Below are 57,118 nucleotides of genomic sequence, written 5' to 3' on the forward strand. Positions count from 1 at the left end.
AGACCGAGGCGGTGCTCACCGACCGGCTCGCCGCGCTCGGCGGGCGCGTGCTGCGGCCGTACGAGATGACCGGGCTGGACCTCGACGGCGCCGGCGCCGTCGCGCGCTTCGACGGCGGCCGCGCGGTCCGGGCGCGCTGGGTCGTCGGCGCGGACGGGATGCACAGCCGGGTCCGCGAACTCGCCGGCATCGGCTTCGGCGGCCCGGCCGACCCCGGGGAGTCGTTCCTGCTCGCCGACGTGCGGGTGGACAGCGCGCTCCCGCGCGACCAGGTGAGCCTCTTCCTGTCCCGGCAGGGCCCGCTGGTCTGGGCGCCGCTGCCCGACGGCACGGTCCGGCTGGTCGCCACGGTGGCCGACGCGCCGCGCGAGCCGCAGGCGCACCACTTCCAGGCGCTGCTCGACGAGCGCGGTCCGGCGCGGCGGCCGGACCGGGTCACCGGGATGGCGTGGTCGTCCCGGTTCCGGATCCACCACCGGATCGCGAGCGCCTACCGCTGCGGCCCGGTGCTGCTCGCCGGGGACGCGGCGCACGTGCACAGCCCGGCCGGCGGGCAGGGGATGAATCTCGGCCTGCGGGACGCGGTCGCCCTCGGTGACGCGCTCGCCGCCGGCCCGCGGGCCCTCGACCGGTACGCGGCCGACCGCCGCCCCCGCGCCGAGGAGGCGCTCGGCTTCGCCGCCAACCTGACCCGCCTGGCCGCCGCCCCACCTTTCGCGCGCCCCCTGCGCAACCTGCTGCTCCGGCTGGTCTCCACCCTCCCCCCGGCCCGTCACCGCATCGCCACTCGCCTCGCCGGCTTCGAACCACCGCCCCGCTGATCTTGCAGTTGTGGCCCTTGGCGGGTCTGTTTTGTGCGTGTTCGCCTGGGCGCAAAGTGCAAGATCGGCGAGGAGGCGGAAGGGGGAGGGAGGGATGAAACGGGACGGACACTGTCGGCGCTGACCGGTACGGTGAGCGCCGAAATCCGAACCGGGAGCGCGATTGGACCGCACCTTCCAGGTGGACCTCCGTGGCGTGGTCGACCTGCTCAGCCACCACCTGTACGGCAGCCCGCGCGTCTACGTGCGCGAGCTGCTCCAGAACGCCGTCGACGCGATCACCGCGCGCCGGTCCACCGAGCCGAACGCACCGGCCCGGGTACGCATCGAGCCCCCGGAGCTGACCGGCGACGGGACGCTGCGCGTGCACGACACCGGCATCGGCCTCACCGAGGCGCAGGTGCACGAGCTGCTCGCCACCATCGGCCGCAGCTCCAAGCGCGACGAGCTGGGCTTCTCCCGGCACGAGTTCCTCGGCCAGTTCGGCATCGGGCTGCTCTCCTGCTTCCTGGTCGCGGACGAGATCCGGGTGGTCACCCGGCACGCCGACGAGCCCACAGTGCTCTGGACGGGCTGGTCCGACGGCCGGTACGCGGTGCGGCTCGCCGAGCCCGAGCAGGCTCGGGACGAACCCGGCACCACAGTGACGCTGGTGCCCCGGCGCGACGCCGACCAGTGGCTCGGCGTACCCACAGTCACCGAGCTGGCCCGCCTCTACGGCAGCCTGCTGCCGGTCGACGTCCGGGTCGGTGACACGCCGACCACCGCCGGGCCGCCGCCGTGGCCGACCACGCCCGGAGCACCTGTCGACCGCGCCGCGCTCCAGCGGTACGCCCAGGAGCTGCTCGGGTTCGTCCCGTTCGACGTGGTGCCGCTGTCGGTGCCCGAGGCCGGCCTCACCGGCGTGGCGTTCATCCTGCCCACCGCGGTGAACCCGGCCGCGCGCGCCGGGCACCGGGTCTACCTCAAGCGGATGCTGCTCAGCGAGCACGCCGACGGGCTGCTGCCCGAGTGGGCCTTCTTCGCCCACTGCGTGGTCGACGCGAGCGAGCTGCGCCCGACCGCGAGCCGCGAGGCGCTCTACGAGGACGCGCTGCTCACCACGGTCCGGGACGCGCTCGGGGACCAGATCCGGGGCTGGCTGGTGCGGCTGGCCAAGCACGACCCGCGCCGGCTCGGCGAGTTCCTCCAGGTGCACCACCTGGGCGTCAAGGCGCTCGCGATGCACGACGACGAGATGCTGCGGCTTGTCGACCAGTGGTGGCCGATGGACACGAACGTGGGCACGATGACGCTCGCCGAGTTCCGGCAGCGGCACGGCGTGCTCCGGTACGCCGCCAGCCTGGACGAGTTCCGCCAGCTCGCCGCCGTGGCCGCCGCGCAGGACGTGGCAGTCGTGAACGGCGGCTACACGTACGACACCGAGCTGATCGAGCGACTGCCCACGGTGGATCGGTCGGTGCTCATCGAACGGCTGGAGCCGAGCGACCTCACCACCCGGTTCGAGATCCTCGACCCGGCGACGGAGCTGGCCCTGCGGCCGTTCCTGACCGGGGCGCAGCGGGCGCTGGAACGGCTCGGCTGCGAGGTCGTGATCCGGGCGTACGACCCGGTCTCGCTGCCCGCGCTCTACCTGGTGTCCCGCTCGGCCGCGTTCCACGACCAGCTCGCCGCCAGCCGCGACAAGGCCGACGAGCTGTGGGGCGGGGTGCTCGACGCGCTCGCCGCCTCCGCCCCGCCGGACCGCCCGCAACTCGTACTCAACCACCGCAACCCGCTGGTCCGCCGGGTGACCACGCTCGCCGACCCGGAGCTGGTCGGGCTGGCCGTCGAGGCGCTCTACGGGCAGGCCCTGCTGCTCGGGCACCACCCGATCCGGGCGGCCGACGCCGCGCTGCTGAACAGTTCCTTCCTCGGCCTGCTCGGCCGGGCCGTACCGGGAGTGACGCGTGACTGACGACGACCTCTGGCGCATGCACCACGAGATCGAAACCATGCCGTACGGCCCGGGGCAGATCGCCGCGCTGGAGCAGCTGCTGCGCCGCGCCGACGCGGGCGACGACAGGCACCTCGCCTTCGCGGCCCGGGTCACCGGCACCACCGCGTACGTCTACGGCGGCGAACCGGCGAAGTCCTTCGTCACGTTCTCCTGGTGCCTGTCGGAGTACGACAAGGATCCGCAGCCCTACCACCAGGGCTACACGCACCAGCTGCTCTGGGCCTTCAAGTACATGGTCAACGCCATGGTGAAGTTCCCGGAGCTGCCGCTGGACCGCACGTACGCGGTGCTCGACGACATGGAGCGGCGCTACCGCGACGCCGGGCACTCGTTGCAGGCGGTCCACAAGCACCGTTACCTGGTGGCCGCGCACCTGGGCGAGGAGGACGCGGCGGAGCAGTGGTACCGCAAGTGGATGACCACGCCCCGCGACGCGCTCTCCGACTGCGCCGGCTGCGACCCGACCACGCAGGTCGCGCACCTGGTCCGGCTGGGCCGGCACGAGGAGGCGGTGGCGCTCGCCGAGCCGGTGCTCGCCGGCCGGCTGACCTGTAGCGAGCAGCCGCAGGGGATCCTCACCGCGCTGCTCACCCCCTACCGCGAGACCGGCCGGGGCGACGCCGCGCGGGACGCGCACCGGGAGGCGTACCGGCGGCTGCGCGGGCACCTGGCCAACCTGTGGGACGTCGCCGAGCACATCGAGTTCTGCACCGCGACCGGCAACGAGGCCCGCGCGCTGGAGCTGGTCGAGCGGCACCTGGACTGGCTGGACCGGGCACCCACCCCGGCCGCCGCGATGCACTTCGCGGCCGCCGCGTCGGCGGCGCTGCGTCAGGTGCCGGCCGAGCTGACAGTGCACCGCCGCGCCTCCGGTGACCGGCCGGCCGCCGACGTGCCGGTGGGCGCGCTCGCCGACGAGCTGGCCGGTACGGCCACCGGGCTGGCCGGCCGCTTCGACGCGCGTAACGGCACCACGCACCAGTCCGCGATGATCGCCCGGAAGCTGGTGGCCGGCCCGGAGGGTGAGCACCTGCCGCTCTCCGCCAGCGTGCGCCGCCCGGTGGTGCCCGCGCCGCGTACCGCACCGGACGCTCAGACGACGACCGAGCCGCCGGTGACAGTGCCTGACGAGGCCGGCGCCGACGAGCTGCTGGCGCTGGCCGAGGAGTGCTGGCGCACCAACCGCCGGGACGGCCTGGGCACCGTGCTGCGGGCGTACGACGAGCGGTACGGCGACGCCGACCTGCCGGCGGCCACCCGGGCGTGGCGGCTGGAGCTGCGGGCGGGCGAGCTATCCCAGGACGACGACGGCGTGGCGGTGGCGACGGCTGTCAACCGGGAGGCGCTCGCCGCGTGGCGGGAGGTGCCGGACCCGCTGCGGGCGCAGGTGGTGGCCGGGCGGCTCGGTGTGCTGCTGAGCATGGCCGAGGAGAGCGCGGACGAGGGACTGACGCTGGCGCAGGAGTCGGCCGCGTATCTGGCCGCGCACGGCGAACCGCGGGATCGGGCCGCCGGCTGGGATCGGCTCGCGCTGGCCCACGTGCACCGGGAGCGGTGGGCGGACGCGCTGGACGCGCTCGACCGGGCCGGGGCGGACGCCGACGCCGACGCGTGGCTGGCCGGGCGGGTCGCGCTGCACCGGGCGCACGTGCTGGAGCAGTTGGAGCGGGCCGAGGAGTTCCGGGACGCGGCGGCGCAGGCCCGCCGGCTGGCCGGCGAGCTGGGTGACGCGGAGATGCTGACCGGCGCCTGCCTGGCGTGCGCGCGTGCCGCGGACGACGCGGCCGAGGCGGTGGCGGTCTGTGACGAGGCGCTGTCGGTCGCCCCGGTCGGCGCCCACCTGCCGCTGCGGGTGACGCGCGGGCGGGCGCTGCTCGCAGCCGACCGGGCCGGCGAAGCGGTGGAGGATCTGGCCGAGGCGGTCACGCTCTGCGTCGAGCAGGGGCTGCCGGGTGACGCGCTGCTGCGCTGGGAACTGGCCGAGGCGTACCGGATGGCCGGCCGGCTGGCCGAGGCCGCCGAGGTGGCCGAGGAAGCGGTGCTCGGGCTGGACCGCTCCGGCGCGCAGGCCGAGGCGGACCGGTGCCGGCACATGCTGTCCGGGATCTACGCGGGTCTCGGCGAGACGGATCTCGCGCTCACGGTGCTCGACCAGCTGGCCGAGAACCTGGACGGGCCGGACAATCTCCCCCGCCGGGCGCAGGTGCTGGAGGAGTCCGGCGGCCTGCTCTACGACGCCGACCGGGACGCGCTGGCCGCGCAGCGGTTCGCGTCGGCGGCCTCCGCCTGGCGGCTGGCCGGGTATCCGGTGGACGAGCTGCGGGCCCGGCGGCGGGAGCTGCTCGCCCTGCACTGGTCCGGTGACCTGCCGGCGGCGGTGGCCGCGATCGAGCGGGTGGACCAGGCCGCGAACGCGCTCGCCGGTCAGACCGACGAGCCGCCCGTGGTCACGTACGAGCGGGCGATGGCCGCGGACGCGGTGGCCCGGGTGCTGATCGGCGAGGACCGGCTCACCGCCGCGCTGGACCGGCTGGAGGGTGTGCCGGGGCGGCTCCGGTCGATCGAGGCATTCGGCGAGGCGGCGCAGGTCGAGGTGCTGACCGGCGAGCTGCTGCTGCGTGACGGCCGGCCCGAGCAGGCCGAAGGGCTGCTGCGCCCGGTCCTCGGCGGGCTGCCCACCGGCTCCCGGCCCGCCGCGCAGGCCGCCTGGCTGCTGGCCCGCGCGCTCGACGACCAGGGCCGGCCCGCCGAGGCGGCGTCGGTCCGCGCCGAGCACGGCATCGAGGAGGACTGAGGCGACCGTCGGGTAACCGCGGCTGCTCTAGATCGACCCCGAGGTCTAGGCTGGCCCGGTGGCGGTGGAACAGCAGGCACGGGGGACGGCGGGCACGGCCCGGCGCCGGTCCCGGCGGGACGAGATCCTGGAGATCGCGGTCGGTCTCTTCGCGGCGCGCGGCTACCACGGCGTGTCGATGGACGACATCGGCGCGGCGGCCGGAGTCACCGGGCCGGCGCTCTACCACCACTTCGCCGGCAAGGAGGCGATGCTCGTCGCCGCGCTGGTGCCGGTCAGCGAGGGGCTGCTCGCGGGCGGGCGGGAGCGGGCCGCCGGTCACCCGGACGACCCGCGTGGCGCGCTGGAGTCGCTGATCGACTTCCACGTCGAGTTCGCGCTGGCCAACCCGGCGGTGATCGCCCTGCACCTGCACGAGCTGGACCGCATGCCGGACGAGCCGCGCCGGCGGATCCGCCGGCTCCAGCGGATGTACGTCGAGGAGTGGGTGACGGTGCTGACGGCGCTGCACCCCGGCCTGCCGGACGGCGCGGCGCGGGTGCTCGCCCACGCGGCGTTCGGCCTGATGAACTCGACGCCGTTCCTCGGCGGCGAGGTCGATCGCCGGCGACGGGCCGAGCTGCTGCGCGGCGCGACGCTCGCGGCCCTGCTCGCGCCGACCGACCCGACCTGACACGCCGCCGGGACCTTAACGCATGTTAAGAAGGGACCCCGGCTTTGCGTCGAGAAGGGGTCACGTCCGTGCAGAAGATGATCGAATCGTTGTTGGTCGCGAATCGGGGGGAGATCGCGCGGCGGATCATCCGTACCGGCAGGCGGCTCGGGGTCCGGACGATCGCTGTGCACTCGGAGGCCGACGGCGCGCTGCCGTTCGTGACCGAGGCCGATGAGGCGGTCTGCGTCGGCCCGGCGAACCCGGCGCAGAGCTACCGGAACGCCGACGCGATCCTCGACGCCGCCCGCAGCACCGGCGCGCAGGCGATCCACCCCGGCTACGGCTTCCTGTCGGAGAACGCGGACTTCGCCCGTACCGTCGAGGGGTCGGGCCTGATCTGGGTCGGACCCGGCGCGGACGCGATCACCGCGATGGGCGACAAGATCAACGCCCGGAACCTGATGGCGGCGGCCGGGGTGCCGGTCGCGCCCGGCACCACCGAGCCGGCGGCCGACCTGGCCGCGGCGGTCGAGGCGGCCGCGGAGATCGGCTACCCGGTGATGGTCAAGGCCGCCGCCGGTGGCGGCGGCATGGGCATGGGCGTGGCCGCCGACGAGGCGGCGCTGCGCACCGAGTACGACAAGGTCCGCGCGTTCGCGGAGCGGATGTTCGGCGACGGCTCGGTGCTGATCGAGCGGTACTTCCCCCGGGTGCGCCACGTCGAGGTGCAGATCCTCGGCCTGGCCGACGGACGGGTGGTGGCGCTCGGCGAGCGGGAGTGCTCGGTGCAGCGACGCAACCAGAAGCTGGTCGAGGAGTCGCCGTCCCCGGCGGTCTCGCCGGAGCTGCGCGAGCGCTTCCTGGCCGCGGCGGTACGCGCGGGCGAGGCGGTGGGCTACCGCAACGCGGGCACCGTCGAATGCCTGCTCGACCCCTCCACGCAGGAGTTCTTCTTCCTGGAGATGAACACGCGGCTGCAGGTCGAGCACCCGGTCACCGAGTACGTCTACGGCGTCGACCTGGTCGAGGAGCAGCTGAGGGTGGCGGCCGGGCTGGCGCCGACGTTCGACCCGGACGCGCTCGCCCCGCGCGGCCACGCCATCGAGCTGCGGATCAACGCCGAGGACCCGAAGCGCTTCCTGCCCGGCCCTGGTGCGATCACCACCTGGAACGAGCCGTCCGGCACCGGGGTACGTGTGGACTCCGGCTACGTCGCCGGCAACACCGTCACGCCGTTCTACGACAGCCTGATGGCCAAGCTGATCGTCAGCGGGGACACCCGCGAGGAGGCGGTCGAGCGGGCTCGGGCGGCGGTCGCCCAGTTCGAGATCGCCGGCCCGAAGTGCAACCTGCCGTTCTTCGCCGAGCTGCTGGAGAACCCGGAGTTCCTCTCCGGCGACTACGACACCGGCATCGTCTCCCGGATGCGCTGACCTTCGACCCAGTGAGGTGAACCTGATGGCGGAACTCCCAGACTCCGTGAGCATCCGTGAGGTCGGTCCCCGGGACGGTCTCCAGAACGAGGAGCCCATCCCCACCGACGCCAAGGTGCGGCTGCTCGACGCGCTGTCCCGCACCGGGGTGCGGCGCATCGAGGCCGTCTCCTTCGTGCATCCCCGGGCGATCCCGCAGATGGCCGACGCCGACGAGGTGTGGCAGCGGGCGGAGAAGGCCGACGGGGTGCGCTACTCCGCGCTGGTGCCGAACACCCGCGGCGCGCAGCGGGCGCTGGCGGCGGGCTTCACCGAAATCGAGGTGGTGGTCTCGGCGAGCGACACGCACAACCGCCGCAACGTCAACCGCTCCACCGACGAGTCGCTCGACGACATCGCCGAGCTGATCGACCTGCTGCACGCCGCGGGCGCGACCGCCGAGGTGATCGTGGCGACCAGCTTCGGCTGCCCCTACGAGGGCGACGTGGACCCCCGCCGGGTCGCCGCGATCGTGGACCGCGTCGCCCGCGACGGCGCGGACCGCGTCGCCTTCGGCGACACCACCGGCATGGGTACGCCCCGGCGCGTCCGTGAGCTGGTGACCGCGGTCCGGGACCGGAACGCCCACCTGCCGGTGCTGCTGCACTTCCACAACACCCGGGGTACCGCCCTGGCGAACATGCTCACCGCGATGGAGTTGGGCGTCACCGAGTTCGACGCCAGCGTCGGCGGCCTCGGCGGCTGCCCGTACGCGCCGGGCGCCAGCGGGAACCTGGCCACCGAGGAGGCGGTGCACATGCTGCACGACATGGGCATCGACACCGGCATCGACCTGGACGCCCTGATCGCTGCCGCCGAGCTGGCCGAGACCCTGGTGGGCAAGAAGCTCCCCTCCGGAGTCCTCCGAGCAGGCCCCCGCACGCGCCTGACTCCCCTCCCGTCCTGACCCGCCCTGCCTACCGTTGATCAAGGAGTTTGTGTCCTCCGGGTGCCCGAACGAGGACACGAACTCCTTGATCACGAAGGTGAATGGGGTGCGGGGGTGTGGCGGGGTGCCGGGAGGGGTGCGGGTGGGGTAGCCTAACGATCGTTCAGGTCGGTGGCGCCCTGCGCGGGCGGTGGCAACGGGAGTCGGCGTGACGCTCGACGGTGAGGCACTGGAGCAGCTGCGCAAGCGCGCCCGCGCCGGTGGTGCGGACAAGTACCATGCGGCGAACGCCGCCAAGGGGAAGCTGTTCGCCCGTGAGCGGGTGGCGTACCTGGTCGACGAGGGCTCCTTCGTCGAGGACGGGCTCTACGCCAACGCGATGGCCGACGGGCTGCCCGCCGACGGCGTGGTCACCGGCACCGCGACCATCGACGGCCGCCAGGTCTGCCTGATGGCGAACGACTCGACTGTCAAGGCCGGCAGCTGGGGCGCGCGTACCGTCGAGAAGATCATCCGGACCATCGAGCGGGCGTACGCGACCGGCGTCCCGATGGTCTACCTGGTCGACTCGGCCGGCGCCCGGATCACCGACCAGGTCGACCTGTTTCCGGGGCGGCGCGGCGCCGGCAAGATCTTCTGGAACCAGGTCCGCGCCTCCGGCTCGATCCCGCAGGTCTGCGCGCTGTTCGGGCCGAGCGCGGCGGGCGGGGCGTACATCCCGGCGTTCTGCGACGTGGTCGCCATGGTGGACGGCAACGCCAGCATGTACCTCGGCTCGGACCGCATGGTCGAGATGGTCACCGGCGAGAAGACGACGCTGGAGGCGATGGGCGGCGCGAAGGTGCACTGCGCCGAGTCCGGCGTCGGTCACTTCCTCTGCAAGACCGAGAACGACGCGCTGGACGTGGTGCGGACCTACCTGTCCTACCTGCCGTCGAACTGGAAGCAGGACCCGCCGGCCGCCGAAGCCGTGGACGCGCCGGAGAAGGCCGACCTGGCCGCGCTGGTCCCGGCCAGCGAGCGGCAGGCGTTCGACATGCGCCGGTACGTCAAGGGCCTGCTCGACGAGGGCAGCTTCTTCGAGATCCAGGCGCTCTGGGCCAAGGAGCTGACCGTCGGGTTCGGCCGGCTCAACGGCGAGGTCGTCGGCGTGGTCGGCAACAACTCGATGTTCAAGGGCGGCGTGCTCTTCGTCGACTCGGCCGACAAGGCGACCCGGTTCGTGCAGCTCTGCGACGCGTTCAACGTGCCGCTGCTGTTCCTCAGCGACGTGCCCGGCTTCATGGTCGGCAGCGCGGTGGAGAAGCAGGGCATCATCCGGCACGGCGCCAAGATGATCACGGCGATCTCCGAGGCGACAGTGCCCAAGATCTGTGTGGTGGTCCGCAAGGCGTACGGCGCGGGTCTGTACGCGATGGCCGGCCCCGGCTTCGAGCCCGACGCCACCATCGCGCTGCCCACCGCGAAGATCGCGGTGATGGGCGCGGAGGCCGCCGTCAACGCGGTCTACGCCAACAAGATCGCCGCGATCGAGGACGAGACCGAGCGGGCCGCGTTCGTGGCCGCGAAGCGCGAGGAGTACGAGCGCGACATCGACGTGGTCCGCCTCGCCAGCGAGCTGGTGGTGGACGCCATCGTCGAGCCGCACGAGCTGCGCGCCGAGCTGGTACGCCGGTTCGCCGCCGCGCGCGGCAAGGAGCGGCACTTCTCCCGGCGCCGCCACGGCGTCACCCCGGTCTGACCGACACACGCCCGCCCCGGTCTGACCGACACACGCCCGCCCCGGTCTGACCGACACACGCCCCGGCGTCACGAGCGCCCGGCCCGTCCGTACCGCCGTCCCACCAGGAGGATCAGATGGACTTCCGGCTCAGCGACGACCAGGAGGCGCTGCGCTCAAGCGTGCGGGAGTTCGCCCGCGAGGTGGTCGCGCCCACCATCGCCGAGCACTACGAGCAGCACACCTTCCCGTACGAGATCGTCCGTCAGATGGGCAAGATGGGCCTGTTCGGGCTGCCCTTCGCGGAGGAGCACGGCGGCATGGGCGGCGACTACTTCGCGCTCTGCCTGGCCCTGGAGGAACTGGCCCGGGTCGACTCCAGCGTGGCCATCACGCTGGAGGCGGCGGTGTCGCTCGGCGCGATGCCGATCTACCGGTTCGGCACCGAGGAGCAGAAGGCGCAGTGGCTGCCGAGGCTGCTCAGCGGTGAGGCGCTGGCCGGGTTCGGGCTCACCGAGCCGGGCACCGGCTCGGACGCGGCCGGCACCCGGACGCGCGCGGTGCTGGACGGCGACGAGTGGGTGATCAACGGCTCGAAGGCGTTCATCACGAACTCCGGCACCGACATCACCGCGCTGGTCACCGTCACCGCCGTCACCGGTACGCGGCCGGACGGCGGCAAGGAGCTGTCCACGATCATCGTGCCGTCCGGTACGCCCGGCTTCACAGTCGCGCCCGGCTACTCGAAGGTCGGCTGGACCGCGTCGGACACGCACGAGCTGACGTTCGACGACTGCCGGGTGCCGGCGGCCAACCTGCTCGGCGAGCGCGGCCGTGGCTTCGCGCAGTTCCTGCGCATCCTGGACGAGGGCCGGATCGCCATCGCGGCGCTCGCCGTCGGCCTGGCCCAGGGCTGCGTGGACGAGTCGATCAAGTACGCGAAGGAGCGCCAGGCGTTCGGCCAGCCGATCGGCAACTACCAGGCCATCCAGTTCAAGATCGCGGACATGGAGATGAAGGCGCACACCGCCCGGCTGGCCTACTACGACGCGGCCGCGCGGATGCTCGCCGGTGAGCCGTTCAAGCGCCAGGCGGCGATCGCCAAGCTGCACGCGAGCACCGTGGCGGTGGACAACGCCCGCGAGGCGACGCAGATCCACGGCGGGTACGGCTTCATGAACGAGTACCCGGTGGCCCGCTTCTGGCGGGACTCGAAGATCCTGGAGATCGGCGAGGGCACCAGCGAGGTGCAACGCATGATCATCGCCCGCGACCTCGGTATGTGAGAGGCGCCCTCGTCCGCGCCCTGTCGGATAACGGCGAGGGACGGTCGGGTGGTTGACGATGGGCTGTGGAGCGTCGGAGTCCATCCGTACTCTTCGTGCCCATGACTCCGGATCATGACGGTGCGCGGGGCCCAGGTGGTCGCACCGGTCTGTCCGATCTGTTGCGCGGGCACCGGCTCGCCGCCGGCCTGACTCAGGCCGAGCTGGCGGGCCGGGCCGGCGTGGGCGTGCGGACGGTCCGCGATCTGGAGCGGGGCCGGGCCACCCGCCCTCAGCGCACCACAGTGGACCTGCTGGCCGACGCGCTCGGCCTGGCCGGTGACGACCGACGGGAGTTCGTCGCCACCGCCCGGCCCGGACCGCGCCTCGCCGACACCCACACCGACGCCGGACCGCTGGTCGCGTTGCCCCAGCCCGTGCCGCTGCTGGGCCGCGACCGGGACGTGGCCGAGGTGGCCGGCCTGCTCGACGCGTACCCGGTGGTGAGCCTGGTCGGGCTCGCCGGCGTCGGCAAGACCGCGCTCGCCATCGCTGTCGCGCACGCGGTGGCGGCCCGGCACCCGGGCGGGGTGACCGGGGTGCTGGTCGGGGAGGGCTCGGACGTCGCCGACGTGCTCGCCGCGTCGGCGTCGGTGTTCGGCGTGAACCGGCTGGCCGATCTCGCCTGCCGGCTCGACGGCCGGTCGGCGTTGCTGCTCGTCGACGCGGTCGACCGGGCGCCCGAGCCGGTGGCCGGGGCGCTTCGCGCCCTGACCGCGGCCGTGCCGGACCTGCGGGTGCTGGTGACCGGCCGCCGCCCGGTCGGGCTGCCCGGTGAGCTGGTCCGCCCGGTCGCGCCGCTCGACGTGCCACCCGCGGACGCCGCGCCCGCCGACCGCTCCGACCTGGATCGCTGGCCGGCGGCGGCACTGTTCGCCGCCCGCCTCGCCCAGGCCCGCCGCGAACCGCCCACGGCGGCCGAGCTGCCGGCGCTCGCCGCGCTGGTACGCCGCCTCGGCGGGCTGCCGCTGGCGATCGAGCTGATGGCGGCGCGGGGACGCATCCTCGACGTCACCGAACTGCTCGACCGCTACGGCGACCGTGTCCTGGACCTGACCGGCGCACATCCCGGCTGGGAGCCCGCCGACCGGTCGGCCGGCACGGTGACGCTGCGCGAGGCGGTGGCGAGCAGCTACCGCCTGCTCGCGCCGGCCGACCGGGCCGCGCTGCGACGGCTCTCCGCGTTCCGCAACCGCTGGTCGGTCGAGCTGGCCGAGGACCTGCTCGCCGGTGGCGGCAGGCGGTGGGACGCGGCACCGATGCTGGACCGGCTGCGCGAGCTGGGCCTGCTCAGTGTCCGGGGCGCCGGCCCCTTCCGGTTCCGGCTGCTGGACGCGGTCCGGGACTTCGCGGCCGAGCAGGCCGACGTCGAGGGCGAGACCGCCGGGATCCGGCTCCGGCACGCCTCGGTGATCGCCGGGCTCGTCCACCGCACCGCGCCCGGGCTGGTGGGCGCACAGTTGCCCGGCGTGGCACGCCTGCTCGACGAGGCGACCGGCGACATCACCGCCGCCCTCGCGTACGCCGCCGAGCACGCGCCGGAGACGGCGCTGCTGCTGGCCGCCTCGCTGCCCCGCTGGTGGCGGCTGCGCGGGCGGGACGTCTCCGGTCGGCGCTGGCTGCGGCGGCTGCTGGCCGATCCGCGAACCGCCGGCACCCGGTCCACGCTGCGGGCCTGGGCGATGCTCGGCGCGGCCCGGCTGGCCGTCGAGCACGGCGCGGGCGCGGAGGAGTTGCCGGCCGCCCGGGCCGCGCTCGTCATCTTCGCCGAGACGGGCGACGTGATCGGGGAGCTGTCGGCCCGGTCCGTGCTCTGCGTGCTGCTGCGCGGGCTCGGCGCGCACGACGAGGCCCGCGAGCAGGCCGAGGCCGCGCTGGCGACGGCCACCCGGCACGGCCGGATACGCGAGATGGCAGTCGCCCAGGCGCACCTCACCTGGCACGACGTACGCGCGGCGCGGCTGGCCGACGCCCGGCGGCGGCTGGCCACCGTGGACCGGCTGGCGGCGCAGTGCGGCGACCGGCGCCTGCGTCTGCTGGCGCGGGCCGACCAGGCCGAGCTGACCCGCCTGGAGGGCCGGTACGCGGAGGCGGTCGAGCAGGGGCGCCGGGTGGCGACAGCGCTCGCGGAGCTGGGCGATCCCGGTCGGCGGCGGCGGACGGTCGGCAAGGTCGCGTTGGCCCTCGCCGGCCAGGGCCGGAGCGACGAGGCGCTGGCAGCGGCCGCCGAGCTGTGGCCCTCGGGTGCGGTGCCGGGTCAGCGCCGGCCGCCTGTCGTGGAGAGCCTGAATCCGCCCGGTGTGGTCGCGGACGCCCGCGCCGAGGACGCGCTGCGCGGGCTGATCGAGGGCCATGTGGCGCTGCACCGGGGGGATCGGGAACTGGCGGTGGAGTGGTTCGCCGCGGCGGCCGACGCGGCGGAGGGCGGCGCGGGGCGGCGCGACCTGGTCGAGGCGCTTGTGGGGCTGGCGGTCAGCACCGGAGATCCGGCAGTGCTCGACCGCTTGGACAACGCGCGGCGGGTCACCGGGGTCAGCCTGCTGCCGCGGGAGGAGGAGCTGATCTTCTCCCTCGCGGCGCGGCGTCAGAAGGCGCGCTGACCGGTGGCGCGTCCGGCGGGCCGGGGAGGATGGAGGGCGCGGGGGTGGCGCGAACGAAGTAGCCCCCTGGTGCTGCCCCTCGCTCGACGCTCGCGCCAGCACCCCCCGGTGCCCCCCGCTGCGGGAAGACTACCGAGGTACTGCGAGAGATATGGGGGCTTATGCACCGGTTGCCCGGCTGCCTGAGTGGTTCTGCCGGTTGTTCTGCCGGTGACCCGCTGGTATTGACCAGCGGGCCGCCGGGCGGTGAACCGTCGGCAGTGGACCGTCAGGCGGCGTCCTCGGCCAATTCGGTGCTGCCGGCCGTGGCGCCGGGGTGGACCGCGTCCCGGACCCGGCGTAGCCCGTCCAGCAGCCCGTCGAGCTGGTCCGGATCGAGCTGGCCGGTGAACCACTGCTCGATGATCCGCAGGTGGCCGGGAAGGATGGCGTCCAGCCGGCTCAGGCCCGCGGCGGTGACCACCGCGAAGGAGCTGCGGCGGTCGGACGGGCAGGCGCGCCGACGGATCAGCCCGTCCCGCTCCATCCGGTCCACCACGCGGGTCACGCCGCTGGTGGAGAGCGAGGTCTGCGCCGCCAGGTCGGTCATCCGCAGCTGGTTGTTGGGTGAGCGGGCGAGTCGGGTGAGCACCTCGAACTCGACCGGGGAGAGGCCGTGCTCGTCGAACTGGGCGGCGAACCGGGCGGAGAGCCCGGCGTGCGCCTCGACGAGGAGGCCGACGGCGGTGATCCGGGGATCGTCGAACACGTTCTGGTCCACGCCACCATCCTAGCAACACTTGACACAGGGAATATTGCTGTAGCTATAGTTGCTCAGTCAGTCGTTGGGATACTAAACCGTTTTCCCCGGAGGAGAGCACCATGACCAGCAGCACCGAGGCGACTACCCGCGACTGGGAGGGTCTCACCATCCCCACCCCCGGTACCTATCTTCTCGACGCCGCGCACAAGCGTGTCGGATTCGTCGCCCGGCACATGATGGTCAGCAAGGTACGCGGTGAGTTCGCCGACGCAACCGCCACCATCACCGTCGCCGACGACCCGATGCAGTCCACGGTCACCGCCAGCATCCAGGCCGCCAGCATCAACACCGCCCAGGCGGACCGGGACGCGCACCTGCGCAGCCCGGAGTTCCTCGACGTCGAGCAGTACCCGACGCTGGAGTTCCGCAGCACCGAGGTGAAGTCCCGCGAGGGCAACGAGTTCGTCCTCCTGGGCGAGCTGACCATCAAGGGCGTGACCCGCCAGGTCGAGCTGGAGGTCGAGTTCGAGGGCGTCGGCCGCAGCCCCTTCGGGCAGGACATCTTCGGCTTCTCCGCCTCCACCGAGATCGACCGCGAGGACTTCGGCCTGACCTGGAACGTGGCGCTGGAGACTGGCGGCGTCCTGGTCGGCCGCAAGATCAAGATCGAGATCGAGGGCGAGGCCATCCGCCAGGGCTGAGCCCGGCCAGGTCCGCAGGGCCCGCACCGTCCCGCCGACGGTGCGGGCCCTTCCCGTGTACGCGCGGCGGTGCGAATCGTCACGCGATGTTCTCCGGCCGACGGTGCTGGTGAGGGCCCCGACGGGGTACAGGTGCAGATCTGCCGCCCGTCCAGCGGGCGGCGGACGGGGCGCACTTACGCGCACCACGCGAATGGTTCACAATGCGTTGCGGAACGGTACGGTTCCGTCGCACCGGCGTCGGGAGGACACATGGGCAGAGACGTCGACCAGGGCGCCTTCTCCCGCGAGGATCGGGTCCGCTACCGGCAGAAGGTCCGGCGCTGCCTGGACGTCTTCGCACTGATGCTCGACGACTTCGGCTTCGACGCCGACCGGCCGATGACCGGGCTGGAGATCGAGCTGAACCTGATCGACGCCGCCGCGGAACCGGCCATGCGCAACGACCAGATCCTGGCCGACATCGCCGACCCGCTGTTCCAGACCGAGCTGGGGCAGTTCAACCTCGAACTGAACGCCTCGCCCCGACTGATCGAGGGCAGCGGCTTCGCCGACTACGAGCAGGACCTGCGCAGCAGCCTCAGCCGCGCCGACGAGCGGGCCGCCAAGTCCGACGCGACGATCATGATGGTCGGCATCCTGCCCACGCTCACCGAACGCCACCTGGTCGCGGACAACCTCTCCACGAACGAGCGGTACCGCGTCCTCAACGACCAGATCGTCGGCGCCCGGGGCGAGGACATCGAGCTGGACATCAACGGCGTCGAGCGGCTGCGTACGCACACCGACTCGATCGCGCCGGAGGCCGCCTGCACCAGCCTCCAGTTCCACCTCCAGGTCGCGCCGGACAGCTTCGCCGACTACTGGAACGCCTCCCAGGCGATCGCCGGCGTTCAGGTCGCCGTAGGAGCCAACTCGCCGTTCCTCTACGGCCGGCAGCTCTGGGCGGAGACCCGGATCGCGCTGTTCCAACAGGCCACCGACACCCGTCCCGACGAGCTGAAGGCCCAGGGCGTACGCCCCCGGGTGTGGTTCGGGGAACGCTGGATCACCTCGATCTTCGACCTGTTCGAGGAGAACGTCCGCTACTTCCCGCCACTGCTGCCGATCTGCGAGGACGAGGACCCGGTCGAGGTGCTGCACGCCGGGGGCGTACCCCAGCTCGGCGAGCTGCGGCTGCACAACGGCACCGTCTACCGCTGGAACCGGCCGGTCTACGACATCATGAACGACCGTCCGCACCTGCGGGTGGAGAACCGGGTGCTGCCCGCCGGCCCGACAGTGGTGGACATGCTCGCCAACGCGGCGTTCTACTTCGGGCTGGCCCGCGGCCTCGCCGAGGCGGACCGTCCCATCTGGAGCCAGTTGACGTTCAGCTCGGCGGAGGAGAACTTCCACGCCGCCGCCCGGCGCGGCATCGAGGCGGTCCTGCACTGGCCGCGCCTCGGCGACGTGCCGGTGACCAAGCTTGTCCTCGAGACGCTGCTTCCGGTGGCCGAGCAGGGGCTGGACCGGTTCGGCGTCGCCCCGGCCGAGCGCGATCGCCTGCTCGGCGTGATCGAGGGCCGCTGCCGTACCGGCCGCAACGGCGCGGTCTGGCAGACCGAGACGGTGTGGGCGGCCGAGCGGCGCCAGGGCATGGACCGGAAGGCCGCCCTGCACCACATGGTCAAGCGGTACGCCGAACTCCAGCGCAGCAACGAGCCCGTACACACCTGGCCCGTCGACTGACCCCGCCCCCGCCCCCGCCCTCGCCTTCCCCGCCCCCGCCTCCGCCTCGCCGATCTGTGAGTGGGGTTGTCAAGTGGTGCGGTGGTGGTTGGTGATGGTGCGGTAGATCTGTCGGGCGATGTAGCGCTTGAGGCAGCGGGTGATTTCTTTGGTGGTGCGGCCTTCGGTGCGGCGTCGGGTGATGTAGTCGCGGGTTTCGGGGTGGATGCGGCGGCGGGTGAGGGCGATGGTGTGTAGGGCGCTGTTGAGGGTTCTGTCGCCGCCGCGGTTGAGGCGGTGTCGGTTGGTGCGGCCGCTGGCCACGGGGATGGGGGCGGTGCCGGCGAGGGTGGCGTAGGCGGCTTCTGAGCGGACGCGGCCGGGGTGGGACCAGGCGGTGAGGGCGATCGCGGCGGTGACGGGTCCGATGCCGGGTTGGTCGAGCAGGGGTGGGCACAGGTGGGTGACGAGGGCTCGTAGGCGTCGGTGGTTGTCGGCGAGGGCGGCGTCGAGGGTCTGGATTTGCCGGGCGAGGGTGGTCAGTTCGCGGCGGCGGGTGTGTTCTTCGCAGGGCAGGTCGGTGGTCTCGGGTAGGTCGAGGGCGGCCAGGCGGGCGATCTGGGTGGTGGTGGACAGTCCGCGCAGTGTGTGGCGCAGGGTGTCGTCGGCGGTCAGGATCAGCGCTTTGACCAGGTTGATCGTGGCGGTGCGGGCGTCGCTGTGGTGTCGGCGGCAGACCAGCAGCAGGCGCAGCGCTTCGCGTGGCCCGTCGCTGCGGGGTGCGGCGACACGCTGCAGGGGAAGGGCGAGCACGGCGTGGGCGGCGGCGACCGCGTCGAGCTGGTCGGACTTGCCGCCTCGTCGGCGCGACGCGGCGGCGGGTTTGGGTGCCTCGCTGACATCTTCACCAGCAGCGTCCAGCACCCGGCACAGCCCTTGACCGTGTGCCCGGGTGCCTTCCACCGCCCACAACCGGCGCCCCCGCGGTGGGGTGTGCGCGACGGCGAAGTCCAGCAGCCGCGCCAACCCGTCCGGGTCGGTGGACACGGTGACCTGCGCCAACACGGCGCCGAGGCGGTCGACCACGGCGGCGGTGTGCGTGTCGGTGTGGGTGTCTACCCCCACCACCACGTCGTAGCGATCCGCGACCCGCTCTACGATCCTTGCCATCTCGGATTGTTGCTCCTTAGCCAGCGACGACCGGGACAGTCGGCGTCGGCTCGGGAAGCAGTCACCACGACGGCAGATCTGTGATGGGCCACGTGTGCTCGCACGGGCAGGCTTCTGATCAGGCCAGCAGGGTGGGCCGGGCCGGCGCCGACGACCACCTGGGGACAGGTCTTGGACAAGACACACCCGCAACCCGAGCGGCCGGATCGACGAAGAGTCACCCAAGTGATCATCGATGCCGAACCCTAACGGCAACCAGCCGAACCGATCACCACACACATAGAAGCGTCTTGGAGTTGTGGCGCCTCAGATGTCCGCTTCGCGGCTTACGCGAGGTGCCACAACTCCAAGATCGACGGGAGTGGCGAGATTCGGCCGAGCCGCCGAGCAGCGTCGGTCTACGACGAGGGCTTGCCTGACCGTGACGAGGAGTCGTCCTGGCTGGTCTGCGGGTTCGGGTGGTCGAGGGTTTCGGGCTGCCGCTGCGGCGGGACGGCCCGACCCCGCCGGCCGGTAGCCGACCGGGTGGCACGGCCCTTCTCCGTTCCGGTCCGGCCGACGGCTGCGCCAGGCCCGTCCTCCGCTGCGGCCGTCGCCTCACGCGTGTCGGCCGAGGTGTTCGGTGCCTTGTCCGTCCCGGTCGCCCGATCCACTGACCGCTCCGAAGCCGACCGGCCCGATGCCGGCCGGTCCGCCGCCGATCGCTCCGACGCCGACCGGCCGACGGCCGACGGGCCAGCCGCCGACGGGCTCGACGGATCCGCCGCTGACGGGCCCGACCGCTCCGACGCTGACGGGCCTGATGGGTCGACCGCTGACGAGCTTGACGGATCTGCCGCTGACGTGCGGGCCTTCCGCGCCCCGAACAATCCGGTCGAGCGCCTGCGTGACACGCCCGACGGGCGCTCCCCGGAGTTGCCCGACGACGACGTGCCGGACGGGTCCGACACGGATCCGGCCGGCTCCGAGGGCCCGTCCTTCGAGGCCGGGTCGCCGGTCGTCGGGTCGGTCTCGCCGCTGATCGGGTCCGGCTCGCCGGTGCGCTGGCGGGGGACTGTCACCCGCTCGGCGCTGCGGCGCTCGGCGCGCTGGGCGAGCGCCGCCATCAGCATCGAGCCGCCGACACCGGCGATCACCGCGTACGGGGCGATCAGGTGGGCCGACAACTGCTCGGCGGCGATCCCGGCGAGCCGCGGTACGGCGAGCAGGTACGCCAGCGCCACGAGCAGCGGTCCGGCCGCCCCGGAGGCCGCCGCGCCGACCCGTACCTCCGGAGCGCGGGCCGCACGCCGGGCGGCCAGCACGCCGATCACCAGCGCGGAGAGCACCGACAGCAGCGCGCCGGGCCAGTAGAAGTAGTCGCGGATCCAGAACGCGCCACGGTCCGCGCTGATCTGCCAGATGCCGAGCTGGGCGGTGGTCAGGCCACGGCCGGCGACCACCCCGTCGACCACCGACACGACGGCGAGCAGCCAGAGCCAGCCCGAGGTGGCGATGAGGTTGGTGGCGGCGGCGCGGGTGTGCAGCGCCCAGGTGGCCAGCAGCATCCCGAGCAGCAGCCCCGCTGCGGCGTAGGCGGCGGCGACGGTCTGCGGCGCGGACACGTCCGGCACCTGGGCCGCCCGCGCCGGCACCGCCACCAGCAGCACCGTGACGAGCGCGCCGACAGCTGCGGCGAGCACCAGCGCGAGCCGGGGTGGCCGGCCCTGCGACTCGTCGTCCCGGCCCCGCAGGCGCTGGGCGCAGACCGCGCCGGCGATGACCGAGGTGGCCGCGATCCAGGTCGCCCAGGCGAGGCTCGCCACCCAGGCCGCCTCGATGCGTACCGCGCCGGTCGGCGCCCAGTTGATGATGCCCAGCCCGTACCCGAAACCGAGCTGCGCGGCGCCCGCGCCGGCAGCGACGCCGAGCGCGGCGGCGGTCGATCCTCCCCAGCCCCGACTGACCATGCCGGGGAGCGTAACGTCCCGAGGTCGGCGCGGCGAGTCGTGGCGACGGGCCGTGACCGTTTGGCAGCTGTGGATACGGTCGTCGATGAGCGGGGGCGGGGGAGCATGACGGACGAGCGGCGACCGGACGGCGACGGCACCGGCCCGGGACGGGCCAGGTTGCTCCTCGGCGGCGGTCTGGCAGTGGTTCTGCTGGCGGTGATCGGGGGCAGCGCCGGTTGGATCCTGGCCGGTGACCCGGACCGCCCGGCCGCGCCCGGCGAGGCCGCGCCGGTCGTCACGGCCTCGACGTCCGCGCCGGCCACCACGCCACCTGCGACCACAGCCGCCGCCCCGACCGGTACGCGGACGAGCGCGCCCGCCGGGCTCACCGTGCCGGAGGTGGTCGGCGTCGACTTCGAGCAGGCCCGCCGGGAGCTGCGTGACCGCCGGCTCGGCTGGCGACTGGTCTTCGGCACCGGCGCCGGACGCTCGGTGGAGCGCGCCTCGCCGGCGCCGGGCACGCCGGTGAAGCGCGGTGTCACCGTCTCCCTGTTCGTGACCGGACCGGCCCCGGCGGTCACCGTGCCCGACGTGGGCACGCTGTCCTGCTCCGACGCGGCCGACGACCTGGTGGACGCCGGCCTCTATCCCCGGTACGGCACCGGCCGCCAAGGTCCGGTCACCGCGCAGGAGCCGGTCGCGGGCAGCCCGGCGCGGTGGAACGACCAGGTGGTGCTGACCTGCGGCGACACCCGGTCCGTGTCGCCGGGCGCCACCCCGTCGCCGACTGGCTGACCGGCGCGGGCGCGCTGATCCCGGCCGACGTGGCCGTGGCCCGTTACGGTGGACGATCGAGGGCCGTGCGCCCCGTCCCGGTGGGGAAAGGACGTGCCATGAGCGACGACCGTCAGGATCCTCCCGCCGGTGACGCGGACGAGACCCGCGCCATGCCCCGGGATCCGGCCGGGGAGGACGCCGACGCCACCCGCGCGCTCCCTCGAAACGCTCCCGTGGACCCCGACGCCACTGCCGCGATGCCGCGCGACGTGGGCGCAGAGGACGTCGACGCGACCCGCGCCATGCCGCGCAACGCCGCCGGGAGCGACGCGACCCGCGCGATGCCGCCGGACGCGGGCGACGCCACCCGTCCGGTGCCCGGCGGACCGTCGCGGCGTCCGCTCGACGCCACCACCCCGCAGGAGCCGGTGGGCGCCTGGTCCGGCCGGGCCGGGGTGCCCCCGCCGCGACCGGCCGGCTATCCCGAGCCGGGGGGCGAGTGGTACGGCGACGAGCAGGCCGGACGCCGCTGGTGGATGCCGATCCTGCTGGGCATCCTGGCGCTGCTCCTGCTGGGGTTGATCGGGGTGGGGGTGTGGCTGGCGCTGCGCGCCGCCGACCAGGACTCCGATCCGGGGACGGTGCCGTCGGCGGTGCCGAGCACCTCGGCGCAGACCAGTGCCGCCCCGACGAGCGCCGCACCGAGCAGTTCCCCGCCGAGCACGCCGCCGACCACCGAGGCGGTCGAGGTGCCGATGCCACCGCTGGTGGGGCTGCCGGAGGCCGCCGCCCGGGCGGCGCTGGACCGGCTGGACGTGGACTACCGGGTGCAGCGGCGGGCGTCGGACCGGCCGGCCGGCACGGTGATCTCGACGGATCCGGAGGCCGGCTACCCGGTGGGTGAGGACGACCGGGTCACCATCGTGGTTGCCGTACCCGCGCCGCCGACCGCCGGCCCGAGCACGCCGGGTTCCGCCCCGGCGACCACCACCACGACGCCCTGACGCTCGCCACTGGCGTCGGGACGCTCACCACTGACGTCGGCGGGTGCCGACCAGGCCGAGGCCGGCGAGTGAGATGGCGAGCCCGAGCAGGCCGGAGTAGAACAGTGACCGGCTGAGGTCGCTCGTGGCGTCGACGGGCCGCTCGGCGAGCGCCTCGCCGCCCCCGGTGCCCGCGGGCGGCGTGTCGGCGTCCGGATCGTCCTCGTCCTGCGACGGGTCGGTGGGAGACCAGCCGTCCTCCTCGTCGTCGTACTCGTCCTCGCCGGCCGCCGCCCGGGCGTCCTCGCCGGATGCGGCGCGGCCGTCCTCACCGGCCACGGTGATCTCCGGGGCCGGTACGGGCTCGGCGAGCTGCTGGGTGGCGGAGAAGGCGGGGTGCCGCACCACGAGCGCGAGCGCTGTGGCGACGACGAGGAAGACGAACAGCCCGAGGGCATAGCCGACACGGGACCGGTGGTGCCGCCGCGCGGCGGGCAGATTGACCATGACCATCCCAGGTTCAGGGTCCATGGCGCGCGGGGTGGAACGTGCCGGGGTGGGCGTACCGATTCTATGGCGACGGCACGCCCTCCCGACCGGGAATCGTGAGGTCAGCCCACCCGGACCGGAGTCCGGACCACCGGGCGGCGGGCCGTCCGGACGGTGTGTTGCCGGGGCACCGGCGCGGCGTGGACCTGCTGCAACCCCTCTTGGAGTACGAAGATCGACCTCCGGTTGACCGCGTCCCCCGCCGCGTTCAACTCGTAGCCGTCGAGCCAGAGCCAACCGTCGTAGGTCGGCCAGTCGAGCACCCGGATCACCCGGAACATGATCGGTCGGAAGAACTGGACACTCGCCGCGCGCGTCACGTGCAGTACGTCACCGGAGCGGGGAAGCACATGGGCTCCTGGGGAGGGTCGGCCGGTCGGGACCGGCGAGGCGGAACGGGGTCGGTGCGGTCCGATGACGGGGGTCTGCCTCGTGGACCGGCGGTCGTTGGGTCGGTGCTGGTCGGGCCGTACCCGCGGTGGCGGACCGCCACCCGACCATCACCCGGCTGCTCCCGGTTACCGCTCCCGCCGCCGCAGCCGAGCTGGCGTGCAGCGACGGGGTCTTCATTCCGGGGCAGGTCGCACGGCGCGGGACGGCTCCCCTCCGGCCGTCCCACGGATCGTGGTACCACCACGCCCGGAGATCGTTCGAAGACGGTGAGTAACCCGTGCCATACGGACAGAGTGCTACAGCGACGTGCGACATGCAAGTTGCACGTCGTGTTTTGCGGATAGGTGAGGAGGACACGTGAACAGGAAACTTGAAGCGTCAGGTATCGGGGCGTCACACTGGACGCCGGTTTCGCCCGTCGCGGCCGGTCGATGACCGGCACCACCCCTGCCGCGAACGCTCGCCCACCGCCCGCCGGTCGCGCCCGCGGTGGGTGCCCAACCGGGGCGCGACCGACCGGAGGTAGCCGGGTGACTGTGACGCAGTCGCGAGCCGAGGAGGCGCCGTGACCGAACGGCGCAGCCCCACCATCCGGCGGCGCCGGCTGGGGGCGGAACTCCGCCGGCAGCGCGAGGCCGCGGGCATCACCATAGAAGCGGTCGCCGAGCAGCTGGAGTGCTCGGCGTCGAAGGTCTCCCGGATCGAGACCGGCCACACCACCGCCACGCCGCGCGACGTACGCGACATGCTCCGCATCTACGGAGTCGTCGGCGCGGAGAGCGACGAGCTGGTGCAGATCGCCCGGGAGGCCCGGCAGAAGGGCTGGTGGCATCCGTACAGCACGGTGCTGGTCGGGGCGTACGTCGGCCTGGAGGCCGCGGCCAGCAACATCCGGGCATACGAGCAGCAGGTCGTGCCGGGGCTGCTGGAGACCGAGGAGTACGCCGGTGCGATGATCCGGGCGGCGCGGCCGGACTTCACCGCCGAGCAGGTCGACCAACGAGTGCGTGTCCGATTGGGCCGTCAGTCGTTGTTGACGCAGGACGATCCGGTCGATCTGTGGGTGGTGCTCGATGAGGCGGTGCTGAGCAGGCCGGTTGGCGGCGACGCGGTGATGCGTGGTCAGCTCAAGCGGCTGGTGGAGGTGGCTGAACTGCCGAACGTGACAGTGCAGGTCCTGCCCTTCGAGGTGGGTGCGCACGCGGGCATGGACGGCACCTTCACGATCCTCAGCTTCCCCGAGCCGAGCGATCCCGATGTCGTGTACGCGGAGAACGCCACGGGTGGGCTCTTCCTGGAGAAGAGCGACGAACTGCAGAAGTACAGCTTCATCTTCGATCACATTCGAGCAGCGGCCATACGCCCGGAGGAATCCATCGCACACATCGCGAAACTGGCAGAGGAGCCACTGTGGAAATGGCGACCAAGGAGTTCCCCGTGGACCTGACGCAGGCGACGTGGTTCAAGAGCTCGAAGAGCGGGCCGAACTGCGACAACTGCGTGGAGGTCGCGTACGTGACCGGGGCGGTCGGGGTCCGGGACTCGAAGGACAAGACTGGCCCGGCCCTGGTCTTCGCTCCGGACGACTGGCAGACCTTCGTCGCCCGCGCCCGGGGCGGCGCGTTCGGCCGGAGCTGACCGGCACCGCAGCGTGGTCCCGCCCGGCAACGCCGCCGGGCGGGACCATTCGCGTCCGGGCGCCGCACCCGTCGCCAGTTTCGATCCGCCTCGTTGAACCGCACGGATCGGCAACCGAACGAGGCAGGCGAGACGGATGACGACGATCGGTTCAGAGAACCTCACCAGCGGCCCGGGCAAGCCCGAGCGGTTCGGTGGCAAGTACCGGGGTGCCCGCCGGGACACCGTCCTCACCGAGGTGGTCTCCGGTGACGGCGAGGAGGCCCGCGAGGGTGGTGTGCCCGAGCAGGCCGCGACGCCGCTGTCCCTGCCGTCGCTGGACCCCAACCCGCTCACCGAGCCGTCCTTCCCACCGAGCGGCTGGCCGATCGAGCAGCAGGAGTCCCTGGTGGACCACCCGCTGCTGCGCGGCCTGCTGATGGAGCTGCCGCCGAAGGGCAGCGTCCCTCCGCCCGGCTGGCTGGACCGCTGGTTCGAGGCGACCCGCGCGATCCTGGAACTGCTATACGTGCAGGGCACGAGCCGGTCGCGCTGACACCACCTCGGCGGCCGGCATCGCCCGTTCGGCGAGCCGGTTGTGCCGCAGCGCGTGGCGTACCCCGATCGCGCACACACCGAGCACCGCGACGGTGATCACCGGGCCGGCCACTCCCGGCGCGGCGAACAGGTCGACGCCGACCGCCGGCAGCACCGCCACCAGCACCGCGAGCGCCGTCGCCTGGAGCGGCAGCGCGATCAGCGGGTGCGCCGAGGCCGCACGCAGCCCGTGCGGGGCGGGTGTTCCCGGCGCCGCCGCGAACGCGCCCGCGCCGGACCGCAGCCGCCGGACCCGCCGTACCGTGCAGACCGCCACCACGGCCGCCGGCACCGCCGCGACGCCGAGCGCGGCGGCGGCCCGGTCCACGGTGGTGTCACCGGCGCTCTGCAGGCCCGCGGCGAGGACCGCCGCGGTGAGCGCGAGGCCGGTCAGCACCAGGGCGGACAACCATCCGGTACGCCGGCGCAGCGCCCGGGCGCGGTCCAGCCCGGGCAGGCCCTCCGCGACCAGGCCGGCGGCCAGCCAGACGGCGGCGACGGGAAGCAGCACGGCGAGACGGTCATCCATGCCCCCTAGCCTTGCCCGTTTCGACGTTCGCCGAATCCGGGACGGCACCCCGGTTCGTCCCGTATCCGGGCCCGTAGGGGTCGTCGGGGCGGGTCAGACGTCGAAAGTGGCCGGTCGGGTGGTGGCCGGCGCCGGCGGGGTGGCCTTCCACAGCCCGGTCTTCTGGGCCGCGAGCCGGGCCAGGTAGGCCGGGTTGAGGATGACGTAGCGGCGCCACAGGCGCTTGGGCTCCAGGCCGAGCCGCCAGAACCACTCCAGCCCGGCGCGCTGCATCCACGGTGGCGGGTTGCGCAGCAGCCCGGCGTGGTAGTCGAACGCCGCGCCGACCGCCATCAGCGGCATGTCCAGCAGCGGGCGCATGGCGTACGCGAAGACCTCCTGGCGCGGGCAGCCCAGCCCGACCAGGACGAGGCGGGCGCCGCTGGCCCGGATCCGGTCGGCGATCTCGGCGTCCTCGCCCGGCGTGGCGGCGCGGAACTTGGACGGCTCGACCCCGGCGATCTTCAGCGCGGGGAACTTGCGCTCCAGCGCCGGTACCAGCCGGGACAGCGTCTCCTCGGTGGAGCCGTAGAGGTAGACCGGCAGCCCTTCCTCGGCGAACCGGGCGAGCACCCGCAGGGTCAACTCCGGGCCGTAGACGCGATCGGTGAGCCCGGCGCCGTGCAGCAGGTTGAGCGCCCAGCGCACCGGCTGCCCGTCCGGGGTGACCACGTCGAACGAGTTGAGCCGGGCGTTGTGCGCCGGGTCGAGCACCCCGGTCATCACGCCGTGCACGGCGAGCGCGGTGAGCGCCAGCGGGCGGCGCTCGTGCGCGGCCGCCACCACGGCCTCGGTGGCCCGGGCGTAGTCGGTGGCGTCGACCCCGACGCCCAGCACGTTGCGCTTGGTCCCGGCGCTCATGCCTTCGGCACCCACTTGTCGACGTTGGCCTCGTGGATCTCGCGGAGGATCATCGGCACGTCGTACGTGATCTTCCAGGACGGGTAGTGCTCCTCGAACCGGGCCATGCTGCTGACGTACCACTGGTGGTCGCCGGTGCGGGCCTGCTCGACGTAGTTGATCCGGGCCTCGCGGCCGGTGATCTCCTGGGCGATCCGGAACGCCTCGATGTGCGAGGTGTTCGAGTGCCGGCCGCCGCCGAGGTTGTAGACCTGGGCGGAGCGCGGCTCGCGGAAGAACGCCTCGAACGCGGTGAGCACGTCGTGCGAGTGGATCGCGTCCCGGACCATCTTCCCCTTGTAGCCGAAGAGGTTGTACGTCCGGCCCTCCATCACGCAGCGCATCAGGTACGCCAGGAAGCCGTGCAGCTCGGCGGCGGAGTGCGCCGGGCCGGTCAGCGTGCCGCCGCGGAAGCAGGCGGTCTTCATGTCGAAGTAGCGGCCGTACTCCTGGACCATCACGTCCGAGGCGACCTTCGAGGCGCCGAAGATCGAGTGCAGCGACTCGTCGATCGACATGTCCTCGGTGATGCCGTCGTACCAGCGGTGGTCCTCGGGCAGTTCGTACCGGGTCTCCAGCTCGATCAGCGGGAGCGAGTTGGGCCGGTCGCCGTACACCTTGTTCGTGGAGCAGTGGATGAACGGCGCGTCGATCGCGTGCCGCCGGGTGTTCTCCAGCACGTTGAGCGTGCCGCCGGCGTTCACGTCGAAGTCGGTGAACGGCTCCTTGGCGGCCCAGTCGTGGCTCGGCTGGGCGGCGCTGTGGATCACCACGGCGATGTCCTTGCCGTAGCGCTTGAAGACCTGCTCCAGCCCGTCCCGGTCGCGGATGTCGACGGCGTGGTGGGTGTAGGCGGAGCCGAGGTCGGCGGCGAGCCGGTCGAGGCTCCAGGCGGTCGAGCCGTCCTCGCCGAAGAAGTACCGCCGCATGTCGTTGTCGATGCCGACCACGTCGAGACCGAGTCCGGCGAAGTGCCGGGCCGCCTCGGAGCCGATCAGACCGCCGGAACCGGTCACCAACGCGACAGTCACACGCCACTCCTGGTCCGTGGGAGGCAGGGAAACCATCGGAGCATAGCGTGACGTCCGGAACGCCCCGATACGAAGCAAGGGCCCCGCTGTGTGCGGAGCCCTTGTCATGGTGGGGATGGGGGGAGTTGAACCCCCACGTCCTTTCGGACACACGGACCTGAACCGTGCGCGTCTGCCATTCCGCCACATCCCCGTGGCACGACCCGGAACACCATATCGCATCCCGCACCCGCCATCTGCGGCGGGTGCCGGGACATATTACGCTGTCCACTGGCCACGCCACGAACGATCACCGCTCGTGGCGGGCGAAACTTTAGCACGTCCGCGGGCCTGGTCACGAACGGGCCGACGGCAGCCGGCCGAGCGGCGTGTGAGCTGCGGAGGCGGTGTCCGGATACCATCATTGCCTCGGGACCCGAGGAGGAGCCGGTGAGCGTGCTGCAACGCTTCGAGAAGCGTCTGGAAGGCCTGGTCGAGGGGGCCTTCGCCAAGGTCTTCAAAGGGGTGGTTCACCCCGTGGAGATCCTCAACGCCATGCAGCGGGAGGCCGAGGCGCACAAGGCGATCCTGGCCGGTGGGCGCACCCTTGTGCCCAACCGCTACGTGATCGATCTCTCGCCCTACGACCACAGTCGTCTGGCGCCGTACGCTGCCGCGCTGGCGCAGGAGCTGGCCCAGTCGCAGGCCGAGTTCATCGGCGAGCAGGCGTGGACGGTCTACGGCGACGTGATCGTCGAGGTCGAGCGCGGTGAGGGCCTGGACACCGGCATGTTCCGGGTCACCGCCGAGGTCTACACCGGCGGGGACGTCGCCCCGGTCTCCGCGCCCGGCGGCTACGACGCCGGCCCGGCGTACCCGGCGTACGACCAGGGTGGCGGCTACGGCCCCCCGCCCGGTCACGGCGGGGGCCGCAACGTCCGCCTGGTCTCCGGCGACGGCCGCACCTACCCCCTCCAGATGGGCTCGACCGTGATCGGCCGCGGCGACCAGGCCAACCTGCGCCTGCCCGACGTCGGCATCTCGCGGCGCCACGCCCGGCTGGACTTCGACGGCGGGCAGGTCGTGCTGACCGACCTGGGTTCCACGAACGGCACGATGGTCAACGGCCAGCGCGTCTCGGCGGTCGCCCTCAACCCCGGCGACATGATCCAGCTCGGCACCACGACGCTGACCTTCCGCGTGGACGGCTGATCCCCGTTGCCGGAGCTCGTCATCACCGTCGCCCGGTTCGGGTTCCTCATCCTGCTGTGGATCTTCGTGTTCACGGTCGTCGGTGTGATCCGCCGGGACCTCTTCGCGGGCGCCCGGTCGGGCCGCCTGGTGGCCGCGCCGCGGGGGATCGGCGCGTCGACCGGGCAGCCGGGAAAGCCGGCGAAGGCCAAGCGCGGCCGGGCCGCCCGCCAGCTCGTGGTCACCGCCGGTCAGCTGGCCGGCACCCGGATCACGCTCGGGGAGGCCCAGATCACCATCGGCCGGGCGGAGGACTCGACGCTGGTGATCACCGACGACTACGCCTCGGCGCGACACGCCCGGCTGGTGCCCCGCGACGGGCAGTGGTACGTCGAGGACCTCGGATCGACTAACGGCACCTATCTCGATCGCGCTAAGGTCACCGGACCAACCCCCGTCCCCCTCGGCGTGCCGATCCGGATCGGCCGCACTTCCCTCGAATTACGGCCATGACTCTGACCCTGCGCTACGCGGCCCACAGCGACCGCGGTCTGATCCGAGACGGTAATCAGGATTCCGTCTACGCCGGACCGCGGCTGCTCGCCGTGGCCGACGGCATGGGCGGCATGGCCGCCGGTGACGTCGCCAGCAACATCGTCATCGGTGCCATGGCGCCCCTCGACGAGGACGTCCCTGGTGACGCCCTGGTCGACGCGCTCCGCTCCGCCGTGGGCACCGCCAACCAGCAGCTCCGCGACACCGTGGACGCCAACCCGCAGCTGGAGGGGATGGGCACCACGCTCACCGCGACCCTCTTCTCCGGCAGCAAGCTCGGGATGGTCCACATCGGTGACTCGCGGGCCTATCTCCTGCGCAACGGCGAGTTCGCGCAGATCACCAAGGACGACACGTACGTCCAGATGCTCGTCGACGAGGGCCGGATCAGCGCGGAGGAGGCGAGCAGCCACCCCCAGCGCTCGCTGCTCACCCGGGCGCTCGACGGCCGCGACATCGACCCGGAGTACAGCGTCCGGCAGGTGCTGCCCGGCGACCGCTACCTGATCTGCTCCGACGGGCTCTCCGGCGTGGTCAGCGCGGACACCATCGCCGACACCATGCGGGAGTACCCCGACCCGCAGCGGTGCGTGGAGCGCCTGGTGCAGCTCGCGCTGCGCGGCGGCGGCCCGGACAACATCACCGTGATCATCGCCGACGCCACCGACCAGGACATCGTCGAGGCGTCCCCGATCGTGGGCGGCGCCGCCGCCCGGGACCGCGGCATGGCGACCTCGGCCGACGACTCCACTCCGGCGGCCCGCGCCTCGGCGCTGTCCGCGCCCCGGCCACCCGTGCCCGAGGAGCCGGCGGACAACCGCGACGACGAGCCCGAGGGCCGTCGCCGCCGGCCGCTGCGCACCGTCGCGATGGTGGTGGCGCTCGCGGTCATCGTCGGCGGCGGCATGTTCGGCGGCTGGACGTACACCCAGCGGCAGTACTACGTCGGCGCCACCGACGACGGCCAGCTCGCGGTCTTCCGCGGGGTGCCCGGCCAGGTCGCGGGGCTGGACCTGTCGAACGTGCACGAGCGCAGCGGCGCCCGGCTCGACGACCTGACGCTGGCCGCCCAGGAGCGGGTGAAGCAGGGCATCCAGGCCCGCAACGAGCCGGACGCCGAGCGCCGGCTGGCGGAGCTGACCAGCGACGACCCGGGCAACCCCAACCTCAAGCCGCTCTGCCCGCCCGACCCGTCGCCCGGCGTGACCAGCCCGACCCCGGTGGCCACGACCGACCCGCTGTCCCCGCCTCCCGGCGGCAGCCCGCTCCCGTCCACGCCGCCCGCGGGCGCGTCGACGCCCACCCCCGGCGCGCCGACGCCGACGTTCACCACCACGCCCGACGCCGTCCCCTCCGACACCGTTCCGCCGGCCGACCCGGCGGGTTGCCGGTCGCCGCAGTGAGTGTCGGCTCGATCCCGAGGACGTATCCGTGACCGCAGCCGCCGTACCGGCCGCCTCGCCCGCTTCGACGGGCGAGCAGTCCGGCGTACGCCTGGCCCGGTCCCGGCGTAACGCCGAGCTGTCCCTGCTCCTGCTCGCCATGGTGCTCGTGGCGGCGTACGCGGCGATGGTCGAGGCGAAGGCGCTGGACACGATCACGAACGACTTCTGGATCCCGGCCGCCGCGCTGGGGCTGGTCTTCCTCGGCCTGCACCTGGTGATCCGCTGGCTCGCGCCGTACGCCGACCCGGCGCTGCTGCCGGCGGTGGCCCTGCTCAACGGCATCGGCGTGGGCTTCCTGCGCCGGTACGACCTGGCCAAGGCCGCGCCCGCGGAGCGGGAGGACCTGGCCATCTTCGCCGGCACCGGTGGCCGGCAGCTCGCCTGGACGCTGGCCGCCGTGGTGCTGGCAGCCGGGCTGCTGGCGATCCTGCGCGACCACCGCTCGCTGTCCCGGTACGCGTACACGCTGGGCCTGGCCGGCATCGTGCTGGTGATGATCCCGGCGGTGCTGCCCAGCCGTTTCTCCGAGATCAACGGCGCCAAGCTGTGGATCAAGTTCGGCGGGTTCTCCATCCAGCCGGGTGAGTTCGCCAAGCTGGCCCTGCTCACGTTCTTCGCCTACTACCTGGTGCGCAAGCGCGAGGTGCTGTCGCTCGCCAGCCGGCGCGTGCTCGGCATCGACTTCCCGCGCGGGCGCGACCTCGGCCCGGTGCTGGTGGTCTGGCTGGTCAGCCTCCTGGTCCTGATCTTCGAGAAGGACCTGGGCACCTCGCTGCTCTACTTCGGCATGTTCGTGGTGACGCTCTACATCGCCACCGAGCGGGTCAGCTGGCTGCTCATCGGCCTGATCCTGTTCTTCGGCGGCGCCTACCTGGCGTACCTGCTGGGCAGCACCGTGGGCGGCCCGTTCGCCAACTTCTACGACCGGGCGGAGATCTGGCTCGACCCGTTCGCCGAGCCGTACGACCGGGGCTACCAGTTGGTGCAGGGCCTGCTCACGCTCGGCATCGGCGGCCTGTTCGGGGCCGGTCCGGGTGGCGGCCAGCCGACGCTGCTGCCCGAGGTGCAGACCGACTTCATCTTCGCCGGCATCGGTGAGGAGATCGGCCTGTTCGGTCTCTCCGCGCTGCTGGTGATCTACCTGCTGATCGTGGAGCGTGGCCTGCGTGCCGCGCTGGCGGTGCGGGACTCGTTCGGCAAGCTGCTCGCCGGTGGCCTGGCGTTCACGCTGGGCCTTCAGGTGTTCGTCATCGTCGGCGGCATCAGCAAGCTCATCCCGCTGACCGGTCAGACCACCCCGTTCCTGTCCGCCGGTGGTTCCTCGCTGATGGCGAACTGGCTGCTGATCGCGGTGCTGCTGCGGGTCTCCGACGGCGCCCGCCGCCCGGTGACCGGTGGTGGCGGCCCGGCGGCGCGGCCGTCCGGTGGTCCGCCCGAGCAGTTGCACGGCGCCCCGACGGAGGTGATCCGACCGTGAACGCCCCTCTGCGCCGCGTCGGCGTGGTCGTGATGGTCCTGTTCGGGCTCCTCTTCGCGAACCTGAACTGGATCCAGGCATACAAGGCCGACGAGTACCGCAACAGTGACTACAACGGCCGGGTCCAGGTCGCCGAGTACGACCGCAAGCGCGGCAACATCGAGGTCGGCGGCACCGCGTACGCGCTCAGCAAGGAGACCGGCGGTGAGCTGAAGTACCAGCGCACCTACCCGGGCGGCGAGACGTACGCGCACGTGCTCGGCTGGAAGCCGGTAAACGGCAGCGCGAGCGGTATCGAGCGGGTGGAGAACGACTTCCTCGCCGGCACCAGTGACGCGCTCATCGCCAACCGGATCAAGGACATGTTCACCGGTGACGAGACCGGTGGCGGGAACGTGGTGCTGACGCTGTCGAAGCGGGCCCAGGAGACGGCGTACAAGCAGCTGAACGACAACCAGGTCGGGGCGACGAAGGGCGCGGCGATCGCTATCGACCCGCGTACCGGCGCGGTGCAGGCGCTGGTCTCCATGCCGAGCTTCGACCCGAACCCGCTCGCCAGCCACAACAGCACCGAGGCGGACCGGGCGTACAACGCGCTGGAGAAGGACAAGGACCGGCCGCTGGCGAACCGGGCGCTGTCCGAGACGCTGCCGCCCGGCTCCACCTTCAAGATCATCATGGCGGCGGCCGCGCTGGAGAACGGCGTCGGCCAGCAGACCCGCATCCCCGCCGGCTCCAGCTACACCGCGCCCGGCGCCGGGCAGCCGATCCGCAACGCCGCGCCGTCGATCTGCCCCGAGTCGCAGGTGACGCTGCGCGAGGCGGTGACCGAGTCCTGCAACACCGGCTTCGCCCAGCTCGGCGTGCGGCTCGGCGCGGACAAGGTGAAGGAGAAGGCCAAGCAGTTCGGCTTCGAGCAGGACGACCTCACAGTCGGCCAGCTCGGCGAGGGTGGCCTCCCGGTGGCGGCCAGCCGCACCGGCGACATGCAGAACCCGGACGGCAGCACCGACCCGGCCGCGCTCGCCCAGTCGTCGATCGGCCAGAACAACGTGCGGATGACGCCGCTGCAGGGCGCGATGATCGCCGCCGCGGTGGCGAACAAGGACGGCAAGCAGATGCGTCCGTACCTGGTCAAGCAGTTGCTCGGGCCGGACCGCACCACCGTCTACGACCCCGCCCAGCCGCGCGAGCTGCGCCGCCCGATCAGCGGCCAGGTCGCCGCCGACCTGCGCGACATGATGCAGAACGTGGTGAAGGAGGGCACCGGCCGCCGGGCCGCCATCGACGGCTACCTGGTCGGCGGCAAGACCGGTACCGCGCAGTCCGGCCCGAACACCCCGGACCACGGCTGGTTCATCGGCTTCGCCCTGGACAAGGACGGCACGCCACTGTCCGCCGTCTGCGTCGAGCTGGAGCAGGCGGGCAACGGCGGCAGCGCCGAGGCGGCCCGCATCGCCGGCCGGATCATGGCGGCGGCCATCGCGGACTCCGGGAGGCGCTGACGTGCTGAGCCCGGGGGTGAAGCTCGGCAACCGCTACCGCCTCGACGAGCGGATCGCCAGCGGTGGCATGGGCGACGTGTGGCGCGGCACCGACCAGGTGCTGGGCCGTACCGTCGCGGTCAAGAGCCTGCTTCCCGCGCTGCTCGACGAGCCGGGCTTCGCCGAGCGGTTCCGGGGCGAGGCGCGGACCATGGCGACCATCAACCACCCGGGCGTGGTCGACGTCTACGACTTCGGCAGCGACCAGCACATCGCGTTCCTGGTGATGGAGTACGTCGAGGGCGACGCGCTCTCGGCCACGCTCAGCCGGGTCGGCCGGCTGACCCCGGCGCGGACCATGGCGCTGCTGGCCCAGGCCGCCGACGCGTTGCACGCGGCGCACGAGAAGGGCATCGTGCACCGCGACGTGAAGCCCGGCAACCTGCTGGTCCGGCCGAACGGCACGCTCGTGCTCACCGACTTCGGCATCGCCCGCTCCGAGCTGGTCGGTCAGCTCACCGCCGCCGGCTCGGTGCTCGGCACCGCCTCGTACATCTCGCCGGAGCAGGCCACCGGCGCGGTGGCCACGCCCGCCTCGGACGTCTACGCGCTCGGCGTGGTCGCGTACCAGTGCCTCGCGGGCCGGCGCCCCTTCGAGGGGGACAACCCGCTCGAAATCGCCATGAAGCACGTACGGGATACGCCCCGGGCGCTTCCGGCCGACATCCCGCCGCAGGTCCGGGCCATCGTGGAGCGGGCCATGGCGAAGGACCCGGCCGCCCGCTGGCCCAGCGCCGCCGCGCTGGCGAGCATCGCCCGGCAGGCCAAGCTCGCGCTCTCCCAGGCGGCCCGTGCCGGCCGTCCCATCTCGGCCGCACCCGCCTCACCGGCCGCGCCCGTCGCACGCGCGCAGGTGCCGACCGCTCCCCGGCCGCAGCCACCGGCCGCCGCCGCGCATCCGCAGCCCCGGCCGCCGGTCTCCCCCGCCCGCCCGCCCGTCTCGCCGGCCCGCCCGCCGGTGACGCCGCGCCCGGCCGTGATCGCCCACCCGGCCCCGATGCCCCGGCCGCCGGTGGCACCGCGTGGCGCGGCCCCCGTGCCGCCGCGACCAGTGCCCCAGCACAACCCCATGCCGTACGCGCGCCCGGCCGCCCCGCCGCCGCCCCGGCGCTCCCGGTCCGGGCTCTGGACGACGGCGATCGTGGTGGCCGTACTGGTCATCCTCTGCTCGGGCGTGATTTCGTTCCTGTACCGGAAATACGGTGCTACCGCATCCGCTCCGGCGAGTGTGAGCGTGACCTCCGGCGCGGTGCGGCCGCACGGAGGCGACTATCCGGTCCGCACGTCGTACCGTCGTGAGGTACGCCTCCTGCCGGCCGACGGCGGTACGACGACGAGCGAAGGACGAGACACGCGATGACAGCGCAGGCCCGCCTGCTCGGTGGCAGGTATCAGGTCGGCGAGCTGCTGGGCTACGGCGGCATGGCCGAGGTGCACCGCGGCCGCGACCTCCGGCTCGGGCGGGATGTCGCGATCAAGATGCTCCGTGCCGATCTGGCCCGGGATGCGACCTTCCAGATGCGGTTCCGCCGCGAGGCACAGAACGCCGCCTCGCTGAACCACCCGGCCATCGTCGCCGTCTACGACACCGGTGAGGAAACCGGCCCGACGGGCGAGACCCTGCCGTTCATCGTCATGGAGTTCGTCAACGGCCGCACGCTCAAGGAGGTCCTCGGCGTCGAGGGGCGGCTTCAGCCGCGTCGGGCGCTGGAGATCTGCGCCGACATGTGCGCGGCGCTGGAGTTCAGCCACCGGCACGGGATCATCCACCGGGACATCAAGCCCGGCAACGTGATGCTCACCCAGACCGGCCAGGTCAAGGTGATGGACTTCGGCATCGCCCGGGCGCTGGCCAGCGGCGCCACCACGATGACGCAGACCAGCGCGGTCATCGGCACCGCGCAGTACCTCTCCCCGGAGCAGGCGCGCGGCGAGGCGGTCGACGCCCGCTCCGACGTCTACGCGGCCGGCTGCGTGCTGTTCGAGCTGCTCTGCGGCCACCCGCCGTTCGTCGGCGACAGCCCGGTCAGCGTCGCGTACCAGCACGTGCGGGAGCAGCCGCCGACGCCGAGCACGATCAACCCGGACGTCAACCCGGCGGTCGACGCCATCGTGCTCAAGGCGCTGTCGAAGAACCCGCTCAACCGCTACCAGAGCGCCGGTGAGATGCGGGCGGACCTGCTCCGCGCCGCCGCCGGCCGGCCGGTGCTCGCCACCCCGGTGATGCCGGCCGAGGAGACCATGCCGATGGGCGCCGCCGCGGGCGGCGGTTACCAGCAGGCGCAGCAGACCCAGATGATGGGCCCGCAGACCCGCTCGCAGCCGGTGGCGCGGGTCGGCGACCCGGGCAAGCGCAAGAGCTCGTCCTGGGTCATCGCCGCGTTCGCCGCGCTCGGCGTGCTCGCGGTGATCGCGCTGGGCACCGCGCTCTGGCTCAACCAGGCCGGCAACGAGAAGGTGTCGGTGCCGCAGCTGGTAGGCCGTTCGCAGGCCGACGCGCAGGCAGCGCTGACCCAGGCCGGGCTGCGGTTCGTCCCCGGCGATCCGGTGCAGAGCACCACCTGCGAGAAGGGCTCAGTGGTCGAGCAGAGCCCGACGTTCGGCCAGCGGGTGGACAAGGACACCGAGGTCACTGTCAAGGTCTGCACCGGCCCGGGCCAGGTGACCGTCCCCACCGGCCTGAAGGGCAGCACCGTGGGTGCTGCGGAGGCGCGTCTGCGCGAGCAGAACCTCATTCCCGTGGTGGAGGAAGTCAACGACAGCGCGCCGAAGGACCAGGTCATCGCCGTGTCGCCCAACGAGGGCAGCCCGGTCGCCGAGGGCAGCAAGGTGACGCTCAAGGTCTCCAAGGGCAACGTCGGCGAGGTGCCGACCGTCATCGGCTACACCGAGGAGCAGGCGACGCAGCGACTCAAGGAGGCCGGCTACGACGTCCGGGTCCGGGAGGGCAACGAGGTCGATCCGTCCCAGGCGGGCAAGGTCAGCAAACAGTCGCCGGCCGGCAAGACGAAGCTGGCCAAGGGCGAGCGGGTGACCATCGAGGTCGACGTGCCGCGGGAGGACGAGGAGCCGACTTCCCCGACGCCGAGCGTCACCCCCAGCACGACGCCGACCACGCCGGGCGGTGGCGGCGGCAACGGCGGCGGCAGTGGCTTCCCGTTCCCGACCATCGGGCCCAGCCGTACCGAACGCTGAGCATCACCTGACCGACGACGCGGCGGCGTCCCCGATCCCGGGGCCGCCGCCGTCGTCGCACCTGCCCTTACCGCCCCACCCTCCCCGTCGATCATGAGGTTGGCGGCGACAAATCGGGCGCGCTCGTACCGCTAACTTCATGATCGCCGGGCCGGGCGGGGCTGGGCCGGGACGGGCGGGCGGCGGGTGAGTGGGTGGGGTTGGGATCAGGCTGTGGCGAAGGCGGCTCGGCGGCGGGCGTCGACCTCGGCGGCCAGCTCCGGGGCACGCTCCAGCGCCGCCGGGAAGCCGCAGGCGGCCAGCCAGTTCGCCAGCATCAGGTGACCGCCCTCGGTCAGCACCGACTCCGGGTGGAACTGCACGCCCTCGATGGGTAGCGTGCGGTGCCGCATCGCCATCACCACGCCGGAGCCGGTCCGGCCGGTGACCTCCAGCTCGTCCGGCAGCGTCTCGGGCAGTACGGCGAGCGAGTGGTAGCGGGTGGCGGTGAACGGGTCGGGCAGGCCGGCGAGGACGCCCACGCCGTCGTGGCGTACCTCGGAGGTCTTGCCGTGCAGCAGTTCCGGCGCACGCGCCACTGTCGCGCCGAACGCCTCGCCGATCGCCTGGTGACCGAGGCAGACGCCGAAGATCGGGAGCTTGCCGGCGTACTCGCGGATGACGTCCAGGCAGATGCCGGCGCGATCCGGGCTGCCCGGACCGGGCGACAGCAGGATGCCGCCGGCGCCGGCGCGCCCCACCTCGGCGACGTCGATCTCGTCGTTGCGCCGTACGTCGCAGTCGGCCCCGAGCTGGCCGAGGTACTGCACGAGGTTGAAGACGAACGAGTCGTAGTTGTCGATCACCAGGACACGCATCGGGGTCACCTGTTCGGGGTGGGGGGCGGGGCGTTGTTCGTCTCGGTGCTGTACGGCAGCTCCTCGTCGCCGGGCAGCCCGGTCGGCTCGGTGAGCCCGCCGTCGCCCGGTACGCCGGAGTCCTGGGTGACCTGCACGTCGTCGAAGGGCAGCAGCGGCTCGGCCCACGGGAAGACCACGAACCAGAGCAGCGCGACGGTGGCGGTGGCCAGCAGCAGCGAGCCGATCAGCTTCCCGGGCAGCCCGAAGGGGAGTTTCCGCCAGATCCAGGTGTACACGGCTCACGTCTCCAGTTCGGCCGGGCGGCCCGCCGACTTGGCCTGGACGGTGTCCAGCCGGGCGTGAATGATCAGCCGCTGGTAGTTGTCGAACTTCGGGTTGCAGGTGGTGAGCGTGAGCAGCTTCTCGGTGGGCTTCTGGCCAGGCTTGCCCGGCACCGGCGCGACCACCTCGACCTGGGACGGCTTGACGATGCGTTGCTGATAGACGCGGTAGACGAGCCAGTCGGTGCGGGTCTCGACCACTATGGCGTCGCCGGTCTTCAGCTCGTCCAGCCGCCAGAACGTGGAGCGGATCCGGTGGCCCGCCACGGAGAAGTTGCCCACCTCGCCGGGCATGGCGCTGTCCGGGTAGCGGCCCGGGGCGTACCGGATGTCGTTCGGGGTGACCCCCTCGACCACCACCCAGTGCTTGTCGAACTTCGGGATGTAGAGGCCGGCGACCGGCTTTCCGTTGGCCGGGGGCTTCGGTTTCACGGTCGGCCCGGTGGTCGGGGCGACCGTCGGGTCCGCGCCCCACTCCTGGGCGAGCTGGCTGTTCAGATCGCTCTGGTGGGCCTCGACGATGACCGCCTTGCCCCAGATCTCGTAGCCGGCGAAGAGGAGCACCACGAGGCCGAAGGTGATCAGCAGTTCGCCGGTGCCGCGTACGACGGTGCGCAGCCGGGAGCCGGCGGTGGGGCGGGTCAGCTCGGAGTAGACGCTCCGGTAGCCCTCGCCGGTCTGCTCGGGCCGCAACTGCACCACCCGCTCACCGCGCCGGGGGCGGGGCGGCTCGCCCGAGGACTCGTCGCCGCCGTCCGCCGCGTCCGGCGCCGGAGGCACCGCCCCCATCAGCCCGGTGGCGTCCATCCGGGGGTCCGCGGGCGGGCGGGTGACGGGGGGCAGCAGCGCCGTCGCTCCCGGGTCGACCGGCGGTGTCCGGTCCGCGTCGGCCGGGTCGCCGAACCGGGGTACGCCGGGCGGACCGGCCGCCTGCCGTCCCTCGCCCCCCGGTGGCCGGCCGGTGGCCTCCGGCGTACGTCCGCCGTTCTCCCACGGCTGCGGGCCGGTCTGCGGCGGCTGGGCCCCGCGCATACCGCGTTCGGGCGGGAGCGCGCCGCCGGCCGGGCGGGCGGAGTTCTGATGCGCCGCCGGTCCGTACGCGCCCGGCCGCATCTGGCGCTCGTCCCGCACGGGTGGGGCATCGCCGGGTCGCGCCCGGTGCTCACCCGCCGGAGGCGGGACGTCGCCCGGTCGCGCCGTGCGTTCACCGGTCCGGGGCGGCACGTCGACCGGCGTGGCGGGACGCATCCCGGGCCCGCGCCGGGGCGCCGCCGCGTGCTGCGGGCCGGCCGTCGGATGGGCCTGGTTGCCCGGCCAGGGCGGCGGCGGAGCGGACCGTGGCGGGCCGGGCGGTGGTGGGGGGGCGCTCCGTGGCGGGGCGGGCGTCGGTGGGAACGGGCCCCGTCGCGCCGGGGAGGCGTGTGACGGTCCGGCGTCGGGCCAGGGCAGGTCGAGCGGGGGCGGCGACGCCGGGGCAGGGCGCTCGACCTTGGGGAGGAACGCGGTCGGCTCCTCCTGGCGGTCGTGGCCGCGGCGGTCCCGGGGGTCGCCGCCGCTCACCGGGGCACCGTCGCCGACTGCAACGCGGTGGAGTCCTCGAAGGCCGGCACGGTGACTGTGGAGACGCGCTCGACGTAGCCGAGTTGGTAGTGGTCGGCCACTTCCTTGAACACCCGCACTCCCTCAGAGGCGGCGAGCGCCCGCTGGAGTTCCGCGGGGTCGCCGATTGCCACGATCTTGAAAGGAGGGGAGTACACCCGGCCGTGCAGCAGCAGGGTGTTACCGACGCAGCGTACCGCGCTGGTGCTGAGCACGCGCACGTTCATGATTGACATGGCCTCCGCGCCGCCGGCCCAGAGCGCGTTGACCACCGCCTGGACGTCGCCCTGGTGCACGACCAGGTCGTCGTTGCTGGCGCCCTTGGGCAACGGCTGGTCGGGCCGGCGGTCGGCGTCGTTCAGCTCGACCGTCACGCCGCTGCCGGTGAGCGCGGTGAACCCGGCGGCCTGCCGGCTCGCGGCGGCCCGGTCCCGCTCGGTCTTGATCGGCCCGTCGGCGCCGGCCAGCGCGGCGGTCTGTTCCTCCACCTCGGTGCGGAGCCGGGCGGCCTTTGCCTCGCTCGCCGCGACCTCCTCCCGGCGGTCCTCGATCAGCTGGGTGAGCTGGGGACGACGGTCCTCGCGCAGCGACGTGCCGCCCGCGGTGGTGGCGGTGGTGGTGAAGAGCAGCCCGGCCGCGGCGGCGATCAGGGGTACGCCGATCGACCAGCCCGGACGGCGCTGGCGGGCGCGCCGGGGCAGCAGGGCGGCTGCCGCGCGGCGGAGGACCTTCTGCCAGGAGGCGGCGCCGGACGTGTACTCCACCGGGCGTTCCCTTTCCCGTCGTCTCGTTCCGGCTCGCGCCGATGCGAACCGACCTGATCGACCCGGAAAGTCCGCTCTTTCCGGTTACTGAGTGCACCGGCCTGGCCCCATTCGTGGCCTGGACGGTCCGTCGGGACTACGCTAGCTGTCGAACATTATTGGCCATGGACCGTCGCCCTCGCGCCCGGTTGTCAGGCCGGACGAGGTCGTACCCCCCTCTGGAGAGCGTCGTGCCCAAGTCTCAGGTCCGCAAGAAGAAGGTGTACACCCCGCCCACGGACGTTCGTCCGACGGCGACGGCGTCGACGCGCAAGCCTAGCCCGGTCTGGTTGCCGGCCACGGCGGTCGCGCTGATCGTGGTGGGCATCGGCTGGCTGGTGCTCTACTACCTGTCCGAGCAGGCCTACCCGGTCGCCACCTGGGGTTACTGGAACCTCGCTGTCGGCTTCGGCGCGATGGTCTCCTCGCTGATCCTGCTCTCCCGCTGGCGGTGAGCCGGCCGCCCGTCCACCCGGCGTAGGTCACGCCACGCCGCCCCTGCCAGGCGCTTCGTCGCCGCTGCACCTAAGGTGTGCGCAGGGCGGCGTGGCCTGGTGCGAGAAGACTCACGTTACTGCTGGGTAACCTTGCGCGTAGGCTGCACGGACAAGCAGCAGACCGGGAGGCCAACTCGATGGGCAGCGTCCAGATCGTCACCACGATCCTCGCGGCCGCCATCACCGCTGTCGCGGTGTGGCTTGCGGTGCGCGCGGTCATGAAGATGACCGCCGTCATCCGGCTCGGCCAGCCCGCGCCGGAGCGCTTCGGCGACAAGGGCGCGCGTACGAAGAAGATGCTGGTGGAGACCGCAGGGCACACCCGCATGCTGAAGTGGAGCGTGGTCGGCGCCGCCCACTGGTTCGTGATGGTCGGCTTCATCGTGCTGTCGCTGCTGGTGCTGGAGGCCTACTTCGAGGTGGTCTCGACCGGTGGCGGGCTGCCGATCATCGGGCACTGGACGATCTTCGGTCTGGTCACCGAGTGGATCGGCATCCTCGGCCTGGCCGGCATCCTGGTGCTGATGGCGATCCGCCTGCGCAACCGTCCCGGTCGCGCGGAGAACCGGTCCCGGTTCACCGGTTCGAGCATGTGGCAGGGCTACTTCGTCGAGTGGGTCGTCCTGCTGGTCCTGATCTTCGGGTTCGTGATCCGGGGCTTCAAGGTCGCCACCGACCACTTCGAGTACCCGGTCTGGGCCGCCCCGCTCAGCCACGCGATCGGCTCGGTGCTCCCGAACTGGGAGGCCGGCGTCAGCGTGGCCGCCCTCATCAAGATCTGCATCTCGATGACCTGGCTCATCGTGATCTCGCTGAACGTCACCATGGGCGTGGCCTGGCACCGCTTCCTGGCCTTCCCGAACATCTTCTTCAAGCGCGACCCGGAGAAGCCGGCCGGCTCCGGTCTCGGCCCGCTGCGCCCGATGACCAGCGAGGGCAAGCCGCTCGACTTCGAGGAGGCCGACCCGGAGAAGGACCAGTTCGGTGTCGCCCAGGTCGAGCAGTTCAGCTGGAAGGGCCTGCTCGACTTCAGCACCTGCACCGAGTGCGGCCGCTGCCAGTCACAGTGCCCCGCCTGGAACACCGGCAAGCCGCTGTCGCCGAAGCTGCTGGTGCTGAGCCTGCGCGACCACGCGTACGCCAAGGCGCCGTACCTGCTGGCCGGTGGCGGCAAGGACCTCACCGGTGAGGAGAAGGCGACGCAGGAGCAGCTGGCCGGCGTCGACGTGCTCGCCATGGCCGAGGCCGACCGGCCGCTGATCGGCACCGCCGAGGAGGGCGGCGTCATCGACCCGGACGTGCTCTGGTCCTGCACCACCTGCGGCGCGTGCGTCGAGCAGTGCCCGGTGGACATCGAGCACGTGGACCACATCGTCGACATGCGCCGCTACCAGGTGCTGATCGAGTCGAGCTTCCCGTCCGAGGCCGGCGTCATGCTCCGCAACCTGGAGAACAAGGGCAACCCGTGGGGCGCCCCGCAGAACACCCGCGAGGACTGGACCAAGGGCCTCGGGTTCGAGGTGCCGCGGGTCGGCGAGGTCGACGACTTCGAGTACCTGTTCTGGGTCGGCTGCGCCGGCGCGTTCGAGGACCGGGCCAAGAAGACCACCCGCGCGGTCGCCACGCTGCTCAACGAGGCCGGCGTCAAGTTCGCCATCCTCGGCGAGGGCGAGACCTGCTCCGGTGACCCGGCCCGCCGCATCGGCAACGAGTTCGTCTACCAGATGCTCGCCCAGCAGAACGTCGAGACGCTGAACGAGGCGTTCGAGGGCCGGGAGAAGAGCAAGCGGAAGATCGTCGCCACCTGTCCGCACTGCTTCAACACGCTCGGCAACGAGTACGGCCAGCTCGGCGGCGAGTTCGAGGTCGTGCACCACACCCAGTTGCTGGCCCACCTGGTCAGCGCCGGCAAGCTCACCCCGGTGCAGCCGGTGGACGGCGGCGTCACCTACCACGACCCGTGCTACCTGGGCCGCCACAACCGGATCTTCGCCGCCCCGCGTGAGGTGCTCGGCAGTGCCATCGGAGATGGCCGCGGTGGCGCAGCCTCGGATTCCGGTGCAGGCCGCGACAGCGGCCTCGTCGAGATGCCGCGCAACAGCGAGCGCTCCTTCTGCTGCGGCGCCGGCGGCGCCCGGATGTGGATGGAGGAGAAGATCGGCAAGCGGATCAACGTGGACCGGGTCGAGGAGGCCATGTCCACCGGGGCGAAGACCATCGCGGTCGGCTGCCCGTTCTGCTCGACGATGCTGAACGACGGCGTGAACGGCAAGGGCGCGGGCGAGCAGGTCGAGGTGGTCGACGTGGCCAGCGTGCTGCTGCGCTCGGTCAAGCCGGAGGCCCCGGCCGGTGAGCCGGAGGTCGCGTCGAGCGCGAGCTGAGGCGTACCCCGGCAGAAGTCGGACCACGACGGCGGCGGCACCCGTGCCGTGCCGCCGCCGTCGCGTTCAGCTGGTCGTGGTGGTCATGATGGCGGCGCTCGTCCCGGCCGTCATCGCGACCAGCAGCGCGGCCTGCATCTCCTCGATCGCCTTCTTGACGGCGGCCGACGCCCAGTCACCCGCCGCGATCTCGTCCATCCGGGCCTTGACCCGCTCCTTCGGCAGCTCGCGGAAGACCTTGCGGTCCAGGCCGACCGCGCGGGTCAGCGTGAGCAGCGCGGCGGTCCGGGCGTCGACCGGGCCGTCGGTGGTGAGCGCCGCCGCCATCCGCTCCCGGGCCGCCGTCTCCACCGCCGGCTCCGCTCCGGTCGGCGAGGGATAGCGGGTACGTGGGAAGACCAGCAGCACCCGGTCCGACTCCCGGCGCAGCACCCCCGCGGCCACCAGCCCGTCGAGCACCCGCTCCGGCAGGCCCCGGGCCAGCTTGCCGATCCAGTCCTTCGGCTTGCGTGGGCGGCCGGAGCCGACAGTCGCCAGCGCCTCGTCCAGCAGCGGCACGCCGGTCGGCGCGGGATCGGTCACCACGAGCCGCTTGTCCGCCACCTCGACGCGCCGGGCGAGCGCCAGTTCCAGCAGCACCGCCCCGGCGAGGCCGTAGCCGAGGTGCGGACTGCCGAGGCGGTTCGTGCCGCTGTCGTCGTACGCGAGCAGGACCAGTTCGTCGGTGAGCAGCAGACCGTCCATGCGTTCCACGCTACGGGGGGCCCACCACCGGCGCTCGCGTGCCACAATCACGCCCATCGACGGCCTTCTCCTTCTGACGCTGTTGCCTCTGGTCGGTTTCGTGCTGCTGACCGCGGGCAACGCCTTCTTCGTCGCGGCCGAGTTCGCCCTCGTCACTGTGGACCGGGCGGAGATCGACAGGCGCGCCGCAGAGGGGGACGGCCGGGCCGCCACGGTGCGCCGCGCGCTGCGCGAACTGTCCTTCCAGCTCTCCGGCGCGCAACTCGGCATCACCCTCACCGCGTTGCTCACCGGCTACCTCGCCGAGCCCGCGCTGGCCCGGATCTTCGCCCCGCTGCTGCATCCGCTCGGCGGCGCGGAACGCTTCTCCGGCCTGCTCGCGCTGGCCCTGGCCACGCTCATCTCGATGCTCTTCGGCGAGCTGGTGCCGAAGAACCTGGCGCTGGCCCGGCCGATGCCGGCGGCGCTCGCCGCCGCCGCGCCGATGCGCGCGTTCTCCCGCACGTTCGGGTGGCTGATCCGGCTGCTGAACGAGTCCGCCAACCGGCTGGTGCGCCGCCTCGGCGTGGAACCGCAGGAGGAGCTGGCCAGCGCCCGCTCCCCGGAGGAGCTGGGTCTGCTCGCGGCCATCTCGGCGCGGGCCGGCGCGCTGCCGCCGGACACCGCGATGCTGCTGCGGCGCACGATCCGCTTCGGCGACAAGCGGGCCGCCGAGGCGATGACGCCCCGGGTGGACGTCACCGCGCTGCGGGCCACCGCGTCCGTCGCCGACCTGCTGGACCTCTCCCGGCAGACCGGCCGGACCCGGTTCCCGGTCTACGAGGAGACGCTCGACCTGGTCACCGGCGTCGCCGGGGTGCCCGACGCACTGGGCGTCCCGCTGGCCCGCCGGGCCGCCACCTCGGTAGCCGCGGTGGCCCGGGAACCGGTGTACGTGCCGGAGAGCCTCAACCTGAACGGCGTGCTGGCCGCGCTCAAGGCCGCCGGGGCGGACCTGGCGATCGTGGTGGACGAGTACGGCGGCACCGACGGCGTGGTGACAGTGGAGGACCTGGTCGAGGAACTGGTCGGGGAGATCGCCGACGAGTTCGACCCGGACGCGGTCGACGACGCCGGGCCGGTGGAGCTGACCGTGCCGGGCGGCGAGCGGACCGTCCTGGCCGACGGCGTGCTGCGCGCCGACGAACTGGTCGAGCAGACCGGGTTCCGGCTGCCCGACGGGCCGTACGAGACGCTGGGCGGCTTCCTGATGGCGCGGCTGGGCCGCATCCCGGTGCCGGGCGAGACGGTCGACGAGGCCGGGTACGAGTTCACGGTGGTGGAGGTCGACCGGCACCGGATCGAACAGGTGCGGGTGGTGCGCCCCGAGGAGCCCGACGACGGTGCCTGAGCTACTTGTCGCGGTGGTGCTGCTGCTCGGCAACGCGTTCTTCGTGGGCAGCGAGTTCGCGCTGATCGCCTCCCGGCGTACGGTGATCGAGCCGCTGGCGGCGACGTCGAAGCGGGCCCGGTGGGCGCTGGCAGCGATGAACCAGATCCCGCTGATGATCGCCGGGGCGCAACTCGGCATCACGGTCTGCTCCCTCGGCCTCGGCGCGATCGCCGAGCCGGCGCTGGCCCACCTGCTGGAAGGGCCGTTCGCCGCGCTCGGGCTGCCCGCCTCGGCGGTGCACCCGGTGACCTTCGTCATCGCGCTGGCAGTGGTGGTGTTCCTGCACACGGTGGTCGGCGAGATGGTGCCGAAGAACATCACGCTGGCCGGTCCGGAGCCCTCGGCGCTCTGGCTCGGCCCGGCGATGCTGGCGTTCTGCCTGGTCACCAAGCCGCTGCTGCTGGCGATGAAGTGGGCGTCCCGGCAGGTCCTGCGGTGGTGGCGGGTGGAGGCGACCGACGCGGTGAAGACCGTGTTCACGGCCGAGGAACTGGCCGGGCTGGTCTCGCAGGCGCGTACCGAGGGGTTGCTGGACGCCGAGGAACACGCCCGGATCACCGGCGCGCTGGCCCTGCACAGCCGTACGGCGGCGGACGCGCTGCAACCCTGGTCCACGGTCACCACAGTGGCCGAGGACGTCTCCCCGGCGTCGCTGGAGGTGCTGGCGACCCACACCGGCCGGTCCCGCTTCCCGGTGGTGCAGCGGACCACCCGCCGGGTGCTCGGTTTCGTGCACGTGAAGGACGTGCTCGGGTACGCCGGCGCGAGCCGCCGGGCGCCGGTGCCGGCCGATGTCTACCGGCCGCTGGCGGTGGTGCCGCCGGATCGTACGCTCGCCGATCTGCTGCTCGCGATGCGCCGTGAACGCCGCCACATGGTGCTGGTCAGCGACGGACGGCGGCCGATGGGTGTGGTCACGCTCGACGATGTATTGACAGCCATCGTCGGGAGATGAAATGAATACCCTTTGTGTGCAACCGATTGCGGATACGTGATTGAACAAACGGTCGCCTTGATTCCACCGGACGCCTTCCCTAATGTGGGGCACCGACCGCTGTGGGTCGTCTGCCTCGAATCTTCCCTCTCGCGAGGCGCCCGGCGGTCGGTTGCAAAGGAGTCCGTGCCGGTGGCAACCACGCCCCCTCAACGTCACGCCCCGAGCGCTCCACCCGGCCGGCGGGCCGGGTTCCAACGGATGGCACGCCGTCTGGTCACCCTGGTGGCGGCCGCCGCGGTCGGTGCCGGGATGCTGACGGCTCCGGCGCACGCGGCGCCGTCGGTGGACGAGATCGACGCGCAGATCGACAAGCAGTGGGAGCAGCTCGAACCCACCATCGAGCAGTTCAACAAGGTCCGCTCGCAGCTTCGCGCCAACCAGAAGAAGTCCAAGGCGCTGAAGGACAAGATGGTGCCGCTGGAGCTGGCCTCCACGCTCGCCATGAACAAGGTCGGCGACATCGCGGCCCGCTACTACATCCAGGGCCCGTCGCAGGAGCTGGGCGCGCTGCTGGTGAGCACCAAGCCGGGCACGCTGGCCGAGCAGCTGGTCATGCTGGACCGGATCGCCGACGACCAGCGCCGCCAGATCGCCGGTGTGCTCAAGGTGCGGGACGAGTACAACAGGCAGAAGGAGAAGCTCGACGCGCTGATCGAGCTGGAGACCAAGCAGCAGAACGATCTCGCGGCGAAGAAGAAGCAGATCGACTCGGAGATCAAGCGGCTCACCGCCATGCTGCCGGTGACCTCGATCCGCCCGGCCGGCTGCCCGAAGATCGACGGCGTGGTGAGCAGCGCCGCGCGGACCGCGATCGCGACGGCGTGCGCCCAGGTCGGCGACCCGTACGTGTGGGGCGCCACCGGCCCGAACTCGTTCGACTGCTCCGGCCTCACGCAGTACGCGTACAAGGCGGCGGGCATCTCGCTCACCCACTTCACCGGCGCGCAGTGGAACGAGGGCCGCAAGGTGTCCCGCTCCGAGGCGCGCCCCGGTGACCTGGTGTTCTTCGGCTCCGATCTGCATCACGTCGGGCTCTATCTCGGCAACGGGGTGATGGTGCACGCGCCCCGGACAGGCAAACCGGTCCAGGTGTCGAGCATCAACACCCAGCCGCTCGCCGGCTTCGTCCGGGTCACCTGACCTCGGTCACACGAAAAGGCCCCCGGTCCCTGCGGACCGGGGGCCTTCGCGTTCTGGTGGAGAGGTCAGCGCGGCGCGCCGACCGGGGACGGCAGGATCAGCACGTCGTCCAGGTTCACGAACATGATCCGGTGGCCGAACTGGACCTGCACGTAGCGGTTCTCGCCGCGTACCACGGTCCGGTCACCCGGGGCGGAACCGTCGAACGAGACCGCCCGGTAGTACTCGCCGGGCAGCACCCCGCCCACCGCGTACCGCTGGCCGGCGGCGAACGTGTACTGCAGCGGCGAGATGGTCTGGTACGGGATGGTGTCCGGGTAGGCGGCCTGCTCCGGGTAGGCGCGGCCGTACACCGGGATGGTGGCCTTGCCGGGCCGCGGGGTCACCACGAAGCCGGTGGCCCACTTGGCGGTGGGCGCGGAGGCCGGGTTGAGGAACCACGCCTTCTGGCCGAGGTACCAGATCGCGGTCCAGTCGCCCTGCCGGCCGGCGAGCGCGTACGTCTGGCCGGCGGAGGCGCGGGCGCCGTGGTCGGAGATGTACATCGTGTCCGGCGTGCCGTCCGGGCGCAGCCCGAGGTCGTTGACGAGCGGGGCGTCCAGGCTCGGCGCGGTCCGCAGGACCACCGCCGAGGAACCGCGCGACGGGCACGGCTCGGCCGGCGGCCGGGGCGTCGGGACGCCGGGCGGCTGCTGGTTGCAGCCGGTGAACGCGGGCCGGTTGGTGGCGAAGTCCGGGTCGATGGTGACCAGGCCGGTCTTCGCCGTGCCGGTGCCGCGGAACGGTGCCTTCATCAGGTCGTAGTAGTGCGACCAGTCCCAGTAGGGCCCCGGGTCCCAGTGCATGCCGCCCACGTTGGCGGCGGTGATGCCGGGCACGTTGTCGTGGCCGATGATGTGGTGCCGGTCCATCGGGATGCCGAACTTCAGCGCCAGGTGGCGGACCAGCTTGGCGGAGGTGCGGTACATCGCCTCGGTGTACCAGGTGCCCTGGCCGGCGAAGCCCTCGTGCTCCAGGCCGATGGACTTGGCGTTGACGTACCAGTTGCCGGCGTGCCAGCCGACGTCCTTGGTCTTGATGTGCTGGGCGATGTAGCCGTCCACCGAGCGCAGCGTGTAGTGCCAGCCCAGGTAGTCGGCCCGCTTCACCAGGTCGACGCTCGGGCCGAAGTAGCCCTCGGTGTCGTGGATGACGATGTACTCGATCTTCTGCTGCTTCGGCCGGTCGCCCAGGTCGTGGTTGCCGTAGTCGCCCGGGTCGTCGCTGAGCTGCTCGTAGGGGGCGGGAATCCACTCGCAGGCCAGCCGGACCGGGCACTCCAGCCCGTCCGGCCGCTCGGCGTTGCGCAGGCCGAGCCGGGCCAGCCGGGAACGGTCCGGCTTCGCGGCGGTGGCGGCGAGCGTGACCCGCTGGCCGTCGTCGGTGGTCCGGGTGGCGCCCTGGCCGAGCTGGTCGTAGACCTCGTCGGCGAAGGCCGCCGCCGCGTCGGCGGTGTCCGCGCCGGAGTACCGGGCCACCGCGGCGTACCAGGCCGCCGGGTCGGTGCCGGCGCCGACCGGCCCGCCCAGTGCCTTCTGGTACGACGCCAGCAGCGCCGCGCCACCGCGGATGTTCGCGGCCGGGTCGGTGCGCAGCGTGCCCGCGTCGAGTCCGGTGAGCGCGGCGGCGGCGTCGAGCGTCTGGAGCGAGGCGCTCGGCAACGGGGTCTCCCGCGTCGGCGCGGCGGCCGTGGCCGGGTCGAGCTTGAGCGGGCGGGCGTCGTCGCCGCGCGGGTCCTCGTCCTCGTCGACGTGGGCGCTGCCCGGCATGGCGAGGATGTGCGCGGCGTCGGTCAGGTGCATCGGGCCGTAGCCGCCGCTGGTGCTGGGCTGCCCGGTGTGGGTGTCCCAGCGGGACTCCAGATAGGAGACGCCGAGCAGCACGTTCTGCGGTACGCCGTACTCTGCCGCGGCGGCGGCGTATTGTTGTTGCCGGTCGCTCGCGGGCGTGGACGTGTCCGGCGCGGCGGTCACGGGGCCGGTCGTCGCCAGCACGGTGGCTGTGGCCACGGCGGCGGCGAGCAGTATCCGTCTGCCCGACGGCAGGGCGGAGAGATGCATCGAACCTCCTGGACAGGGATGGGGGTCACTGCATTCCCACCCTCACTCCGCACACCCGTGATGGTCAATACCTTTCCAGTGAGTAATCAGCAGTGAAAGAAAATTTCACCTCCGCGCGGAGTGGGGCATCGCATCGCGTACGGAGTGTCACGGCGCTGGAAGTTGCGGATCGATAACGGTGGTCCCTACTCTGGTGAATCGTCGGCCGCACGTCTCACCGTCCAACCCGGTCGGTGACGGTTCGACACCGCCGAGTCGCCTCCGGGCGAGCCGGGGAACCAGGTACCTGGGGTGAATCCGCAGCGCTGCTGCGGTAGGGCGGCTCCCTTCCCGCCCGAATCCGTCAGCTAACCCGGTAGGCGGTACGGAAGAAGGAGTACGGACGCCCGGTGGCACTCCATGCCCCGCGGCCGTCGTCGGGCCGGTCCACCGACCGGTCCAGCCTCGCGCCGCGTTCCCGCTGGTCCCGCTTCACCACAGCCCTCGCCGCGCTGGTCGGCACCGCCGTCGTTCTGACCGGCGGCGCCACGGCGGCACACGCCGAACCCTCGGTCGCCGAGATCGAGGCCCAGATCGACCGCGACTGGAACAAGCTCGAACCGGTCATCGAACAGGTGAACGCCGTACGCGAGCAGCTCGCCGCGCGGCGCAAGCAGGCCGACGCGCTCGGCCGCCAGATCGCACCCCTCCAGGCCCGGGTGGACGCCGCCCTCGGCCAGGTCGGCGGCCTCGCCGCCGACGCCTACAAGGGCGACAATCTCTCCACAGTCAACGTGCTGCTCGGCAGCCGCTCGCCCGGTGACCTGGTCAACGGCCTGGAACTGCTCGACCGCTTCGCGCACCGGCAGCACGAGCAGGTGCGTTCCGTCGCCGCGCTGCGCGACGAGCTGGCGGCGAAGAAGAAGCCGCTGGACGAGATGATCGCCGGGCTGGCGCGCACCGAGGCCCAGCTCGCGGCGAAGAAGAAGCAGATCGACGCCGAGATCGCCAAGCTGCAGAAGCTGCGGCTCAAGGTGTACGGCAAGGGTGGCGGCGGCCCGCTGCGCCCGGCGCCCTGCCCGGCCGGCTACCCCGGCGGCCCGGCCGGAGCGGCGGTGAAGTTCGCCTGCGCCCAGATCGGCAAGATCTACGTCTGGGGCGCCGCCGGCCCGGACCACTTCGACTGCTCGGGCCTCACCCTGGCGGCCTGGGCCAAGGGCGGAGTCTCGCTGCCGCACAACGCGCGCCAGCAGCACGCCGTGACGAAACGGATCAGCCGCGCCGACCTGCGCGCCGGTGACCTCGTCTTCTACTACAGCGACCTGCACCACGTGGCGATGTACGTGGGCGACGGCTGGGTGGTGCACGCCTCCCAGTCCGGCAAGCCCATCACGATGAAGCGGGTCGACGACGGCGACATCAACAGCTACGGCCGCGTGTAAGGAAGGGTCCCCTCTTAACGCCTCCGGTAGAGGAGGGGGCCCCTATTAACAACTGCGGTCGGCGTCAGCGCGTCGGCCAGGTGCGCCAGCTCTGCCAGGACCGGCTCGGCGTCGGGCCGCGCTGCCCCTGGTAACGCGAGCCGTAGACGGCCGAGCCGTACGGGTGCTCGGCCGGCGAGGAGAGCCGGAAGATGCAGAGCTGGCCGATCTTCATGCCGGGCCAGAGCGTGATCGGCAGGTTCGCCACGTTCGACAGCTCCAGCGTGACGTGACCGGAGAAGCCCGGGTCGATGAAGCCGGCGGTCGAGTGGGTCAGTAGACCCAGCCGGCCCAGGCTCGACTTGCCCTCCAGCCGGCCGGCGAGCTGGTCGCCCAGCGAGATCACCTCGAGCGTGGAGGCGAGCACGAACTCGCCCGGGTGCAGCACGAACGGCTGCCCCTCCGGCACCTCCACCATCGAGGTCAGGTCGTCCTGCTGTACCGACGGATCGATGTGTGTGTAGAGATGGTTGTTGAACACCCGGAACAGCCGGTCCAGGCGTACGTCGATGCTCGACGGCTGCACCAACGTGGGCTCGAAGGGCTCCAGCGCAAGCGTGCCGGCCTTGATCTCGGAGACCAGGTCGCGGTCGGAGAGCAGCATCGGAACACCATAGCGACCGGTATGGGTGACCTGCGTGTCGCACTACATCTTCGTACACGTGTTCGATAGGATGTCCGCATGGCTTCCTGGTCCGAATTCGCCGCCGACGAGCCCCGCCTCGCCGACGAGATCCGCCTCCTGATGCAGCAGTACGGGCCGGGCTTCGGCTACCTCGCCACGGTCCGCGCCGACGGCGGCCCCCGCGTCCACCCGGTTTCCCCGGTGATCACCGACGACGGCCTCTGGTGCTTCGTCATCGACTCGCCGAAGCGCCGCGACCTCGAACGCGACGGCCGCTACGCGCTGCACTCGTTCCCGCCGGAGGAGAGCGACGACGAGGCGTACATCGCGGGGCGCGCGCGGCCGGTGACCGACCCGGCCACAGTGGCCCACCTGGCCCGGATCGCGCGGGCGTCGCCGCAGGGTGACTGGCGGCTGTTCGAGTTCACTGTCGAGGCGGCGATGCTGACCCGGCGCGACCCGGTGGCCCAGCCCGGCGCCGCCCCGCCGCAGGTGCGGGTGTGGCTCGACCCGCTCGGTGCCGAACCGGCCCGGCGTGAGCCGGTAGCCGCCGAGGGCCGGCGCGGGCGGCACGGCTTCGACACCCGCCGCCCGGCCGCCTGACCAGAGCCCCGAAACGAGCGGTGCCGGCCCGTCCGAGGACAGGGCCGGCACCGGTACGTGGTGCGAGAAGGTCAGGCTGCGCGGTAGGCGTTCCACGCGGTGAGCATGCGGCTCGCCTGTCCGGCGGTGAACTGGTACATGCAGGAGTCGTACGTGTAGTCCATGAAGTTGGTGATCGGGTCCTTGCCGGTGGCCGAGCAGGTGTCACGGCCGGTAGGGCACTGGTACGCCGGGGACGCCTCGGCCGGGGTGTCGGAGACGCTGTCACCGGAGCCGGAGCAGCCGCCCTGGAAGGTGTGGTAGAGGTTCAGCCAGTGGCCGACCTCGTGCGTGCCGGTGTCGCCCTGGTTGTAGTTGGTCGACGTGCCGCCGGGCAGCGACTCGCTGAGCACCACCACGCCGTCCATCTTGTCCAGCGTCCGCTTCGGGAACGTGGCCCAGCCCAGCAGGCTGTCGCTCAGCTCGCCGAGGTAGATGTTCAGCGTGTTCTTGCCGCCCTCACGCAGCGAGGTCTTCATCGAGCGCTCGGCGGAGGAGCCCTGCACGATCGGGTACCACGACGGGTTCGTCACCCGGTTGATCTTCGTGAGCTGGAACCCGAAGGCGGTGGCGGCGCCGCCGGTCGAGCCCGCGTACGACTGGTTCAGCACGGTGATCTGCTGGTTGATCATCGAGTCCGGGATGTTGCCGCCGGCCCGGGTGCTGTTCTCCTGGATGACGTGCACGACGACCGGGATCGTCACGGTGGCCAGCGGGGTGACGGCGCCGGCCCGGAAGTTGGCCCGCTCGCGCTGCGCCGCGGCGAGGTCGGCTTCCCGGTCCTGGACCTGCCTGGCGGTCAGGTGGTTGGGGTCGAGCTTGGCGTTGCCGCCCTTCGCGACGCGGGCGTTCGAGTGCTCGTCGGCGTGGGCGTCAGCAGGCTCGGCGCAGACGCCGGCCGGGGCGGCCGAGAAGGCCGAAGCAGCGGGGACGACGCCGACGGCGGCGGTGCTGAGCAGCAGCGCGAGGGTCGACGTCGCGACACCGGCGGTACGCCGGGTCAGCAGGTTGGGACGCAGTCCCATGGGCCCACCTCTTTCTGACGGCGTGCCAGGGGGTGTGTCACGCCGGTGCGGAAACGTGGGGCAGACGTTACATCTCATCGATGCATTTGAGAACGCCCATATGTTGCCGACGTGCAACTTCGCGCTCGGCGACCTCGGCGCGTGCTTGATCCACTCCAGTTCGGGGAGGTGGCGGGGTCAACCGCCCGCCGATGCCGCCACCTCGGCGAGGTGGCGCGCGTACCTGACTGCACGGGGGTGGTGACCTTCAGGTAGAGTGGTGCCGCCTGCGGGTGTAGTTCAATGGCAGAACATCAGCTTCCCAAGCTGACAGTGCGGGTTCGATTCCCGTCACCCGCTCCAGCGTGAGGCCCCAGCTCAGGACAGGTTTCCTGGCTGGGGCCTCAGTCGTTACTGCCGCTTCTTGTTGTGGCCGTGCCCGCTACCCCAGTGCTGCTGCAAGGTCGGCGGCGTTGTCGAACGCGGGTGCCGCCCTTTCGGATTCGTCTTCCGTGAGCGTGACGGACTGGGCGCGGGCCAGCATCTCGGCCGCAGTCTTCGGATCGTGCAGCACCATCGCGAGTTCGGCGCGGTAGACCAGGACCTCTACCTGCTCGACCGGGTCGTCGTCGGCTTGCGGGCGGGCCAAGGCGCTGTCGAGGATCCGAACGGCCTGTCCGACGCTTCCCCTCGAATCGGCCTGCACGACAGCATTCGCCAGAGCCTTGGCCAGCCGCCCGGCAGGCGTGGTGGCCGGCAAGGGCGCGGTGGCGGCGTGCCGAAAGACGCGGATCCAGTTGCCGCCCGGGTCGATGACGCTGAACCCGCCCAACCCGTCGGCGTTCTTCCGCGCCCTGGGCCGGGTCATCCGCGGCGTTCCGGACACCAGTACCTTGCCGTACGCGGCGCGCATGCCGGCTGCGAATGCCCGGTGTAGTCCCTCGATGTCCGCGGTGAGTACGAGACAGGAGCCATAGGACTGCTCCGGGTCGAACCCGGGGATCTCGAAGAACTGCAGATTGAGGTCTTCCCGTTGCACCCCCACACACGCGTTGGGCTGGCGTTGCTTGTACGTGGTCCGGAAACCGAGGACTCCGTAGAAGGTTTCGATGTCGTCAATGGATGCGCACGGAAGCAGGGGAACGGTCACCTCGTTGGTCATGCGTCCTTCCTAAGCGCCGCAGGGTGTCCGTCGCACATGGAAATGGCCGATCATCGCCTTCGGTTGTCCGATCGGCTGATGACCCGGAGCGCAACGTGGCCCAGCCGGACCATCGGCGGTGCCTTCCTGCCTGCCACATGTCTCGCCAGGATCAGGCGCCCGGAGCTGCGCGCACCGCCAGATCGGCCGCCCGCTCTCGGTGGCGAAACGCCAAGCTCCGGAAACACCTCGGGGCGCTGCCCGAACCCCGGCCCTCCTCGGAGATCAGCCGCACCAGTTCCGACGTTGCAGCCACCTGGCTCTGGAACACCCGCCCCGCGGAGCCTTGGCGGGTGCGGGATCATGCCTGTCATGACTTCGGAAGAGGTTCGCTGGTCAGATGTCGCCTGCTTCGTCGGGCGATCCGATCACATTCCGTCGACGCTCGCAGACCTCTCATCCCCCGACAAGCAGGTTCGTTCGAAAGCGCTCAGGTTGCTGACGCACGACCTTGCTTGGAACGAGAACGTCTGCGAAGCAACGCCATATGCGATTCGCGAAATCGTGCAACGCCTGGAGCGGCGTGAGATCGCACACCCTGAAGAGGCGTTGGCGCTGCTCAGCACCCTCGGGAATGGGGAAGCAGCCCACCCCGAACTGATCGATTGGTATGGACGAGCAGTTGACCTCTTGTCGCTATGTCGGGAGCTTATGGAAAGCAACCTCAAGCTTTACGTGAGCTACCTCTCCGACCCGAGTGCACGCCTCCGTGCGTTGGATGTGATCAGCTCATATCGAGAGAGGGCGGAAGAAGCGCAAGCCGAACTACGCCGAGCCGCGGACCTGGCAAGGTCTACCGAGGAGCGTAAGGAAATCATGGCAGCGATCGACGACCTCCGCGAGTGGAACGAAACCTCGGTGGATGAGCCCACAGTCGTGTTGTCAGGCGACTTGTTCGATAGGAAGATTTCCGAAAGAAAAGCGGCGATGATGCGCATCGGTCAAGGTGGTTATGTAGCACCGGTGAGCAAGGTCGGTCCGTTCTTGTCTGCGCGACGTTACCTGATTCGACACATCATGCGTCTCCTTGAGCGGTCGGAGCGACAACGCCTCTGACGGGGCGAGGACGGCAGGGGCTGGCCGAGGCCACGAGAGACTGCCGAGACCGGGCTGCCAAGCCAGTGGCCCTGGCGGAGATTGACAATTCCCAGCGGGCTCGATTCCCGTCACCGCTCCAAGTGAGGCCCCAGCTCAGGAAGGTTCCTGGCCGGGGCCTCGGTGGTTGGCCACCGCCTTTTGTGCTGGCCGTACCCGATCACGGCCCTTCGTCAACGCGGCACGGGTCGAGGCGGGACCCATCCGAGTCCCCCGCCACCTACAGGCGGTCCGGATCCGGTATCGGTCTCGGATGGTCCGAAGGTGAGGCTGTCGGCGCCCCGGCTCAGCTTGACTGGATCGGGCTGAAAACCCCGTCCGCGCTGAGGAAGTCGGTAATGAGGGTGGCCAGTTCTTGAGGGCGTTCGGCGACCATCGCGTGGCTGGCGCCGGCGAGGTGCAGCACCCGCAGTGACGGGTTGTCCAGGCTGGCGAGACGCTCGGCGGTGGAGCGGCGGTAGGCGGCGTACAACTCGTGGAATGCCTGCTGTTCGGGCAGGTCCTCGGTTGCGAGTACGAGCAGCAAGGGGCACCGGGTGTCCCGGTAGGCGGGGATCAGATCAAGCGATTCCATTGCTTTGCGCAGCTGCTCGGTCAGCTCTGGAACGGGGCGTACTCGGCTACGGCCGTCGCCGCAGGGCACCAGATTGCGCTCGAAGGCCGCCACCCAGTCTTCCGGCGCGGCTCCGTACCGTTCGGCCATCGCACGCTGTCCAGCCAGCGCGGCGGCCACCTGGTCGGCGCTGAGCGGCTCGGCCAGCATCGCCGCCACGCCATCGAAGACGGCTCGCAGCTTGGCGAGTTCCGTCGCTGCCTGCTCCGGATCCATCCCGGAGAGCTGTTCAGGGCGGCTCAGTGTCGGGTTCCCGTCGAGGCTGACGGCGCCCGG

48 protein-coding genes, 2 tRNA genes, 1 pseudogene and 1 riboswitch (2 of these 52 cut by a window edge) are annotated in these 57,118 nt (G+C 72.1%); of the genes and pseudogenes, 32 read left to right on the forward strand and 19 right to left on the reverse strand.

Translation table 11 applies throughout. The annotated features are described in order from the left end of the window. From MicB006_RS00295 to MicB006_RS00335, 9 genes are all read left to right on the forward strand, one after another. On the forward strand, positions 1-821 hold the 3' portion of the coding sequence (locus MicB006_RS00295; protein ID WP_116503072.1) for an FAD-dependent monooxygenase. Its footprint begins 319 nt before the window's first position; the window shows 821 of its 1,140 coding nt (coding positions 320-1,140); its start codon lies off the left edge, out of view; the stop codon is at positions 819-821. Between the two features lie 163 nt (positions 822-984). After that, the gene (locus tag MicB006_RS00300) at positions 985-2,778 is read left to right on the forward strand and encodes an HSP90 family protein (RefSeq protein ID WP_073826933.1); all 1,794 of its coding nucleotides are present in this window, start codon (positions 985-987) and stop codon (positions 2,776-2,778) included. After that, positions 2,771-5,614, forward strand: coding sequence for a hypothetical protein (locus MicB006_RS00305; RefSeq protein WP_116503074.1), 2,844 nt, complete (start codon positions 2,771-2,773; stop codon positions 5,612-5,614). The genes MicB006_RS00300 and MicB006_RS00305 overlap by 8 nt, the downstream gene beginning before the upstream one ends. Before the next feature lie 58 nt (positions 5,615-5,672). Further along, positions 5,673-6,287 carry a TetR/AcrR family transcriptional regulator gene (locus MicB006_RS00310; protein WP_116503076.1) on the forward strand — a complete coding sequence of 205 codons (615 nt, stop codon included), beginning with the start codon at positions 5,673-5,675 and terminating at the stop codon, positions 6,285-6,287. 77 nt (positions 6,288-6,364) lie between these two features. Beyond that, on the forward strand, positions 6,365-7,702 hold the full coding sequence (locus MicB006_RS00315; protein WP_116511025.1) for an acetyl/propionyl/methylcrotonyl-CoA carboxylase subunit alpha: 1,338 nt from the start codon (positions 6,365-6,367) through the stop codon (positions 7,700-7,702). A gap of 25 nt (positions 7,703-7,727) precedes the next feature. After that, a complete protein-coding gene (locus MicB006_RS00320; RefSeq protein ID WP_116511027.1) occupies positions 7,728-8,648 on the forward strand; it encodes a hydroxymethylglutaryl-CoA lyase in 921 nt (306 codons plus the stop codon). Positions 8,649-8,838: 190 nt separating this feature from the next. Continuing rightward, complete coding sequence (locus MicB006_RS00325; RefSeq protein WP_116503078.1) at positions 8,839-10,371, forward strand: acyl-CoA carboxylase subunit beta; 1,533 nt, start codon at positions 8,839-8,841, stop codon at positions 10,369-10,371. Between the two features lie 116 nt (positions 10,372-10,487). Next, a complete protein-coding gene (locus MicB006_RS00330; RefSeq protein ID WP_116503080.1) occupies positions 10,488-11,636 on the forward strand; it encodes an acyl-CoA dehydrogenase family protein in 1,149 nt (382 codons plus the stop codon). Positions 11,637-11,737: 101 nt separating this feature from the next. Continuing rightward, on the forward strand, positions 11,738-14,275 hold the full coding sequence (locus MicB006_RS00335) for a helix-turn-helix domain-containing protein (protein ID WP_116503082.1): 2,538 nt from the start codon (positions 11,738-11,740) through the stop codon (positions 14,273-14,275). A 268-nt stretch (positions 14,276-14,543) separates the two neighbouring features. Here MicB006_RS00335 and MicB006_RS00340 read toward each other — a convergent pair whose 3' ends face one another. Further along, the gene (locus tag MicB006_RS00340) at positions 14,544-15,035 is read right to left on the reverse strand and encodes a MarR family winged helix-turn-helix transcriptional regulator (protein WP_073826928.1); all 492 of its coding nucleotides are present in this window, start codon (positions 15,033-15,035) and stop codon (positions 14,544-14,546) included. Between the two features lie 101 nt (positions 15,036-15,136). Between MicB006_RS00340 and MicB006_RS00345 the strand changes: the two genes are divergently transcribed. Both MicB006_RS00345 and MicB006_RS00350 read left to right on the forward strand, forming a co-directional pair. Further along, the gene (locus tag MicB006_RS00345) at positions 15,137-15,718 is read left to right on the forward strand and encodes a YceI family protein (protein WP_116503084.1); all 582 of its coding nucleotides are present in this window, start codon (positions 15,137-15,139) and stop codon (positions 15,716-15,718) included. Positions 15,719-15,970: 252 nt separating this feature from the next. Beyond that, positions 15,971-17,449 carry a glutamate--cysteine ligase gene (locus tag MicB006_RS00350; RefSeq protein WP_116503086.1) on the forward strand — a complete coding sequence of 493 codons (1,479 nt, stop codon included), beginning with the start codon at positions 15,971-15,973 and terminating at the stop codon, positions 17,447-17,449. A gap of 69 nt (positions 17,450-17,518) precedes the next feature. Here the strand turns inward: MicB006_RS00350 and MicB006_RS00355 are convergent, their stop codons facing one another. Together MicB006_RS00355 and MicB006_RS32150 are read right to left on the reverse strand one after the other, a co-directional pair. Then, positions 17,519-18,598: an IS110 family transposase gene (locus MicB006_RS00355; protein ID WP_116503088.1), complete on the reverse strand. Its 1,080-nt coding sequence runs from the start codon at positions 18,596-18,598 to the stop codon at positions 17,519-17,521. Positions 18,599-19,308: 710 nt separating this feature from the next. Next, positions 19,309-20,547 (reverse strand): annotated as a pseudogene (locus tag MicB006_RS32150) (hypothetical protein); the annotation flags it as partial. A 105-nt stretch (positions 20,548-20,652) separates the two neighbouring features. Here MicB006_RS32150 and MicB006_RS00365 point away from each other — a divergent pair. Beyond that, positions 20,653-21,324, forward strand: coding sequence for a PASTA domain-containing protein (locus MicB006_RS00365; protein ID WP_116503092.1), 672 nt, complete (start codon positions 20,653-20,655; stop codon positions 21,322-21,324). Positions 21,325-21,422: 98 nt separating this feature from the next. Beyond that, entirely contained in the window at positions 21,423-22,310 is an 888-nt protein-coding gene (locus tag MicB006_RS00370) for a PASTA domain-containing protein (RefSeq protein ID WP_116503094.1), read from the forward strand. 24 nt (positions 22,311-22,334) lie between these two features. On the opposite strand, the gene MicB006_RS00375 is transcribed toward MicB006_RS00370, so the two are convergent. After that, entirely contained in the window at positions 22,335-22,802 is a 468-nt protein-coding gene (locus MicB006_RS00375; RefSeq protein WP_370013522.1) for a hypothetical protein, read from the reverse strand. Positions 22,803-22,900: 98 nt separating this feature from the next. Then, positions 22,901-23,188 carry a hypothetical protein gene (locus MicB006_RS00380; protein ID WP_116503096.1) on the reverse strand — a complete coding sequence of 96 codons (288 nt, stop codon included), beginning with the start codon at positions 23,186-23,188 and terminating at the stop codon, positions 22,901-22,903. Positions 23,189-23,796: 608 nt separating this feature from the next. Between MicB006_RS00380 and MicB006_RS00385 the strand changes: the two genes are divergently transcribed. From MicB006_RS00385 to MicB006_RS00395, 3 genes are all read left to right on the forward strand, one after another. Further along, positions 23,797-24,678, forward strand: coding sequence for a helix-turn-helix transcriptional regulator (locus MicB006_RS00385; RefSeq protein ID WP_073826920.1), 882 nt, complete (start codon positions 23,797-23,799; stop codon positions 24,676-24,678). Continuing rightward, the gene (locus MicB006_RS00390) at positions 24,648-24,869 is read left to right on the forward strand and encodes a DUF397 domain-containing protein (protein ID WP_116503097.1); all 222 of its coding nucleotides are present in this window, start codon (positions 24,648-24,650) and stop codon (positions 24,867-24,869) included. The genes MicB006_RS00385 and MicB006_RS00390 overlap by 31 nt, the downstream gene beginning before the upstream one ends. Positions 24,870-25,005: 136 nt before the next feature. Then, on the forward strand, positions 25,006-25,404 hold the full coding sequence (locus MicB006_RS00395; RefSeq protein WP_030500485.1) for a hypothetical protein: 399 nt from the start codon (positions 25,006-25,008) through the stop codon (positions 25,402-25,404). Here the strand turns inward: MicB006_RS00395 and MicB006_RS00400 are convergent. From MicB006_RS00400 to MicB006_RS00415, 4 genes are all read right to left on the reverse strand, one after another. Further along, entirely contained in the window at positions 25,372-25,974 is a 603-nt protein-coding gene (locus MicB006_RS00400) for a hypothetical protein (protein WP_116503099.1), read from the reverse strand. The genes MicB006_RS00395 and MicB006_RS00400 overlap by 33 nt on opposite strands. Before the next feature lie 93 nt (positions 25,975-26,067). Further along, positions 26,068-26,874 carry a WecB/TagA/CpsF family glycosyltransferase gene (locus tag MicB006_RS00405; RefSeq protein WP_116511031.1) on the reverse strand — a complete coding sequence of 269 codons (807 nt, stop codon included), beginning with the start codon at positions 26,872-26,874 and terminating at the stop codon, positions 26,068-26,070. Then, a complete protein-coding gene (locus tag MicB006_RS00410) occupies positions 26,871-27,980 on the reverse strand; it encodes an NAD-dependent epimerase/dehydratase family protein (RefSeq protein WP_192900167.1) in 1,110 nt (369 codons plus the stop codon). The genes MicB006_RS00405 and MicB006_RS00410 overlap by 4 nt, the downstream gene beginning before the upstream one ends. A gap of 71 nt (positions 27,981-28,051) precedes the next feature. Next, positions 28,052-28,137: transfer RNA gene (locus MicB006_RS00415), tRNA-Leu, on the reverse strand. A 209-nt stretch (positions 28,138-28,346) separates the two neighbouring features. Here MicB006_RS00415 and MicB006_RS00420 point away from each other — a divergent pair. Genes MicB006_RS00420 through pknB form a run of 7 tightly spaced genes read left to right on the forward strand, consistent with a single transcriptional unit; the run spans position 28,347 to position 37,330 of the window. Continuing rightward, entirely contained in the window at positions 28,347-29,135 is a 789-nt protein-coding gene (locus tag MicB006_RS00420; RefSeq protein ID WP_026267912.1) for a DUF3662 and FHA domain-containing protein, read from the forward strand. Between the two features lie 6 nt (positions 29,136-29,141). Next, a complete protein-coding gene (locus tag MicB006_RS00425; RefSeq protein WP_073826916.1) occupies positions 29,142-29,627 on the forward strand; it encodes an FHA domain-containing protein in 486 nt (161 codons plus the stop codon). Next, positions 29,624-31,072, forward strand: coding sequence for a PP2C family serine/threonine-protein phosphatase (locus MicB006_RS00430; protein WP_116503103.1), 1,449 nt, complete (start codon positions 29,624-29,626; stop codon positions 31,070-31,072). Before MicB006_RS00425 ends, MicB006_RS00430 begins: the two co-directional genes overlap by 4 nt. A gap of 28 nt (positions 31,073-31,100) precedes the next feature. Continuing rightward, positions 31,101-32,591, forward strand: a complete 1,491-nt coding sequence (locus tag MicB006_RS00435) for an FtsW/RodA/SpoVE family cell cycle protein (protein ID WP_116503105.1) — start codon at positions 31,101-31,103, stop codon at positions 32,589-32,591. Continuing rightward, positions 32,588-34,096 carry a penicillin-binding protein 2 gene (locus MicB006_RS00440; RefSeq protein ID WP_116503107.1) on the forward strand — a complete coding sequence of 503 codons (1,509 nt, stop codon included), beginning with the start codon at positions 32,588-32,590 and terminating at the stop codon, positions 34,094-34,096. The genes MicB006_RS00435 and MicB006_RS00440 overlap by 4 nt, the downstream gene beginning before the upstream one ends. Position 34,097: 1 nt before the next feature. Continuing rightward, positions 34,098-35,495 carry a serine/threonine-protein kinase gene (locus MicB006_RS00445; protein WP_116503109.1) on the forward strand — a complete coding sequence of 466 codons (1,398 nt, stop codon included), beginning with the start codon at positions 34,098-34,100 and terminating at the stop codon, positions 35,493-35,495. Further along, positions 35,492-37,330 carry a Stk1 family PASTA domain-containing Ser/Thr kinase gene (gene pknB, locus MicB006_RS00450; protein WP_116503111.1) on the forward strand — a complete coding sequence of 613 codons (1,839 nt, stop codon included), beginning with the start codon at positions 35,492-35,494 and terminating at the stop codon, positions 37,328-37,330. Before MicB006_RS00445 ends, pknB begins: the two co-directional genes overlap by 4 nt. A 206-nt stretch (positions 37,331-37,536) precedes the next feature. On the opposite strand, the gene MicB006_RS00455 is transcribed toward pknB, so the two are convergent. The 4 genes from MicB006_RS00455 to MicB006_RS00475 all read right to left on the reverse strand — a co-directional run bounded on the left by MicB006_RS00455 (position 37,537) and on the right by MicB006_RS00475 (position 40,873). Then, positions 37,537-38,187 carry an aminodeoxychorismate/anthranilate synthase component II gene (locus tag MicB006_RS00455; protein ID WP_116511033.1) on the reverse strand — a complete coding sequence of 217 codons (651 nt, stop codon included), beginning with the start codon at positions 38,185-38,187 and terminating at the stop codon, positions 37,537-37,539. 5 nt (positions 38,188-38,192) lie between these two features. Then, positions 38,193-38,465, reverse strand: a complete 273-nt coding sequence (locus MicB006_RS00460; protein ID WP_116503113.1) for a hypothetical protein — start codon at positions 38,463-38,465, stop codon at positions 38,193-38,195. 3 nt (positions 38,466-38,468) lie between these two features. Next, the gene (locus tag MicB006_RS32155) at positions 38,469-39,641 is read right to left on the reverse strand and encodes a class E sortase (RefSeq protein WP_370013400.1); all 1,173 of its coding nucleotides are present in this window, start codon (positions 39,639-39,641) and stop codon (positions 38,469-38,471) included. 425 nt (positions 39,642-40,066) lie between these two features. Continuing rightward, entirely contained in the window at positions 40,067-40,873 is an 807-nt protein-coding gene (locus MicB006_RS00475; protein ID WP_116503117.1) for a DUF881 domain-containing protein, read from the reverse strand. Positions 40,874-41,103: 230 nt separating this feature from the next. On the opposite strand from MicB006_RS00475, the gene MicB006_RS00480 reads away from it, so the two are divergent. Together MicB006_RS00480 and MicB006_RS00485 are read left to right on the forward strand one after the other, a co-directional pair. Beyond that, complete coding sequence (locus MicB006_RS00480) at positions 41,104-41,367, forward strand: cell division protein CrgA (protein ID WP_073826907.1); 264 nt, start codon at positions 41,104-41,106, stop codon at positions 41,365-41,367. 179 nt (positions 41,368-41,546) lie between these two features. Then, entirely contained in the window at positions 41,547-43,790 is a 2,244-nt protein-coding gene (locus MicB006_RS00485; protein ID WP_116503119.1) for a (Fe-S)-binding protein, read from the forward strand. Positions 43,791-43,856: 66 nt separating this feature from the next. Here MicB006_RS00485 and MicB006_RS00490 read toward each other — a convergent pair whose 3' ends face one another. Then, positions 43,857-44,534, reverse strand: coding sequence for a GPP34 family phosphoprotein (locus MicB006_RS00490; protein ID WP_225980595.1), 678 nt, complete (start codon positions 44,532-44,534; stop codon positions 43,857-43,859). 82 nt (positions 44,535-44,616) lie between these two features. On the opposite strand from MicB006_RS00490, the gene MicB006_RS00495 reads away from it, so the two are divergent. The 3 genes from MicB006_RS00495 (at position 44,617) to MicB006_RS00505 (ending at position 48,103) form a co-directional block, all read left to right on the forward strand. Continuing rightward, on the forward strand, positions 44,617-45,924 hold the full coding sequence (locus MicB006_RS00495; RefSeq protein ID WP_116503123.1) for a hemolysin family protein: 1,308 nt from the start codon (positions 44,617-44,619) through the stop codon (positions 45,922-45,924). After that, positions 45,917-46,921 carry a hemolysin family protein gene (locus MicB006_RS00500; RefSeq protein WP_116503125.1) on the forward strand — a complete coding sequence of 335 codons (1,005 nt, stop codon included), beginning with the start codon at positions 45,917-45,919 and terminating at the stop codon, positions 46,919-46,921. Before MicB006_RS00495 ends, MicB006_RS00500 begins: the two co-directional genes overlap by 8 nt. A gap of 171 nt (positions 46,922-47,092) precedes the next feature. Next, positions 47,093-48,103: a C40 family peptidase gene (locus MicB006_RS00505; protein WP_073827086.1), complete on the forward strand. Its 1,011-nt coding sequence runs from the start codon at positions 47,093-47,095 to the stop codon at positions 48,101-48,103. A 65-nt stretch (positions 48,104-48,168) separates the two neighbouring features. Here MicB006_RS00505 and MicB006_RS00510 read toward each other — a convergent pair whose 3' ends face one another. Then, positions 48,169-50,202: an N-acetylmuramoyl-L-alanine amidase gene (locus tag MicB006_RS00510; protein ID WP_116503127.1), complete on the reverse strand. Its 2,034-nt coding sequence runs from the start codon at positions 50,200-50,202 to the stop codon at positions 48,169-48,171. A gap of 238 nt (positions 50,203-50,440) precedes the next feature. After that, positions 50,441-50,578: riboswitch (cyclic di-AMP (ydaO/yuaA leader) on the forward strand. A gap of 13 nt (positions 50,579-50,591) precedes the next feature. Between MicB006_RS00510 and MicB006_RS00515 the strand changes: the two genes are divergently transcribed. Further along, positions 50,592-51,623 carry an NlpC/P60 family protein gene (locus tag MicB006_RS00515; RefSeq protein WP_116503129.1) on the forward strand — a complete coding sequence of 344 codons (1,032 nt, stop codon included), beginning with the start codon at positions 50,592-50,594 and terminating at the stop codon, positions 51,621-51,623. A gap of 64 nt (positions 51,624-51,687) precedes the next feature. Here the strand turns inward: MicB006_RS00515 and dcd are convergent, their stop codons facing one another. Continuing rightward, a complete protein-coding gene (gene dcd / locus MicB006_RS00520; RefSeq protein WP_073826900.1) occupies positions 51,688-52,266 on the reverse strand; it encodes a dCTP deaminase in 579 nt (192 codons plus the stop codon). A 78-nt stretch (positions 52,267-52,344) separates the two neighbouring features. Here dcd and MicB006_RS00525 point away from each other — a divergent pair, with 78 nt between their 5' ends. Continuing rightward, the gene (locus MicB006_RS00525) at positions 52,345-52,890 is read left to right on the forward strand and encodes a pyridoxamine 5'-phosphate oxidase family protein (protein ID WP_073826899.1); all 546 of its coding nucleotides are present in this window, start codon (positions 52,345-52,347) and stop codon (positions 52,888-52,890) included. A gap of 71 nt (positions 52,891-52,961) precedes the next feature. Here the strand turns inward: MicB006_RS00525 and MicB006_RS00530 are convergent, their stop codons facing one another. After that, entirely contained in the window at positions 52,962-53,954 is a 993-nt protein-coding gene (locus MicB006_RS00530; protein ID WP_116503131.1) for a zinc metalloprotease, read from the reverse strand. A 268-nt stretch (positions 53,955-54,222) separates the two neighbouring features. On the opposite strand from MicB006_RS00530, the gene MicB006_RS00535 reads away from it, so the two are divergent. Further along, a tRNA-Gly gene (locus tag MicB006_RS00535) sits at positions 54,223-54,296 on the forward strand. Between the two features lie 79 nt (positions 54,297-54,375). Here the strand turns inward: MicB006_RS00535 and MicB006_RS00540 are convergent. Then, positions 54,376-55,095 carry a VOC family protein gene (locus MicB006_RS00540; protein WP_116503133.1) on the reverse strand — a complete coding sequence of 240 codons (720 nt, stop codon included), beginning with the start codon at positions 55,093-55,095 and terminating at the stop codon, positions 54,376-54,378. A 351-nt stretch (positions 55,096-55,446) separates the two neighbouring features. Between MicB006_RS00540 and MicB006_RS31590 the strand changes: the two genes are divergently transcribed. Next, complete coding sequence (locus tag MicB006_RS31590) at positions 55,447-56,190, forward strand: hypothetical protein (RefSeq protein WP_152037809.1); 744 nt, start codon at positions 55,447-55,449, stop codon at positions 56,188-56,190. Between the two features lie 325 nt (positions 56,191-56,515). On the opposite strand, the gene MicB006_RS00545 is transcribed toward MicB006_RS31590, so the two are convergent. Continuing rightward, positions 56,516-57,118 carry the 3' portion of an alpha/beta fold hydrolase gene (locus MicB006_RS00545; protein WP_116503135.1) on the reverse strand. 330 nt of this gene lie beyond the right edge of the window, so only the last 603 of its 933 coding nucleotides appear in the window; its start codon lies off the right edge, out of view; it ends in the stop codon at positions 56,516-56,518.

Source organism: Micromonospora sp. B006 (assembly GCF_003408515.1).
Taxonomy (GTDB): domain Bacteria; phylum Actinomycetota; class Actinomycetes; order Mycobacteriales; family Micromonosporaceae; genus Micromonospora; species Micromonospora echinospora_A.

What these genes read in the sequence shown, in the direction of transcription:
- MicB006_RS00315 (WP_116511025.1), top strand. Translation starts at nt 6,365, where the DNA reads ATGATCGAATCGTTGTTGGTCGCGAATCGGGGGGAGATCGCGCGGCGG.
- dcd (WP_073826900.1), bottom strand. Translation starts at nt 52,266, where the DNA reads ATGCTGCTCTCCGACCGCGACCTGGTCTCCGAGATCAAGGCCGGCACG.
- MicB006_RS00350 (WP_116503086.1), top strand. Translation starts at nt 15,971, where the DNA reads ATGGGCAGAGACGTCGACCAGGGCGCCTTCTCCCGCGAGGATCGGGTC.
- MicB006_RS00345 (WP_116503084.1), top strand. Translation starts at nt 15,137, where the DNA reads ATGACCAGCAGCACCGAGGCGACTACCCGCGACTGGGAGGGTCTCACC.
- MicB006_RS00390 (WP_116503097.1), top strand. Translation starts at nt 24,648, where the DNA reads ATGGCGACCAAGGAGTTCCCCGTGGACCTGACGCAGGCGACGTGGTTC.
- MicB006_RS31590 (WP_152037809.1), top strand. Translation starts at nt 55,447, where the DNA reads ATGACTTCGGAAGAGGTTCGCTGGTCAGATGTCGCCTGCTTCGTCGGG.
- MicB006_RS00375 (WP_370013522.1), bottom strand. Translation starts at nt 22,802, where the DNA reads ATGGTCATGGTCAATCTGCCCGCCGCGCGGCGGCACCACCGGTCCCGT.
- MicB006_RS00430 (WP_116503103.1), top strand. Translation starts at nt 29,624, where the DNA reads ATGACTCTGACCCTGCGCTACGCGGCCCACAGCGACCGCGGTCTGATC.
- MicB006_RS00405 (WP_116511031.1), bottom strand. Translation starts at nt 26,874, where the DNA reads ATGAGCGCCGGGACCAAGCGCAACGTGCTGGGCGTCGGGGTCGACGCC.
- MicB006_RS00335 (WP_116503082.1), top strand. Translation starts at nt 11,738, where the DNA reads ATGACTCCGGATCATGACGGTGCGCGGGGCCCAGGTGGTCGCACCGGT.
- MicB006_RS00320 (WP_116511027.1), top strand. Translation starts at nt 7,728, where the DNA reads ATGGCGGAACTCCCAGACTCCGTGAGCATCCGTGAGGTCGGTCCCCGG.
- MicB006_RS00355 (WP_116503088.1), bottom strand. Translation starts at nt 18,598, where the DNA reads ATGGCAAGGATCGTAGAGCGGGTCGCGGATCGCTACGACGTGGTGGTG.
- MicB006_RS00530 (WP_116503131.1), bottom strand. Translation starts at nt 53,954, where the DNA reads ATGGGACTGCGTCCCAACCTGCTGACCCGGCGTACCGCCGGTGTCGCG.
- MicB006_RS00485 (WP_116503119.1), top strand. Translation starts at nt 41,547, where the DNA reads ATGGGCAGCGTCCAGATCGTCACCACGATCCTCGCGGCCGCCATCACC.
- MicB006_RS00455 (WP_116511033.1), bottom strand. Translation starts at nt 38,187, where the DNA reads ATGCGTGTCCTGGTGATCGACAACTACGACTCGTTCGTCTTCAACCTC.
- MicB006_RS00330 (WP_116503080.1), top strand. Translation starts at nt 10,488, where the DNA reads ATGGACTTCCGGCTCAGCGACGACCAGGAGGCGCTGCGCTCAAGCGTG.
- MicB006_RS00490 (WP_225980595.1), bottom strand. Translation starts at nt 44,534, where the DNA reads ATGGACGGTCTGCTGCTCACCGACGAACTGGTCCTGCTCGCGTACGAC.
- MicB006_RS00525 (WP_073826899.1), top strand. Translation starts at nt 52,345, where the DNA reads ATGGCTTCCTGGTCCGAATTCGCCGCCGACGAGCCCCGCCTCGCCGAC.
- MicB006_RS00540 (WP_116503133.1), bottom strand. Translation starts at nt 55,095, where the DNA reads ATGACCAACGAGGTGACCGTTCCCCTGCTTCCGTGCGCATCCATTGAC.
- MicB006_RS00400 (WP_116503099.1), bottom strand. Translation starts at nt 25,974, where the DNA reads ATGGATGACCGTCTCGCCGTGCTGCTTCCCGTCGCCGCCGTCTGGCTG.
- pknB (WP_116503111.1), top strand. Translation starts at nt 35,492, where the DNA reads ATGACAGCGCAGGCCCGCCTGCTCGGTGGCAGGTATCAGGTCGGCGAG.
- MicB006_RS00410 (WP_192900167.1), bottom strand. Translation starts at nt 27,980, where the DNA reads ATGGTTTCCCTGCCTCCCACGGACCAGGAGTGGCGTGTGACTGTCGCG.
- MicB006_RS00395 (WP_030500485.1), top strand. Translation starts at nt 25,006, where the DNA reads ATGACGACGATCGGTTCAGAGAACCTCACCAGCGGCCCGGGCAAGCCC.
- MicB006_RS00365 (WP_116503092.1), top strand. Translation starts at nt 20,653, where the DNA reads ATGACGGACGAGCGGCGACCGGACGGCGACGGCACCGGCCCGGGACGG.
- MicB006_RS00370 (WP_116503094.1), top strand. Translation starts at nt 21,423, where the DNA reads ATGAGCGACGACCGTCAGGATCCTCCCGCCGGTGACGCGGACGAGACC.
- MicB006_RS00510 (WP_116503127.1), bottom strand. Translation starts at nt 50,202, where the DNA reads ATGCATCTCTCCGCCCTGCCGTCGGGCAGACGGATACTGCTCGCCGCC.